Raw genomic sequence first — 56,702 nt, 5'->3', positions numbered from 1 at the left:
GAGCAGCTGGTGCGGCTGGAGGCGGACTGGGTGCCCGATCAGCCCGGCACCTCCCTGTATATCCGCCCCTTCATCATCGCCACTACCCCCACTCTGGGAGTCCACGCCGCCCACGATTATATCTTCGCCATCATCACCTGCCCTGTGGGAGCCTACTATGCCGAAGGCATCAATCCGGTGAAAATCTATGTGGAGAGCGAGGATGTCCGCGCCGTCAAGGGCGGCACCGGCTACACCAAGTGCGGCGGCAACTATGCCGCCTCCATCCGGGCCGGCGAGCGGGCCGAGCAGAAGGGCTACGCCCAGGTGCTGTGGCTGGACGGTGTACACCGCAAGTATATTGAAGAAGTGGGCTCCATGAACGTCATGTTCCAGATCGGGGACACGGTGGTCACCCCCATGCTCACCGGCTCCGTGCTGCCCGGCATCACCCGCAAGTCCTGCATTGAACTGCTCAAGAGCTGGGGCCTGAAGGTGGAGGAGCGGCTCATCACCGCGGAGGAGCTCTTCGAGGCGGGCGCCAACGGCACCCTGAAGGAGGCCTGGGGCACCGGTACCGCCGCTGTCATCTCTCCCATCGGCGAGATGGGCTGGGAGGACAAGCACGTTGTGGTCAATGGCGGCAAGATCGGCCCCCTGGCCCAGAAGCTGTATGACACCCTCACCGGTATCCAGTGGGGGACCCGGCCCGATCCCTATGGCTGGGTGGTCAAGCTGTAACTTTGCTATCTTCTATGCCTTCCTATACCTTCCCAGACAGAAGGACGAGACCATATGGTCCCGTCCTTCTGCCGCATCCTGTCAAAAAATGGCTGCGGTCACTTTTTTGACAGGATGTTAAACTTTTGAGGCCTTCAAAAAGTCCTCAAAAGTTGTTTGACTGCACGCGAAAGGGAACCCTGACGGTTCCCTTTCACACTATCCTTCCCTCCGAAACCTCTGGCCAGAGGTTTTTCAGCAGCCTGAGGCAGAAGACCGGGACCCAAGGGCCCTGGCCTTCTGCCGTTTCTATGGAACATCTGACGTTTTCCTGTAGATTTGTTTAGCTTTCTTCCGGCGCTCGGTTCACTGTGGTACAATCGCTCCACTACGCCGGTCCTCCGGACCGGCGAAAACGAGGTGTTTGTTATGAAACGAGCCAATCCCATTTTGCTTTTACTGCCGCTGCTGTTCCTGTCTGCCTGTGCCAGACCGGCGGCGGATGTCACTGGTCCCGACGTCCAGACCGAGGCGGCCCGTTTGGCCACCATTCAGCTGGGCCAGCTGGCGGACCGGCTGAACCAGATGGAGAAAGATCAGGTCCAAAACCTGCTGGAGGAACTGGTGCCTCTGCAGCAGGCCCGGGCCCAGGTAGGCCGGTGGGAACTGTTCCCTCAGGAGGAGGAGCTGGTGGAGCAGCTTAACCAGCTGTATGAGGACTTCACCCAGCGCTATCTGGAGGAACCGGAGGAGCCTTTGGAGGAAGAGGAGCTCCCCGTCCTGGCCCAATATGAGATCGGAGCGGACGGTACCCTCATCCCGGACAAATCGGACAAGGCGGAGTACCGGGCCCTGTGGGACAAGGTCAATGAACTGCTGCCCGAAGGGAGCCTGAAGCCCTTCGCCCGGTTCACCATCTTCACCGACGGGGAGGCTGAAATTCTGGCCTATGTGGTCCCGGCGGACGACAACGGCGTCCAGTGGGAGCTGGCGGTGGACCCGGAGGACGCAGGCGATCCTGTAGAGTTTACCGAGACGGTATACCATGAGTACGCCCATTATCTGACCCTGAACGACAAGCAGGTGACCTACGGCGCGCCCAAGCGCTACGACTGCTACGGGGAGAACGACCTGGTAAGCAACCCGGACTCCTACCTCAATGCCTTCTACCAGCGCTTCTGGAAGGACTATCTGGACGACCGGCTGGCTGACCCGGAGAGCATCAATTTCTATCTGCGCCATGAGGACGACTTTATCACCAGCTACGCCGCCACCAGCCCTTCCGAGGACATTGCCGAGTGCTTCTCCTACTTTGTGCTCTACGATAAGCCCACCGGAACGTCGGTGTGGGAGCAGAAGCAGAACTTTTTCTACGACTATCCGGAGCTGGTGGCCTTCCGGGACCAGGCCCGGGCTAAACTGGGACTGTAAGTTTTACCGGGTCAGTTTCCGGAACCCGGCGGGGGCCTCCGCACGGAAGATGCGCTCCTCTCCGGTGAAGGGGTCGGTGAGCACCAGCTCATGGGCGTGGAGGCACAGCCGACCCAGAGGATCGGTGGCGGCTCCGTAGTCCCGGTCCCCCGCCACCGGACAGCCCAGCTCGCTGAGGTGGGCCCGGATCTGGTTTTTCCGGCCGGTGTCCAGATCGATCTCCAGAAGGGCGTATTCCTTTCCGGCGCTGACCATGGTATAATGGGTTATCGCTTCCTTACCGCCGGAGCGCACCGAGTATACCTTGTGGGCGGCGTTCTCCCGCAGCAGGGTACGGATGGTATCCGAGTCCTTCGGAGGCCTGCCCTCCACCACCGCCAGATAGCCCCGGCGATCCACCAGCTTGTCCCAGTTGTCCTGGAAGGCCCGCTTGGTCTCCTCGTCCTTGGCGAAGAGGAGCACGCCGGAGGTGGCCCGGTCCAGCCGGTGGACAATGAAGATCCGGTTCCGGGGATCGGCCTTGCGGACGTAGTCGGTGGCCATGTGGTAGGCGGTGCGCACCTTCTCCTTGTCGGTGGCCATGCTCAGCAGACCGGCGGGCTTTTCGATGACCAGCAGCCTGCCGTCCTCGTAGAGGATGGGGAAGGGGGCCTTTTTGTCTCCCGCGCCCTGAGGAAGCACCGCCACCGTCTGTCCCGGCAAGAGGGGATGGTCGTGGCGGGTGACGGTCTTGCCGTCCACCTGGACCTGGCCCCGGGTGAGCAGGGACTTGACGCTGTTGCGGCTTTTGCCGGTCACATGGGCCAGCAGGAAGGGGAGCAGGGTGTCCTGCTCGTCTACGGAATAGCGTTTTTCTTGCATATTTTCACATCCATTCAGGAGGTTTTGTCAATGAATGACGTTTTGCATCAGCTTCGGGACCGCAAATCGGTGCGGGCCTATCTGGAAAAGCCCATTGCCCCCGACGACAAGCGGGCCATCCTGGAGGCCGCCTGCGCCGCCCCCACAGCGGGCAACCAGCAGCTGTACACCATTCTGGACATTACCGATCAGAAGCTGAAAGATACCCTGGCGGAGACCTGTGACCACCAGCCCTTTATCGCCCAGGCGCCCCTGGTGCTGATTTTCTGCGCCGACTGTCAGAAGTGGTACGACGCCTTTGACGCTGGCGGCTGCCAGCCCCGGAAGCCGGGGGTGGGAGACCTGCTGCTGGCCTGCTCCGATGCCAACATCGCCGCCCAGAACGCCGTTACCGCTGCCTGGAGCCTGGGCATCGGCTCCTGCTACATCGGGGACGTGATGGAGCAGTGCGAAACCCACCGGCAGCTGCTCAACCTGCCGGACTATGTGTTCCCCGCCGCCATGGTGGTGTTCGGCTACCCCACCGCCCAGCAGCGGGCCAGAGAGAAGCCCCGCCGCCGGGCCCTGCCCTACATGGTTCATGAAAACGGCTACCGCCGGATGAACGCCGGGGAGCTGGAGCGGATGCTGGCTGATAACGCGGGCCAGCGGCCCTATGCTGACTGGCTCCAGGCCTTCTGTGCCCGAAAGTATAACTCCGACTTCTCCCGGGAGATGACACGGTCGGTGGAGGAGTATCTGAAGAACTTTAAGGAGTAACTTACACCAGCTGCTCCAGCACCCGCCGCAGCAGGTCCGCCGCCCCCACCTGGTAGCCGCAGCAGGCGTAAGCCGCCCGGCCCTCCTGGTCCCGTACCACCGCCAGAGGCGGCTTGTCCGGGTCCAGACCCAGATGGCGGGCCACCGTCTCCACCTGATAGCCCCACTCGGGATAGACCAGCTGTACCTGGGGCCATTTGTCCAGCAGCCCCGCCAGGGTGGCCTGCTGTTCCGCGCCGGGCCGCCGCAGGAAAAAGACCACGTCCCCGTCCAGGGCCTGAAATGCGGGCAGGGCGGCGGAGAGTTCATTTAAAATATGTTCCGTGGGTTCCGCCCCCTCCTCCAGCCAGAGGAGGAGGGCGGCTTTTTCATGGGCTCCGCCCAACTCCGCCAGGGGCAGCTCCCGGGGAGAGATCAGATCGTCCACCGAGCAGTCCCGCAGCACCAGCGGGATTTCCTGTTCCTGCCCCGCCTCCAGGGTGAACTCCAGGCGGCTTGCAAACTGGTCCCCTGCCGGCAGCCGCAGGGCGGTGAGTACCCGGTAGCGTCCGGCGGGCAGGGTGACATTCAGCTTGTTTTTGTGCCAGGCCCGGTCGGTCAGCCTGAGGGGTTTCCACATTTCCCCCGTCCAGAAGTCCAGCGACCAGTTCTGCCGGTAGAGAAAGCGCTCCACCGGGGTCTTCCGGAAGGTGACTTTTCCACATTCCTCCGGCTCCTTGGGGACAAATTTCACGTTTTGCCACACCAGCACCGCCCCGTCCAGGGGGCGTAGCAGGGCAGGCACCCCCTGCTGCCGCAGGGCAATGACCTCACCCACCACGCCGGGCTGGGGTACGGACCAGTCGGTGAGGCGTTCAAAGGCCACCCGGGGACAAAGCACAAACCGCCGGAACACCTCCGCCGGGTACCGGTCCGCCCAGGGCCGGGCCCGTTCCAGATGGACATCCAGCAGGTCTGCCGTCACATCCCGCAGGTCCTTGTCGGACAGGGTGGAGAGAAGAGCGGGGCGCAGCGGGTCATGATCCCTGCTGAGAAAGGCATAGATCTCCCCAAAATTGCCACGGGCCTCTTGAAGCAGTTCTCGCTGCTGGGGATAATTTTGGGCCTTTTCCTCGTCGAAATAGCCTGCCATCCGGGCCTGCCGCTTAGCGGTCCCTGCCGCCAGTACCGCAGCCCGTTCCTGGCGCTGGGCCTGATCCAGAGGGGCGGGGTTGACGGGAGCATCCTGGGGGGCACGGAAATCGAAGGGAGTCCAGTCCGTGCAGGGGGAGGGGAGGGTCAGCTCCGCCCCGTCCTCGGTCTGGCCGTGGCAGAAGGCTTCCTTCTCACGGTTGGACAGATGGAGGTCGCTTATCCCCAGCTCAACCTGGACCCTGCCGGTTTCATCGGCGGTAAGGGCGGCAATGGGGCAGAAGCGAGACTCGTTGAGGACTTCCAGCGTAATGATTTCTCCCGGTTCGGCCCGGAAGGTATACATCTTGGTACGGGCGTAGCGGGCTGTCTGGTTGTGGTGCAGGGCCTGCCCCTGCCTGCCCAGGGGAGCGCCATGGAGGGTCAGGTCGGCCACCGGGCCGAAGGTGCGGCTATGGACCAGCATGGCCCGGGAGGCGGCGGTGTTGAACCAGCCCCGGTCCAGCACCGGCTCCGGCTCGCAGGCTCCCAGAAAGCGCCACTTGCCCTCACATAGCACCTCCACCCAGGCGTGGTTGTCGTCGCAGTGGGACCAGCGGGGGGCGTACACCTGCCGGGCGGCCAGGCCCACCGAGCGCAGGGCGGACACCAGGAAGGCGGACTCCTCCCCGCACCGGCCGCTGCCGCAGCGGTACACCGTCAGGGGGGAGGCGGTGCGGTCGTCCTGGGCCTGATAGCTGGCCTGCTCGTGGCACCAGCGGTTGACCTCCAGGGCGGCCTCCTCCTGGGACAGGTCCTTCACCCGGTTCCACAGATGGCTGTAAAACAATGCCCGGTGGTCGGACAGATCCTCGTCGTTGACCCGGGGGCAGAGGACGTACTGCTCGTAGGCCTCCCGGCTGAGAGAAGCGCACCAGGGGACGGTCTGGCGCAGCATATGGCTGTGGGCGGCGAAGGCCTCAAACAGGGACTGGGGGTAGCTGTCCCAGTCCTCCGGCAGGGCCTGCCGGATAAAAGTCAGTTCCTGATCCATATGATCCACTCCTTTGGAATGGGGCTATGATATCACATTTCTTTGTGGTATCATAGCCCCAGATAAGAAAAGAAGGTGTTGCCATGATTCTGGAAGTGTGCTGCGGCTCGGCAGAGGATGTGCTGATTGCCGCACAGGCCGGCGCCGACCGGGTGGAGCTGAATTCCGCTCTGTTTCTGGGGGGACTGACTCCCTCCATCGGGGCCATGACAGTGGCCCGGCAGGTGTCCATCCCCATTATGGCCATGGTGCGGCCCCGGGAGGGGGGCTTCTGCTACAGCGAGATGGAATTTGCCGCCATGCTGGCCGATGCCCGCGCCCTGCTGGCGGCAGGGGCGGACGGCATCGTATTCGGCTGCCTCCACCCCGACGGCAGGGTGGACAAGGCCCGCTGCGCCGCCATGCTGGAGGTCATCGGAGAGAAGGAGAGCGTGTTCAGCCGGGCCATCGATGTGGTGCCCGACTGGCGGGAGGCTCTGGATGTGCTGATAGAGCTGGGGGTGACTCGGGTGCTCACCAGCGGTCAGGCCAGTTCCGCCCCGGCGGGGGCGGATACCATCCGGGCCATGGAGGAGTATGCCGCCGGACGCATCCAGATTCTGCCCGGCTGCGGGGTGAAACCGGACAACGCCGCCGCCTTGCTGGCGGCCACCGGCTGCCATCAGCTCCACGGCTCCTTCAAGACCAGCCGGACCGACATCTCTGCCACCCACAACCCGGCGGTGTCCTTCTCCGGCGGGGTATGTCCCCCGGAGGAGCAGGTGCCGGTCACCGACGCCGCCGCCGTCCGGGCGGCAGTGAGTGCCATGGGCAAATAAAAAAGAGGTGTGCCCCATGTCTGTGGGGCACACCTCTTTAGCTCATACGGGAAAAATGCTCGATGGCCTTGGCAAATTCAGCGATGGTGCGGTCGGCGTCGCCGTGCTCGATGCCGTTCCGGACACAGTGGTTGAGATGACCCTCCAGCACCACCTGACCCACCTTGTGCAGGGCGCCTTTAGCGGCGTTGATTTGCATGAGCATCTCCTCACAGGGTACGTCCTCGTCCACCATCCGGTCAATGGCGTTGAGCTGGCCGATGATCTTCTTCAAGCGGCGGTGCAGATTGTCGGCGTCCATACACTGTCTCATGGGCGCTCCCCCTTTCTGTGATGAAAAGGGCTGCTGCGTCCGGCAGCAGCCCTTGACTGGATTCAGCTACGTTCCTCAAAACTGGCACCGCAGTTGCGGCAGTTGACGGTGATTTTTCCTTTGCCCCGGGGCACCCGCAGATACTGCCCGCAGTTAGGGCATTTGAAATAGCGGTGATCTTTGTCCCGGTGGATGGTGCGCCGCATTTTGAACCAGCGGATGAACGGCCCGAACAGGGCCAGAAACCGGGCGTTTTCCGCCCGACGGCGGTCAATGCGGCGGGAGAACATCCGAAACAGGTCCCACAGCAGCACGGCCAGTGCCAGCCAGGAGATCCATGCCATATGGGGCAGTGCCGATATAAAAATCAGCACCACATACAGGAAAAGCAGGAAAAAGGAGAGGTGATCGCTGCCATACCGTCCGTACATCAATTTTCGCAAAAAATTCATGAGCATGAAATACGGTCGTCTCCTTTGACGTAAGAATTGGGTGCACTTTTGATGTCTATATGATAGCGCCTGCGGCTTTTTTCGTCAAGGATACAACCGTAAACATTTCATGAACGATGGACCGGCGGAGAAGGCGGTACTTGCGGTTTGGAGAAAAAACCGCTATACTGACGGTATCAAATGAGAAGTGACACAAAGGAGGGTCCCCATGGGCCGCATCGACAAGGAAAATTACTATCTGGACATCGCCCAGACTGTGGCCGAGCGGGCCACCTGCCTGCGCCGCTGCTACGGCGCGATCCTGGTAAAGAGCGACGAGATCATTGCCACCGGCTACAACGGGGCGCCCCGGGGCCGGAAAAACTGCGTGGATCTGAACTACTGTACCCGGGAGGCCCTGAATATCCCCTCCGGGGAGCGGTATGAGCTGTGCCGCTCTGTCCACGCCGAGGCCAACGCCATCATCTCCGCCGCCCGCAGCGAGACCATCGGGGCCACCCTGTACATGGCCTGTGTGGACCCCGCCACCGGGGAGCTGATCCCCAACTCCACCTCCTGCTCCATGTGCCGGCGGCTCATCATCAACGCGGGTATCCAGCGGGTGGTCATTCGCAACACCAAGACCGACTATTCCGTGGTCCATGTGGAGGACTGGGTTCGGGAGGACGACTCCCTGCCCCAGACCTGAGGAGGAAAGGGAATATGGACAGGCAAAGGGCCTGCTGCAATGGTGCAGCAGGCCCTTTTTAACGGAACAGACGGTCAGCTCTCTTCTTCCGGCGGCTCCACAGTCATGTAAATGTAGGAGGAGCTGTAGTCGTTGTAGTCCTCCTGGCTCTCCGTATAGTAGCCGATGAACAGGCCCTCTTCGTCATAATAGGACCGGCAGTTCTCATAGTAGGAGTTCTGTTGGAAGAGGGTGATAAAGTCCTCCCTGAGGGTGTGCTCTTCCTCCAGATTGGGGGACAGGAAGGGAACATCCGCCGAACGGAGGGCCTGGTTCAGACGGGCCAGATCTGCCTTTGCCTGAGCGATGTTGTCCTCCTTGGAGGCATTGACGTCGATGTCCAGGGAGTAGGTAATTTCCTCCACCACGCCGTCGTTGTTCACCGTGGCGGACAGGTAGGACTGGGTGTCGTTGTCCTCGTGTTCCAGGTAACCCGTTACGCGGTACCCGTAATCCTTGTAATACTCCAAAGGATCGTCGGCATATGCGCGGTCACAGGAGGCTTCAAAAACCTGCTCCAGCTTCTCCAGTATCACCGCCGCCCGGGCCGCCCCCTCCCGGCTCTCCCGGACTGCCTGCACGTAGTAGGGTGTCGCCACAGCCAGCTGCAGGGCCAGCGGAACCAGGATGATGACCGCCACCCGCAGCTTGACGGAGGGCAGCTTCATGCCCAGAGCTTCTGCAATGCGTTTGGCGCTTTTCCGGATCTCAAACAGGATGCTCACAATGGCGTGCAGTCCGATGAGTCCGCCCACGGCAGTGCTGATGTCGCCCGCAGTCTTCACTCTGTCGTCGTCGGAGCGGGACATGAGCCGCCCGGCGGCGATGGCGGTGTTGGCGGCCAGTACCTCCGCCGAGCGGTCAGTGTAGGATAGATAGGTGTGGGCCTTTTCCTGAATGACCTCCCACTTTTTTCTTCTGACTCCCCATATGACGCTGACACCCTGAAATAAAAACAGGACCATATAGATCAGAAGAATGGCAATTGCCACATAGGCTACCTCCATGCTGGAGCTGGACAGGTGAAACACCACGCTTCGGATCATGTCCAGAAAGATCCAGATAAACATGGACAGCAGGCCTGTACACAGATAGGCCGCCGCCGTCACAGGACGGGTATAGTACTTCTTGATGGTGCGGATCTCTTTTTCCGTCATAAGTTCACATCCTCGTTTCGGCGGGGGAGGCGTGTTTGACGAAACGGACGGTGAGGGTCTCTCCGTCTACCGAGAAGCCCACCTCCACCCCGCCGAAGGCCATGCCGTACACCCGGTCGGGGTCGTGCTGATAGGAGGGTCTGGGATCCCGGGACAGCACCCCGATGAGAGCCTCCCGCTTGTCCTCCGGTACCTGGGAGAGCAATTCCGGGGGGAACTCCACCTCCAGCACCTTGCCCCCCACGTTGCCGGTAAAGCCGCCGGTAGCCTCCGGGTGGGAATCGGCGTAGGGCAGATAGGGCTTGATGTCCAGAATGGGGGTGCCGTCCATCAGGTCGGCCCCCGACACCACCAGTACGGTACCCAGTTTGGGGTCCTTCTGGATGGACTCCAGTTTCACGCAGGACAGGCCGATGGCGTTGGGCCGGAAGGGGGAGCGAGTGGCAAATACCCCCATACGGGTGTTGCCCCCTAGCCGGGGAGGCCGCACCGTGGGGGACCACTTGTCCCGCACCGCCTCAGAAAACTGCCAGATGAGCCAGATGTGGGAGAACTCCTCCAGTCCCCGCAGGGCGTCCGGGTTGCGGTATTCAGGCTCAAAGACGATGGTGGCCTTCAACTCCCCCACCAGCCCGCTCTGCCGGGGGATGCCGAACTTGGTGGGGAAGTCGCTGCGGATATGGGCAATGATGTGCATGGGGATCATTTGCTTCCCTCCTGTGCCTTCTTCAGGGCGGCGGCCACCGGCCGGGACGGGGTGGACCGGTTGTTGCGGGCCAGAATGGCGGCAATCTGGCCGCCTACCTGCTCCACCTCCGCCTTGAAGGTGGTGGCGGACAAACGCAGGGCCCCGTGGCCCAGAATGATGAGCTGCTCGGCCCCGTCGGAGGTGGCTACCCGCACCTGGTGGTGTCTGCCGATCTCATAGGTGGCCCGCTCGATATAAGTGTCGGCCGTCTCCGCCTCTTTGGTATACACAACGTAAATATTATGGTATTTGAATACATCCTGTACATTGCGGGGCACCTTGTAGGCGTCAAACACCAGGATGACCACGCATTTTTTGAAGCCCTGGTAGTTGCTCAGCAGATCCATCAGCAGCTGCCGGGCGGCGTCCAGATTGGTCTGGGCCACCGCCTTTAGCTCCTCCCAGGCAAAGATGATATTGTAGCCGTCCACCAGCAGGTACTCCGGCCCCTTGTTCTGGGTCTGGACGTTGTACTTCCGCTCGTCCAGGCTGGTGCGGGCAGGTTTGGGCTGGGGGCGGAAGGAGTTGCGCTCCACCTTGCCGTAGGTGCGCTCATAGATGGCCAGCAATTCCTTGTCCTGCTCCAGCGACAGGCCGGGGCTGGAACTGCTCCGCCAGACAGGGGTGGTGGGGGCTTCCGGCTCCGGGGGTGCGTCCAGGGACAGGCCGCTGTCCACATGGGCCATCTCCTTCACCTGGTCCCACTTCACGTTGTACCCCGCCCCGTGGGCGCAGAACACCGAGCCGGTGGGGTTGTCCACGTCCCGCTCCGGGTCGTAGCCCAGCTCCTCCACCACAGTTTGCTGGTCATGGCAGGGGTAGTAGCCCTTCAAGGTGCAGCTCAGCCGTCCCATGCCTCTGGTGTAGGCGGCCACCTCGCTGCCGTAGTCCCGCAGCCCCGCCACTGGAGCGGAGCCGGTGAGGACGGTGAGCTCCCCCGCGGTCTCGGGCGGCTGGCAGTCGCCACCCATCCGCTGGAGGTCGCTCATGGCCCGCCCCACCTGGGCGGCGGGCACCTCCAGCCGGAAGGAATACCAGGGCTCCAGCAGAATCGTTTCCGCCTCCATCAGACCCTGGCGCACCGCCCGGTAGGTGGCCTGCCGGAAGTCGCCCCCCTCGGTGTGCTTCAGGTGGGCGCGGCCAGCCAGCAGAGTAATCTTTACATCGGTGAGGGGGGAGCCGGTGAGGACGCCGGGGTGGGCCCGCTCGGCCAGATGGGTGAGAATGAGCCGCTGCCAGTTGCCGTCCAGCACGTCCTCCGGACAGGCGGTATCCAGCACGACGCCGCTGCCACGATCCCCCGGCTCCAACAGCAGATGGACCTCGGCGTAGTGGCGGAGAGGCTCATAGTGGCCCACGCCGATGACGGGAGAAGCGATGGTCTCCCGGTACACGATGCCCCCCTGGCCGAAGGTCACGTCCATGTTAAACCGCTCCGCAATGAGCCTCTGCAAAATCTCCAGCTGGACCTGGCCCATGAGCTGGATGTGGATCTCCTTCAGCCGCTCGCTCCACACCAGATGGAGCTGGGGGTCCTCCTCCTCCAGCTGGCGCAGCTTCTGCAGGGCGGTGACCGGGTCCTGGCCCTCGGGCAGGATCATCTGATAAGTGAGCACCGGCTCCAGAGCGGGGGGCGCACCCTCCGCCTCAAAGCCCAGGCCCTGCCCGGCGGCAGCGGAGCCCAGACCGGTGACCGCCACCACGGACCCCGCCGGGGCCATGTCCACCGGCTGGAATTTCACGCCGGAGTATACCCGCAGTTGGTCGGCCTTGTCGCTCCAGCCGGGGCCATCCAGCACTGTCTTTACCTTCAGGCTGCCGCCGGTGATCTTCATCCAGGCCAGCCGGTTGTTCTGAGTGTCCCGGGAGATCTTGAAGATGCGGGCGCCGAACTCCTCCCCGTACACCGGCCGGGGGGCATATTGCTCCAGGCCCCGGAGGAAGTCCTCCACCCCCTCCAGCTTCAGGGCTGAGCCAAACCAGCAGGGGAAGAGCTTCCGCTGGGCCATGAGGGCGGTAAGGGCGGTGTCTGAAATGGAGCCCGTCTCCAGGTAGTCCTCCAGCAGGGACTCGTCGCACAGGGCGGCCTGCTCACAGAGGGCCTCCTGATCCCCCATGTCCACGCAGCCCTCGTCCAGCTTGCTTTTCAGCTCACCAAGCAGAGCGGCCTTGTCCGCCCCCGCCAGGTCCATTTTGTTGACAAAGAGGAAGGTGGGCACATGATAGCGCTCCAGCAGCTTCCACAGGGTATGGGTGTGGCCCTGGACCCCGTCGGCTCCGCTGACCACCAGGATGGCGCAGTCCAGCACCGACAGGGTGCGCTCCATTTCGGCGGAGAAGTCCACGTGGCCTGGAGTGTCCAGCAGGGTGATCTCCAGCTGTTCCAGAGGGAGCACCGCCTGCTTGGAGAAGATGGTGATGCCCCGCTCCTTCTCCATAGGGTCGGTGTCCAGAAAGGCGTCCCCGTGGTCCACCCGGCCCAGCTTTTTCAATTTTCCGCAGGTGTAGAGCAGTCCCTCGCTGAGGGTGGTCTTGCCCGCGTCCACATGGGCCAGAATGCCCACGACTAATTTTTCCATAGCTGCCGTCCTTTGCGGTATGATAGGATAGTATATCATGTCCGGGGGAGCGGGGCAAATAAAAAGGGCCCCGAAGGGCCCTTTTGGGAAGCTGGAATCAGCCTTTGGCGCCGTCGCCCATATAGGAGCTGTACAGCGGGGTGGGCAGGCCGAAGCCGCCGGCCACAGGCAGGATCTCACCGGTGATGAAGGCGGCCCGATCGCTGGCCAGGAAGGCCACGGCGTCGGCAATGTCCTCGGGACGGCCGGGACGGTTGAGGGGGACGTTTTTCAGGAACAGGTCCAGGAAGGCCTGAGACATATTGTTCAGGGCCGCGTCGGTGGCGGTGAAGCCGGGAAGCACCGCGTTGCACCGCACCCCCTGCCGGGCGTACTGCACGGCGATGTCCTTGGTGAGGAAGTGGATGGCCGCCTTGCTGACGCCGTAGGCGGTGCGGCTCAGGTCGGGATAGAGGCCGCCCACCGAGCCGATGTTGATGATGGAGCCGCCGCCGTTCTTGGCCATGACGGGCACCGCCGCCTTGCTGGGCAGGTACACGCTCTTCAGGTTGGTGTTGACGATGCGGAAGAAGTCGTCGGTATCGCCGGTTACCACGTCCAGGTCGGTCTTGACGTCGGTGGCGCCGAAGTTGTTGACCAGAATATCCAGCCGGCCCTCCTTCTTGGCCACCTCTTCCACCATACCGGAGTAACTCTCCTCGTTGGCGGCGTCAAAGTAGACCACCCCGGCCTGCCCGCCGGCGGCGATGATCTCGTCGGCGATCTGCTGACCGGCGTCCATACGGCGCACGCCCAGATAGACAGCAGCGCCCTGGGCGGCCAGAGCCTTGGCGCAGGCCAGGCCGATGCCCCGGGTGGAGGACGAGACCAGCGCGACCTTTTGTTCCAGTTCTTTCATGATGGTAATTCTCCTTTTTGAACCATATGGTATGATTAAGATACTATGATAATAGCACTATCCGCCTTTGGGTGCAAGCATTATTTTTTGGAACGGATGCAACAAAACCGCCCCCTCAGGGATGTTAGGGGCGAAAGGGGGGAGGGCAATGGCGGAAGAAACCGGTCTGCGGCAGGTGGTGGAGACCTACGGGAACATGGTGTACCGCCTGGCGCTGGCCCAGACCCACAGCGGCCACGACGCCGACGATGTATTTCAGGAGGTCTTTCTCCGCTATCTCCGTTCCGCACCGGACTTTCGGGAGGAGGAGCACCGGAAGGCCTGGCTGCTGCGGGTGACAGTGAACTGCTGTAAGAAATTCCACACCTCCTTCTGGAGGCGGCATACCACGGCCCTGTCTGAGACCATCCCCGCCCGGACGGAGGAGGAGGGGGAGCTGCTCCAGCTGATAGAGGGCCTGCCGGAGAAGTACCGGGCGGTGCTCCACCTCTACTACTACGAGGGCTACGCCACCGGGGAGATTGCGGCCATCCTGGGCCGCAGTCCCAACACCGTCCGCAGTCAGCTGGCCCGAGGCAGGGCCTTGCTGCACGACGCATGGAAAGGAGCGGAAGAGCTATGACGGAAGAGAACTATCGGGCGCTGTTTGACCGGACGTCCCCCGGCCGGGATCTGGTGGAGGATACCCTGGCGGCGGCGGAACGGCCCCGGCGGAAGGGCATCCCCGCCAAACGGCTGGCGGCGGTCCTGGTGTGCCTGGCCCTGGTGCTGGGGGTGGGCAACTACCAGGCTCTGGCGGCGGGGGTCCAGAAGATTATACGGTTCTTTGCCGGTACCGGGGCGTCGGAGACCCCCGTCATGGTGGTGGAGGAGGCCGATCAGTGGACTGAGGGGGATTGGCTGTGCCAGCTGGACGGGGTGAGCCAGGGGGAGTGGCTGCTGCTGGAACTCTACCTGGTGAGCCCGGAGTTGGAAGAGCATCAGCTGGCCACCCGGAAGCTCCAGGTCTACGCCGGGGACACCCCCCTGGAACAGGGGTGTCTGGTCTACTCGGAGTGGCTGCCCTACAACGGCTTTGCTCCCCAGGGCCAGGCGTGGGTGTCCCTCTCTGGCCTGGACTGTGGGCCGGAGGTGGCCTGGCGGGAGGATGGTTACCAGTCCCGGGTCCATATGGCCTTCCTCTATCGGGTGCCGGAGGGAACACCCCGGGAGGTGACCTATGAGCTGCTGGATCTGGAGGCGGGCGGGTCCCGCACCGGATTGCTGGAACTCACCTCGGCGGAGACCCTGGCTGCCCACACGGACAGCCGGACCTTTGAGGAGGGCACGGTTACTGCCCTGGTCAGCCAGGATGGACGGCAGCTGTCGGTATACGCCCACCAGGAGGAGAACGACGACGGCCTGCTGCTGACGGGGGCTGCTCTCTTCCACCATCAGGTCACCTTTATCGGGGCCTCCGGGGAGCGTTACCCCGACGCGGGAGAGGGCTTCCGCAGTTTCACTTCCGGCCATGTGAACGTCCAGCTGGCCTCTGCCCCCGACTGGGTGGAGGAACCCATTGTGGCGGTGGAGATCGGGGCGATCAGGCTGGTCTATGAGCATGATATCTGGTGGGACGGTCCGGGAGGAGGCATCGTCCGAACCCAGGATGACGTGGTCTATGGGGACCTGAACTGGGTCATTGATTTAACATAAACCAAACGGGCCTGCTGCAAGCGCAGCAGGCCCGTTTTTGATTTTATCGGTTCCCCGGCCGGTAGGGGGTGAGCAGCCAGCCGGTCATGGGAGGCAGAGCCACCTGCCCGGCGGGCAGCTCCATGCCGGTCATCCAGTCTTTGGCGGCCCAGGGCAGAGTGATGAGCTCAGGAGCTTTGCCGATGTTGACGGCGGTGAGCACCGGCTGACCCTCCCCCTCCCGCAGGAAGGAGAGCAGCTTGCCCTCCGCCTTCCACCAGCGGATGCTCCCCCGGCGCAGGGCAGGCAGCTCCCTCCGGGCCTTGCCCAGGCTGGCGTACCAGCGGCGGAGCACGTCGTCCGCCATCTCCCAGCGGTAGGTCCGGCGGTTGAAGGGGTCCTCAAAGCCTTCAATGCCCGCTTCGTCCCCGTAATAGATCATGGGGGAGCCGGGGAAGGCGAAGAGCACCAGAGCCCCCAGCATCAGCTTGGACCGGCCCAGCAGATATTGCTCCGGGGTAAGGAAATAGGAGGAACGCCAGTCCTTGTCGTGGTCCTGGCCGTCCCCGCCGTAACCCAGCAGGGTGAGGATGCGGGGGGTGTCATGGGTGCCCAGAAAGTTCATGGCGGAGTGGAAGGCAAAGGGGGGATAGTTCTCCCGGATAGCCTCCATGGTGTTCTTGAAGTGGACGGCGTCCCCGCCCATCAAATAGCCCAGCAGGCTGTTGCGGAAGGGGTAGTTCATCAGGCCGTCGCAGTGGCCCCCCAGGATGTGCTTGCGGCGGACGCCGTAGGCGATCTTGGTGGAGCCGTCCTCCCACACCTCGCCGATGACCACCGCCTCAGGGTTGGTTTCCCGGGCGGCCTGGTGGATGCCGTGGACAAAGTCGTCGGGCAGCTCGTCGGCCACATCCAGCCGCCATGCGTCCGCCCCCGCCCGCAGCCAGCGGCGGACGATGCTGTTTTCATCCCCAAAGATATAGTCCCGGTAGGAGGGCTCCCCCTCGTTGACGGCGGGCAGGGAGTAGATCCCCCACCAGGAGTCGTACTGGTCGGGCCAATGGGAGAAATGGTACCACTTGTAGTAGGGACTGTCCTGGGACTGGCAGGCTCCGTTTTCCGGATAGGAGCCGTCCCCGTTAAAATAGCGGCTCACATAGCCCTGGTGGTTGAACACACCGTCCAGCATGATCTTCATGCCCAGCTTGTGGGCGGCGCCGCACAGGGCCTTGAAGTCCTCCTCGGTGCCCAGCATGGGGTCGATTTTCTCATAGTCGCCGGTGCCGTAGCGGTGGTTTTCCGGCGCTTCAAAGATGGGGCAGAAGTAGATGGTCTCCACCCCCAGGTCGTGGAGGTAGGGGAGCTTTTCCATAACGCCCTTCAGGTCGCCTCCGAAGAAGTCCCGGTTGCGGACCTCGCCGTTCTGGTCGGGCCGGTACTCCGGCTCCTCCCGCCAGCTGGTGTGGACGGTGCGGCCCCCGGGCATTCCGGTGGGATCGGGCACTCTGGTGCGGCGGAACCGGTCGGGGAAGATCTGGTAGGTGACCCCCTCCCCAAACCAGCCGGGCACCTGGTCGGTGCCGTCGTACACCGTCAGCTGATAGGGGCCCAGCTCCTCCTGGCGGCCGTCCAGCCCTTCCAGACGGAAGGAGTACCAGATCAGCCCCACATGGTCCCCGGTGTCCAGGATGACCTTGAGCACGTCCCGGTCCCCGTCAATGCCGTCCCAGGCCATGGGCAGCTCCAGCCGCCGCTCCTGAGAGGACTCAAAGTAGGCGATGAGCACCGCCTGGGAGAAGCCCTCCGTCCGGAGGGGGCGCAGGGTGAGGGATACCTGAGTGCCCGAGGGCACCGCGCCATAGGGCTGTTTATACCGGCTGTCCCGGCTGTCAAAGGTCATTGCATCCAGCAAAGAAAAGACTCCCTTCAGCGGATCAAGGTATTTTCTGTCCCAATGGATTCCATGGTATGCTCGCTGCCGAAGTAATAGTTCACGATCTCACCGGCGGCGCTGGCCAGGTTGGCACCGGAGGCGCCGCCCTCCACCACCATGGAGATGACGATCTCCGGATCGTCATAGGGGGCGAAGAGGACGAACACGGCGTTGGCGTTTTCATCGGCGGACACCTGGGCGGAACCGGTCTTGGCGCCCACTTCCACCGCCAGATTGCTCAGGTACTGGTCCACGGTGCTCTCCTCGTCGTTGGCCACCTCCCACATACCCTTCTTCACCGCCTCCACATAGGCGGGGTCCAGGTCCAGGGTTTCCACAGGCTGAGCCTCATACTCATACACCGTCTCGGAGAAGTCGCTGGATTTCACCGTCTTGAGCAGGTGGGTCTGGTAGCGGTTGCCGCCGTTGACCAGGGTGGCAATGTAGTTGGACAGCTGAAGCATGGTGATCTTGGTGTTGTCCTGACCGATGGCGGCGGACAGCAGGTTGCCGCCGTACCACTCCTGGCCCAGCATAGCGCTGGTTTCCGGGCCGGCTACATAGCCTTCCGCCTCGCTCAGTTCCAGGCCGGTTTTCTGGCCCAGGCCGAACATGGCGGCGTACTCGTCGATCTTATCAATGCCCAGCCGGTGGCCCAGGGTGTAGAAATAGATGTTGCAGGAGTCCCGCAGGGCGTCGGCCATATTTTCCCAGCCGTGGGTGCCCCGGTATTGACGGTAGATCCAGCACTGGGGATGGTAGTCGCCGTAGGGATAGTGCTCCTCCTCGGGCAGCTGGAGCGCACCGGTATCCTGGATTTCCTCGGTGGGGGTCACCAGCCCCTCCTCCAGGGCGGCAATGGCCACCAGAGGTTTGAAGGTGGAACCGGGATAGTAGATCTCGCTGGTGGCCCGGTTGACAAAGGGGTTGCGGGGATCGTCGGACACCGCTTTATAGGCCTCGGTGCTGCTGTATACGGTGGACAGGTCGTAGGTGGGGTAGGAGGCCATGGCCAGAATGCCGCCGTCGTTGACGCTCTGCACGATGATGGCGCCCTTCTCCTTGGTGTCGGCCAGACTCTCGATGGTGTTGGCCAGCACCTCCTCCACCTTCTCCTGGAGCCGCAGGTCCAGGGTGGTCATGACGTGGTTGCCCGGCTCGGGCTCCATAGCCTCGCCGGTCTCATCGTCTACCATCCAGCTCTCGCTGACCACCTTGCCGCTGGTGTTCATCTCTTGGATCAGGGTGCCAGACTTGCCCCGCAGGTAGGACTCAAAGGCGGCTTCCATACCGTCGATACCCACAGAGTCATTCATATTGTAATCCTGGGCCTTATAAGTCTCCCAGTTTTCCGACTGAATAGCGCCCACCCGGCCCAGAAGATGGGCGGCGCTGGTGGTGTTATACTGCCGGACAGTGGTGGCGGAGATATTCACGCCGGTTAGATTCCGTTCCTTCACGGCGGAGATCACGTCGATATCCACATCCTGGGCGAAGATATACTCGGTCTGCTTCACGTTCTGGCTGCGGAGATTGAGCTCGTACAGCACGCCGATGAGGGCACGGGCGTCGGCGTCGGAGAGAGACTCGTCAATAAGGAAGTACTGCCGCAGGCCGTCGATGACCTCTTCCGCCGTGGGGCCCTCTCCCAGGTCAGCCACGCTGGAGGCGGCGGCCAGGTCGTCGCTGTCCCAGCGGTTGGGAAGAATATCAGTGCCCAGGGGCAGGGCGTTCAGCAGAGATCCCAGGTAGCTGAATTTGACTTTCCCCTCGCTGTTGGTATACACCAGGGCATTTTCATCTGTATAGGTGAAGGGGGCGTCCTTGGAGATGGGCAGGGTATCGGTCCATTCCAGACCATTTTCCCGGCAGATGGTGATCAGCTCCATCAAATTGGCGTTGCGCTCCGCCTCCGCCCCCATGAGGGAGGAGTTGAGGGTGATCTCATAGGTGGCACGGTTGCCCACCAGAGAGCGGCCGTACCGATCCAGGATCTCTCCCCGGGCGGCCTCCACTGTCACCGTGTTGGCGATCTTTACCGTGGAAGCGGCCCGGTATTCATCGCCCTTAACGATTTGCAGATTGTAAAGGACCATGACAAAGCCAATCAACAGCAATGCCAGAAGGATGGAAATAATCAGGGTACGGATGTTGAATTGCTTGCCTTCCACGAGTTCAGGTCTCCTTCCGGGGTCAGGGGCGAATGCAAACGGTCGTTTTGTGGTAGAAGTTGGCTGCCGCCCGGTTGACCCAGATGGCGGGGTCTTCCTTCAGGTCGCCGTTGAAGAGCAGCTCATTCAGGTTGGCCGGCACGTCCAACGGCTTCAGTACCACATCGGTAACGGTGGGGTCCTCCAGCAGAGGCAGGCGGTCCACCTGCTGCTGCCAGTAGTATTCTGCCGAGCCGTCGGCCAGGGCGGCGGCGGTCCGGCCGGCGGTGCTCATGTCGTAGTAGTGGTAGTAAACAGTGGTGAAAGCCAGCAGGGCCAGCAGCACCGGCACGGCCACCCAGGCCCGGCGCAGCACCTTCTCCCCACCGGCCAGCCGGGGCAGCACTGCCCGGCGAATCCAGCCCAGCCAGTACCACAGGTTGGCGGTCACCAGCCAGAAGAAGGAATAAAACACGATGCTCCGCAGCCGCTCCGGTCCTGCCTCCCCCAGGGCATAGAAGTGGGGGGCGTTCTGGGCGGCAAAGAGGAGAAAGGTAAAGACCGAAAAGACCACAGGCAGGGGGAAGGTGAACTTCACCTTGCCGGTGAGGGCCCACAGCAGGGGGATCATCAGCAGGAATACCAGCAGAATGGGCCAGCTGAACCACTCCAGCACATCGGCCCATGCCTGTTCAATGGAGCGGCACACCGCGTCCACCGCCCCGATGGGGGGCGCCACGGTGGCCTGCCGTACCTGGTTGCCGGGGGCGACCACGCTGATCAGGAAACCAACCACCAGCACCGCCGTGGGAATCAGGGCGGGAAGGAACTTTTTCCGGTCCTTCCACAGAAACCACAGCAGGAACAGTCCGCACAGCAGGGTGCCCAGCAGCGCGGAGACATAGTTGCTTCCGCCCACCATCAGGGCGGCCAGTACGCCGGGAATCACCGCCCACAGGGTCTGCCGCCGGGTGGAGGCCAGCTTGAGGGCCACCAGCCGCTCAATCAGCAGCAAAAAGATGCCGTAGGTAAAGGTGTAATATACCGCGCCGTTCCACCAGTAGAAGGTGTCCTTGGGGGACTCTACAAACTGGATGGACAGCAGCAGAATGGGAACGGCCAGGAAAATGACCTGCCGCCAGGTCCCCCCCAGAGCCCGGCACACCAGGGTATGGGCCAGCTTAAAGGTGCCGATGCACAGGGAGGCCAGCATAACCACCGGGGTGAGCCAGTAGAGGAAGGGGGAGAAGGTGAGGGGGGTGAGGGTCATCATGCCAATGGCGGAGAAGGTGCCCTGCCACCCCTTGTAGCAGTTTAAAATATACTTCCAGCTGCCCACCAGAGGAAATTCTCCCTTGAGCAAAGACTCATGAGACAAAAGGGCGTAGCTGTAGTCGTCGGCAGAGGGCCAGTCGTACCGGCCCAGCAGCAGGATGGGGATCAGGCTGATCGCCAGCAGAGCCAGCAGCAGCCAGGGCCCGTATTTTTTCCAGGCCGAATGGATACCTTGCATCGTTATTCTCTCTTTCCCTATAGAACGGTTTTCTTGGGGACCCGGTGAAACACCCACAGGAAGAGAGCGTATACCGGAAATACAAATACCATGGACCAGGCGATCTCCCGCCCGGCCAGGGACAGCATGGCGGGCAGCGTGGCTGTGCCCGCCAGCAGCCGGGAGAGGATGCGCACAGCGTCGATACACACCAGGGCCAGCAGGGAGCACAGCAGACAGCCCAGCAGGTTCTGCCGCAGCACATACTGGGCCAGCGCCCCGGCGCCGAAGCCCAGCAGACACAGGCCCAGAGTCATGGCGCCGTCGGGGTTGAAATAGACCGCGTCGCACAGAATGCCCACGCCCAGGCCAAACCCGGCACCGGCCACGGTGCCCTCCAGTACCGCCACTGCGATGGCGGCCAGAGGCAGCAGCATGGGGGCCACCCCAAACAGGGGAAAGCGGTTGAGGATATAGACCTCACAAAACCACACCGGCAGCAGGGCAAGGGCATATACGCCCCACTTGATGAAAAAATCCTGTCTGGTCACAGGGTACGTTCCTCCTTCAGGGTCTACTCCACAATGGTAAAGTCCTTGATGACAAAGACCTGCTGGAGGTTGCCCAGGTCAGTCTCGGGGACGATGACGGCATAGTCGGTCATACCGGAGGCGTCAGTGCGTACCTCCTCCACATGGCCGGCCACCAGCCCGGAAGGATAGACGCCGCCCCGGCCCGAGGTGGTCACCAGGTCGCCGGACATGAGCTGGCTGTTCTCCGGCAGGTAGGTCAGCTTCAGCTTGCCCTCGCCCATGAGGGCCAGGTCGCCCTCCAGAATGGCGGCGCCGCCGGTACGGACCAGCTGACCGCCCATCTCGGTGTTGGCGTCAATGAGGGTGCGGACGGTACACCAGTTCTCGCCCACCTCGGCCACGATACCCACCAGATTCCAGTATTCGTCCACCACGCAATCGTCCACTTCGATCCCCTGAGCAGAACCTTTACTCAGGGTGAGGGTGGACTCCCAGTTGGAGGTGGAGCGGGCGGTGACCATGGCGGCCTCCTTGGTGAACTCTTTACCCTTGGGGGTGAGCTCCAGCAGGTTGTACAGCCGCTCGTTCTCCTGGATGGCGGCCTCCGCCTCCCGGATCTTGGCCTGCAGTTCGGCGTTCTCCTTCTTCAGATCCGCCAGCTCGGTCTTCATCTGCTCCAGCTCAAAGGCGTCGGAATAGCGCTCCTCCGCCCAGTTGGTGACGGCGCTGATGCCGTTGCGGACCGGGGTGATGATGAAATTGACAAAGTTGGCCACCGGGTTGGCCTTGCCACCCAGCAGCATGGAGACCACCGTCGTCACCAGTGCCAGCAGGATGGCGGCGATCAATATCAAAAGTCCGTTACGCCGGAAAAAGTCCTTCACGCCTGCATCCAGCCTTTCTTACCGTGCTGCGGCCAGGGCCATACAGTCCATGCCCAGCTGTCCCAGGATCTGACCCAGACGACACACCGGCAGACCCATCACATTATAATAGTCGCCGCTGATGCCCTCAATGAACAGGGCCCCGTAGCCCTGGATGCCGTAGGCCCCCGCCTTGTCCATGGGCTCGCCGGTGGCGATATAGGCCTCGATCTCCTCAGCGGTCAGGGAGCGGAAGGTGACGGCGGTTTCCTCCCACTGGCTGAACACCTGCTCTCCCCGCAGTACGGTGAGGCCGGTGTATACCTGGTGCCGGTTGTCCGACAGCAGGGAGAGCATCCGGAAGGCCTCCTCTTTGTCGGCAGGCTTGCCCAGCGCTACCCCGTCCAGGGCCACTACCGTGTCGGCGGCAATGACCACCGTGTTGGGGTCGGCCTGGGCGGCCACCGCCTGGGCCTTTTCCAGGGAGATCTGCCGCACCAGCTCCGCCGGAGGCAGGTCCCGGTCCATATGCTCGTCAATGTCGGGGGTGACGATGCGGAAATCCCGCACCCCCATCTGCTCCAGCAGCGCCCGTCTCCGGGGGCTTTTGGAGGCCAGAATGATATCCATGCGATTTTCGTTCCTTTCCATTATTGCCCGGTGGACCCAAAGCCGCCGGTCCCCCGGTCGGTCTCATCCAGCTCGGCCATCAGCTCCAGCTGGGGCAGTACCACCGGGGTCACCACCAGCTGGGCGATCCGGTCGCCGGGGTGGATGGTGTAGGGCTCCTCAGACAGATTGGTGAGCCCCACCATGATCTCACCCCGGTAGTCGCTGTCAATGACACCCACCCCGTTGGACAGGGAGATGCCGTGCTTGATGCCCAGCCCCGAGCGGGCGAACACCAGAGCCACATACTCCGGCCCCGGCAGGGCGATGGCAATGCCGGTGGGGATCTTCACCAGCTGCCGGGGTGCGATAATGATATCTTCCTCGATGCAGGCGGACAGGTCCATACCGGCGGAGCCGGCGGTGGCCCGGCTGGGCCAGGGCAGGTCCCGGCCGATCTTGGGGGATACCGCTTTGACTTTCAGCTTCATCTATGGTTACTCCACATCTCGATAATAAAGACCACGGGTATACTCGTTGGGGCTCCAGCTGCCCTGCTCCAGATAGCGCCGGGTCACCTGGACGCACTCGTCGGGGGTTTCGGTGGTGAACAGCAGCCGCTGGGCCCAAAGGCCGATGCGGCGGTAGTCGGCGGCCTTGTCCGCCAGGAAGAGCTTCTGGGAGTTGAGCAGCTCGTTGCGGCAGCCGGGGGCCTTCACCACCGGGAACTTGGCGCCCTTCCGGTCGGTCAGAATGTTGGTGCCCTGGCAGCCCTGTTTGCAGCCGCCGGTACGGTTTTGAATGATGCAGTTCTCCATGATCATCAGGGGCAGCCGGCCGTAGGTGATGAGCTCGGTGTCCAGGCTCTTGGAAATATCCCGGATCTGGGGGAACTTCAGCTCAAAGGACAGGGTGAGGGAGGAGAAGCCCAGACGTTTATATTCTTTCACAGCCTGAGCGTTATAGACCTCCAGACCGAAATCGCCCCGCAGGGTGAAGCCCAGTTCCTTGGCCACCTGAATCATGCCCAGGTTGCCCACCAGGGCGTCGGTCACCCCCAGGTCCTTCACCTTCTTCAGATTCTCCACCATCTGGGGGAACTCCCGGTCCCAGGCAATGCGGGGCAGGATTACCCCGATAGAGGTGCCCGCCGGGGCGTTGGCTTTCTCCGGATGGGCGGCCAGTTCCTCCAGGGGGATATACACCATGGCGGGGCCCAGGTCCAGCAGCTCCTGGGTGACCTGATCCGCGGAGCGCACCGAAATGGTGAGAGCGGGGGCCTCCCGCCGGTTCTCATACCGGGCGCCGGGGTGGTATTCGCCGGTGCGGCGCTGGGGCAGCTGTTCCCGCTGCTTTGTGAGACCGTCCAGGGCATCCCGCCGCAGGGCATTGAGGGTGGACAGGGGGAGGGACAGACCGTCCTCCACCAGCACCCGCATCCGCTCCGCCCGATAGGGGGTACCACCGGTGCGGGCAAGCTGCTTCTCCACCGCGTCGGCCGTCAGGGGACGGGTGCGGGCCTCTTCGGGCACCGGCCCCTCCACCGTGGATACCCGGCCCTCGGGGTCCTTCACGCCCACATGGGCGGGCTCGCCGGGGCGGAGCATGGCGTAGAAGGTGACGGGCACCCGCTGGGCCTCGCCGCTCTGGTAGGTGTTACGGGCGGCGGCGAAGAGCTCCTTGGGCTCCTTGGTCTCCTCCCGCACGCCAAACATATGGCTCCCCTGCTGGTCCAGGTAGTAGCCCTGGGTGAAGCCCTGACGGGAGAAGGCGGCCTGAAGCTGCTCCATCTCCTGGGGGGTGGGCTCCCGGTCCTCATGGATGGCCCGGGAGAAGATGCCGGTGACCACCGCCACATACTCAGGCCGCTTCATCCGGCCCTCCAGCTTGACGCATTTTACCCCCATTTTCCGCAGCTGGCGCAGGTAACCCGCCAGAGACAGATCCTTCAGGGACAGGGGGTAGGAGTCTGCCTTGCCCTCCCAACCGTATTTCAGCCGGCAGGGCTGGGCGCACAGGCCCCGGTTGCCGGAACGGCCCCCGATGACGGAGGAGAGGAAGCACTGGCCCGAGTAGCACATACACAGCGCGCCGTGGGCAAATACCTCGATCTCAATGGGAGAGTGCTGGCAGATATATTCGATCTGGTCCCGGGACAGCTCCCGGGAGAGCACCGCACGGGTCATGCCCAGATCGGCCACCATTTTGACGCCGTCCAGATTGTGGACGGTCATCTGGGTGGAGGCGTGGATGGGCAGATCGGGGGCCACCTGGCGCACCATCCGCAGTACGCCCATATCCTGCACCAGCACCGCGTCGGCCCCCAGGGTGCTGGCCTCCACGGCAAAGTCGGCGGCCTGAGGCAGCTCCCGGTCGGTGAGCAGGGTGTTCAGGGTCAGATACACCTTGGTTCCCCGCACATGGCAATAAGAAACCGCCGCCGCAAATTCCTCCCGGGAGAAATTCTTCGCGTTGCGGCGGGCATTAAAATCTCCGTATCCCAAATAGACGGCGTCCGCGCCGTTCTGTACAGCCGCCGCCACGGCCTCCATGGACCCGGCGGGGGCGAGCAGTTCCAACATACGATCCCTCCCGGAGCAGGGGGGCAGAACGCCCCCCGTTTCCTTACTTCTTATTCTGCAGCTTGAAGATCTCCCGCTTGGCCTCGGAGAGCTCCATCTTCAGCTTGGTGGCTTCCTCCAGATATTCCTTCAGCTGGCGGCGCAGATTCTCTGCCGCCTCCACCTCTTTAAAATATTCGTCGGCAATGTTCACCGCCGCCAGGACGGCACCGTCCACCAGAGAGACGCGGGCGCCCTCCATGACCTCCCGCACCTTTTCGTCCACGTGGGCTGCCACCTTCTCGGTATAGCCGGCGTCCTCGGTGCCCACCAGGGTGTACTCCTGCCCGGCGATGGTAACGGCGACGCGGTTTTTCATGCAAACCCCTCCTGACCATAATAATTTACAGTATTATATCACATCCAGCCCTGGAAGAAAAACAAATTCTTCGTGAATTTTCGAGGGCGCGCAAAAGGCCCGTGGGCGGAATGATTCATTCCGCCCACGGGCCTTAGCCCTTTATCCTTTGAACTGCACCGCAGAGATCTGGATGTCCACTGTACCGCCCGCGCCGCTGGCGGGGGAGATGTCCACGCCGAAGCGGGGCTGGTTATCGCCGTCGCTCTCCAGCGCCTCAAAGGTACGGGTGACGGTGGCTCCGGCGGGAATCTGAGTTTCCAGCATATCCCGCCCGTTTTCTTGCAGGTAACCGGCCTGGAACAGCAGGGGCTGGGTACCGTTGTTGGTGACGGTGACGCTGAGATAGCGGCCATTGGTGCCTATAAAGGAGATATCTCGTTCAAAATCGCTGCCCGAGCGGTATTCGGTATCCTCCAGCACATGGATGCCCATTTCCTGCTCCACAGGCTCCACCTCGCCGAAGGGGCCTACCTGCTCCCCCGCCCGGTCCAGCGGCAGCTTGTCCCAATCCTGCTCCATTCCGCCCACCACGATGACCGAGCCGCTCTGTTTGCTCTTGCTGCTGTTCATCAGGCCGCTGCCCCAAATCCCCAGGGCCAGGACCCCCACGGCCACAAGCCCCAACACCACCGGCAAAAGGTGCCTTCGGCCTTTGTGGGCCTGTACCGGCTCCGGCTCTTCCGTCAATGCCGCCGGTTCCGGAATCTCTTCCGGGACCTCCGCTCCTCCCGCGCCGTATACCAGCTCATCCAGAGATACCTGGTACAGCTTGCCCATCTGGATCAGGTTATCCAGGGTGGGCATCCCCGTTCCGGTCTCCCACCGGGAGATGGCCTGCCGGGATACGTTCATCCGCTCCGCCGCCTCGGCTTGGGAAAGCCCCCGGGCCTTCCGGGCCTGGGCCAGTCTTTCTGTCAAATCCATGTTTTTTCACCTCAACAGCGCAGCGTATGCAGGAGTTAGTACCTCTCATTCTACTGTTCTTTTCCCCATTCCGCAACCCGCCTGAATCTGGTAAGATTCGGGGCGTTACCCGTTGAACTGTACCGCGGAAATCTGAATATCCACCGTTCCGCCCTCTCCGCTGCCGGTGGAGATGTCTACGCCAAAGCGGGGCTGAATGGCTGCACCGCTCTCCAGCGCCTCAAAGGTGCGGGTGACGGTGGCCCCGGCGGGGATCTGGGTGGCGAGCATATCCCGCCCCGTGGCATACAGGTGCCCGGCCTGGAACAGCAGAGGGTGGGTGCTGTTGTTGGTTACGGTGATGCTGACATAGCGGCCATTGGCGCCCACAAAGGGGATGTCCCGGCTAAAATTGCTGCCCGAGCGGAACTGTGTCTCCTCCAGCAGCATGATGCCGCCTTTCCGGGCGTCGGGCTGGACCTCGGCAAAGGGCCCTGCGGTCTTTCCCGCCTGATGCAGCGGAAGGGAATCCCATGCGGACGCCCCGGTACCCGGTTCCACCGTAATGCCGCCCCCATCGCCCCGGCCCAGCACGACGGTCGTTTCGGTCCCGTCCCAGGTGATGGGTACGTCCAGCAGGTTGGCGATGGTCCGCAGGGGCAGATAGGTAGTGCCGCCGCCCGCCTGGTCGGTGTAGACGATGCTGGACGGAATTTCCTGGCCGCCCTCGGTTTTCAGTGTGTCCCCGGAAGCAAAGATGGTGCGCCCGTTGAGGTCCAGATTTACCGGATTGAAGGAGACCAGACCGGAGGCGGCCAAGGCGGTGGTAAGGCAGCCAGCCGTCAGGATCGTGGCCAGGACGCCGCCCAAAAACGGAATAACAGAACGGTTCTTTTTCATGCAGTTCCCTCCTATGTTTTGTAATCAGCCCTTTCGGATTCTTTCACCGCCTCAACAGCGTAGCCCAGGACCTGTTGCTTGTAAACCATTTTCCCGTTGCTGTAGGGGGGCAACGCTCCGTTGCCCCCGTATTTTGTATGACTTTTCAAGGGAACACAGGCTGTTTGCCGGGGAAAGACAAACAAAAAGCCCATGGACGGAATCCACGGATTCCGCCCATGGGCTTGAAAGTGCAATTATAACCGGGCCCCGCAATGGGGGCAGATGCCCTCCGCGCCCACGTCCCGCTCCCGCAGCCGTCCGCCGCAGCGAGAGCAGCGGCAGAACCGCCAGGCGATGAGTGCCATCAGCAGGATTACCACACCCAGCAGGAGAAACACGGACCAGAGGGGCAGCAGATCTTTCAGGAAGAGGACCAACAGTCCCGCCGCGGCCAGAATCCGAAGGCAGGTCCAGCCCACCCGGCAGAGGGGGGCTTTTTGTCCCGGGGAGGGCGGGGCCTCCACCGTCGGAGCGGCACGGAGGGCGCTCCACAGCAGATAGCCGTCCACAGCAATCAGGCAGGCCAGCAGGATGGCGTTGGGGAGCAGGCCAGCCGCCCCGCCTACCCACAGGGTTTTCCCGATCTGGTAAACGCTTCGCAGGGTGAGCAGCAGGCTGACGGCACACAGCAGCCAGAGGTAACTCCGCCGGGTCATGGCAAGGCCCCCTTTCCCAGGCTTGCAGGTGGATCTCTTCACAATCATTGTACCATTTTTCCTTTGGAATGCAATCGATTCCCAAGAAAAACACATCTCCGGAAATGTTTACTGCGGGATTGTGCCCAACCCCCGGAATGTGGTATGATAACAAGTACGAGATCACGAGGGAAAGAGGGATGCCCTATGCCGGAGCTGCTGCTGCCGGGCAATATCATATCCATGGACGCCCGGGCCGCCGACCGGCTCACCGCCTGCGGCAATGGGGACGCCGCTCTGCTCTACCTGTGGCTACTCCGCCACGGTGGGGTGCTGGACCCCGCTCAGGCCCGGAAGGGGCTCAAATGGGACGGCCAGCGGCTGGAGGAGGCCTCCGCCGCCCTGGTGAATCTGGGCCTGTCCGACGGCAAGACCCAGGCCGAGGCCCCCCCCATCCCCGCCCCCCAGGGTCCGCCGGACTACACCGCCGCCGACATCACCCGGGAGATCGAGGACACCACCTCTACCTTCCCCGGTCTGGTGAACGAGGTCCAGCGGCGGCTGGGCAAAGTGCTGTCCACCGCCGATCTGAAGAGCCTGTATACCCTGTATGACTACCTGGCTCTCCCCGCCGAGGTGATCTGCCTGCTGGTGAGCTGGTGCGTGGAGGAGTTTGAACGGAAATACGGCGTAGGCCAGAAGCCCCGGATGTCCCAGGTGCTGAAGGAGGGCTTTGCCTGGAAGCGGCTGGGGGTGGACACCGCCCAGGCCGCCGACGCCCACCTGAAACGCAAGAGCCTCTACCGCACCCGGGAGGGAGCCATCCTCCAGCTGCTGGGTCTCAAGCCCCGGCCCCTGGTGGAGAAGGAGAAGCGGAAGGTGGCGGCCTGGACCGACATGGGCTTTTCCGACGACGTGCTGCGGCTGGCCTACGAAAAGACGGTGTACAAGAAGCAGCAGATGGACTGGGATTACATGAACGGCATCCTGACGGGCTGGCACAAGAAGAACCTACATACCCTGGCGGAGATCGAGGCGGGGGACAAGCCCGCCCGGACGGCCCAGAGCGCCCCCTCCGCCGGCAGCAGGCCGGCCATGCAGGACCACCCCGCCGCCCCCGGCGATGTGGACCGGCGTGTGCGGGAGGATCTGGAACGGATGCGGGAATTTCTCCGGCAGGAGAAGGAACGGGACAAGGAGGGATAAGCCATGGGATACGAAGCCAGTGTGCTCTACCGGGCCACCAAGCGGCTGGAGGAGGGCCGCCGCCGGCGGGAGGAGGCGCTTGCCCGCCGCAAGACGGCGATCTATGCCCAGCTGCCCCGGGTCCGGGAGATCGACAAGGAGCTGAAGGGGACGGTGTACCAGATCATCGCCTCCTCTCTGCGGGAGGGGCGGGACCCCGGTCCCTCCATCCAGGTCATCAAGGACCACAACCTGTCCCTCCAGGCCGAGCGCACCCAACTGCTCCTCCAGAACGGCTGGGGGGCCGACGCCCTGGACGAGCAGCCCGCCTGCCCCAAGTGCAACGATACCGGCTGGGTGGGCGCCCAGATGTGTACCTGCCTGAAAAAGCTGTGCGGTGAGGAGCAGATCAAGGAGCTGTCCAAGCTGCTGGATCTGGGGGAGCAGTCCTTTGAGACCTTCTCCATGGATTACTACTCCCCTCTGCCCTGGCCGGGGGAGGTCATGTCGCCCCGGGAGAACATGGAGTTCATCTTCGACCTGTGCTCCAACTACGCCCGGAAGTTCGGGCGGTTCAAGCTGCGCAACCTGTTCCTCTCCGGTGCGCCGGGACTGGGCAAGACCTTCCTGTCCGCCTGCATTGCCCGCACCGTGTCGGAAAACGGCTTCTCCGTGGTATACGATACGGCGGTCAACGTGTTTGCCCGGTTTGAGGAGCAAAAGTTTGCCCGGGACAAGCTGGATGCCGACGAGGCCAAAGACGAGACAAAGCGCTACCTGGGCTGCGACCTGCTGATTCTGGACGATCTGGGCAGCGAGCTCACCACCCCCTTCGTCCAGTCCGCCCTGTATACCCTGGTCAACTCCCGGCTCATGGCGGGAAAACAGACGGTGATCTCCTCCAACCTGACCATGACCCAGGTGCGCCAGCGCTACACACCCCAAATTTCCTCCCGGCTGGAGGGGGAGTACCGGGTGCTGCCCTTCTACGGAGAGGACATCCGCCTGCAAAAGAAACGGGATTTATAAACCATTGATAAAGGAGACCTACCATTGAACGAGATCATTCTGCTCAAGCTGGGGGAGCTGGTCCTGAAGGGCCTGAACCGCCGCACCTTTGAGGATAAGCTGATTGCCAACGCCAAGCGACGCCTGAAGCACCACGGTGATTTCAAGGTGTACTGCAAGCAGTCCACCATGTATGTGGAGCCCAAAAACGACAACTGCGACCTGGACGGGGCCTGGGAGGCCATGACCAAGCTGTTCGGCGTGGTGGGCCTGAGCCGGGCCCGGGCCTGCGAGAAGGACAAGGACGCCATGCTCCAGACCGCCATTGAGTACCTGGGGGACAAGCTGGCCGCCGCCCATACCTTCAAGGTGGAGTCCAAGCGGGCCGACAAGACCTTCCCCATGACCTCCATTCAGCTGTCCCAGTATGTGGGGGGCGAGTTGGACGAGAAATACCCCAACTTGAAGGTGGACGTACACAATCCGGAGCTCACCGTCTATCTTGAAGTACGGGACTACGCCGCCTATGTCCACGCCGACCCGGAACCGGGGGCCGGCGGTCTGCCGGTGGGCGTTGGGGGCCGGGCGGTGAGCCTGCTCTCCGGCGGCATCGACTCCCCGGTGGCCTCCTGGATGATCGCCAAGCGGGGCATTGCTCTGGAGATGGTCCACTTCTTCTCCTACCCCTACACCTCCGAGGAGGCCAAGCAGAAGGTGCTGGACCTGGCCAAGCTGCTTACCCCCTGGTGCGGACGGCTCACCGTCCATGTGGTGCCCTTTACTCAGATCCAGGAAGAACTGCGCCGCAAGTGCCCCGAGGAGCTGTTTACCGTCCTCATGCGCCGGTTCATGATGCGCATTGCCCAGGCGGTAGCCGCCCGATGCGGCGCCGGGGCCATCGTCACCGGCGAGTGCCTGGGCCAGGTGGCCAGCCAGACCATGGAGGCCATGCGGGCCACCACCGCCGTGTGCGACCTGCCCATTCTGCGCCCTGTGGTGGGCATGGATAAGGAGGAGATCGTGCGGATCGCCCGTAAGATCAACACCTTTGAGACCTCCATCCTGCCCTACGAGGACTGCTGCACCGTGTTCACCCCCCGCCATCCCCGGCTGCGGCCGGTGCTGGGGGAGCTGGAGCACGCCGAGGAGGCCCTGGACGTGGAGGGCCTGGTGAAAGCCGCCGTGGAGGGCATCGAGCGTATCCAGGTCTGAACCACCTCTTTCCCAATCCAACAAAGGAAGTGTTTCCTCATGTCTCATACCGCGGAACTCATTGCCGTGGGTACGGAATTGCTGCTGGGCAACATCGCCAACTCCCCGCGGAATCACTGATTCCGCAGGGACCCCATATCTTTTACATCCTCGGGCGGAATGAATCCGCCCTGCGGAAATGCTTCGCTGCGCTACGCATTTGCGGCGGCACTAGCCGCCGATGCCGGTGTTGGCGATAGGAGGTTTTTTCCATGTCCCACACCGCCGAACTCATTGCGGTAGGTACAGAACTTTTGCTGGGCAATATCGCCAACACCGACGCCCAGATGCTGTCCCAGGGGCTGAGTGCCCTGGGCATTAACGTCTACTACCACACGGTGGTGGGGGATAATCCGGACCGGCTGAAAGCCGCCGTGGAGCTGGCCAAGACCCGAGCGGATATCATTATCACCACCGGCGGCCTGGGCCCCACCTGCGACGACCTGACCAAGAATGTGCTGGCTCAGTGCTTCGGCAGGCAGCTGGTGTTTCATGAGCCCTCCGCCCGGCGGATCGAGGCCTATTTCCAGCGTCTCCACCCCAACCGCCCCATGACGGACAACAACTACCAGCAGGCCATGCTGCCTGAGGGCTGCACCGTGCTGGACAACGACTGGGGCACCGCCCCCGGCGTGGCCTTTGAGGCCGATGGTGTCCGGGTCATCATGCTCCCCGGCCCGCCCCGGGAGTGCAAGGCCATGTTCACCTACCGGGTGGTCCCCTATCTGAAGGACCTGGCCGACGGGGTCATTGTGTCCCGCACCCTGAAGCTGTTCGGCATCGGGGAGTCCTCCATGGAGGCTCAGCTGCGGGAGCGGATGAACGCCATGACCAACCCCACCCTGGCCCCCTACGCCAAGGAGGGGGAGTGCGAGCTGCGGATCACCGCCAAGGCCGGCGATGAGGAGAGCGCCCACGCCCTCATCGACCCGGTGGAGGCCGACCTGAAAGCCCACTTCGGGCCTCTGGTGTATGGAGTGGATATTCCCTCCCTGGAGGCGGCGGTCTTTGCTCTCCTGAAGGAGAAGAGCCTCACCCTGGGCAGCGCCGAGAGCTGCACCGGTGGCCTGGTGGCCAAGCGGATGACCGATCTGGCCGGGGTATCCTCGGTGTTCCGGGGGGGCGTGGTGAGCTATGTCACCGAAGTGAAGCACACCGTCCTGGGTGTGGATCAGGACCTGCTGGACCAGTACGGTGCTGTCAGCGAACCGGTGGCCCGGGCCATGGCCGAGGGGGCCCGGAAGGTGCTGGGCTGTGACCTGGCTATCTCCACCACCGGCGTGGCGGGGCCCGATCCCGACGAGCGGGGCAACCCGGTGGGGCTGGTGTTCATCGGCCTGGCTACCCCCGACGGTACCTGGGTCCGTAAGGTGAACCTGTCCATGGGCCGTCAGCGCATCCGCCACATTGCCGCTAGTCACGGCTTTGACCTGGCCCGGCGGTATCTGTCCGGTCTGGAACTGAAATAAATAAAACACGGTGTATTTTCTGGAAAGGAAAATACACCGTGTTTTTGTTTTTAGGGGTTACTCCTGCTCATCCTGAGGATCGGATTCCTCCTCCTGGGCCTCCTCGACCGCCTGATAGGCGGCGGGGGGCTGGACGGCGGCGGGATCGGTGAACACCAGCTCGAAGGCGGCGGCGTCCATGTTCTCGTACTTCAGCAGGTAGTCGGCCACAAAGTCCAGCTCATTCCGCCTTGCGGAGAGGATCTCCACACAGCGGTTGTAGGCGCCGTCGATGAGGCCCTTGATCTCCTGATCGATGAGGGCGGCCACCTCTTCCGAGTAGTTCTTGGTCTGGGCCATGGAGCGGCCGATGAACACCTCGTCGTGGCCGGAGTCAAAGACCACGTTGCCCACCTTGTCGCTCATGCCGTAGCGGGTGACCATATTGCGGGCGATGGCGCTGGCCTTCTGCAGGTCGTTGCCCGCTCCGGTGGAGATATCGCCCAGGGCCAGCTGCTCGGCGGCCCGGCCGCCCAGACAGACGGCAATGCGCTCGGTGAGCTGCTGTTTGGACTGGAAGGTCACATCCTCCTGGGGCAGGGAGATGGTCATGCCGCCTGCCATACCCCGGGGGATGATAGTGATCTGGTGGACCGGGTCCTGGGTCTTGAGGTCGTGGATCACAATGGCGTGGCCCGCCTCATGGTAGGCGGTGAGCTTGCGCTCCCGCTCAATGACCACCCGGCTCTTCTTCTCGGGACCGGCGATGACCTTAATGACAGCCTCGTTCAGGTCCTTCATGCCGATGAAGCGGCGGTGCTGGCGGGCGGCCAGCAGGGCGGCCTCGTTCATCAGGTTCTCCAGGTCCGCGCCGGTGAAACCGCCGGTGCCCTTGGCCAGCTCCGCCAGGGATACGTCGTCTCCCAGGGGCTTGTTGCGGGCGTGGACCTTCAGGATGGCCTCACGGCCCTTAATGTCGGGATAGCCCACATAGACCTGCCGGTCGAACCGGCCGGGACGCAGCAGGGCGGGGTCCAGAATGTCCTGACGGTTGGTGGCCGCCATGACCACCACGCCCTCGTTGTTGCCGAAGCCGTCCATCTCCACCAGCAGCTGGTTGAGGGTCTGCTCCCGCTCGTCGTGACCGCCGCCCAGGCCCGCGCCTCTCTGGCGGCCCACGGCGTCGATCTCGTCGATAAACACAATGGCGGGGGCGTTCTTCTTGGCCTGGTCAAACAGGTCACGGACACGGCTGGCGCCTACGCCCACATACAGCTCCACGAAGTCGGAGCCAGAGATGGACAGGAAGTGGACCCCGGCCTCTCCGGCCACCGCCTTGGCCAGCAGGGTTTTACCGGTGCCGGGAGGGCCCACCAGCAGTACGCCCTTGGGGATACGGGCACCCAGGTCCAGGAACCGGCGGGGGTCCTTGAGGAACTCCACGATCTCCTGCAGTTCTCCCTTTTCCTCCTCGGCGCCGGCCACGTCGTCAAAGGTGACCTTCTTCTGCTCGTCGGCGCCGGTGCGGGTACGGGCCCGGCCAAAGCGGGCGGTGCGGTCGGCTCCGCCGCCTCCGCCCCCGCCGCCAGCCTGGCGGAGGAACATGAAGTACCAAAGCATTCCAAAGACCACCAGCACCGCGATCCAGGGCAGGAAGCTGACCCAGAAGGGAGGCTCGAAGCCGGCGGGGTAGTCGTAGTCCTGGATAATCCCCAGCTGCATCTGCTCCACGATCAGGTCGTTGAAGTCGTTGTAGAACCACTGGGGATTGGCCACGTCGTAGGTGACGGTGGCTTTGCCGCCCACCGCCTCCTTCAGCCAGAGGGTGACGGTTTTATTGTCCAGCTCCACCTTGGTGACCTGCTGCTGTTCCAGCAGGCGGCGGACCTGGCCGTAGGTCATGTTGTCCCCGGTGTTCATGCCGCCCCGGAGGATAAAGATGGATACGATCAGCAAAATGGCAATGAGTACATAAAAGCCTACATCCCGCAGGCTTCCGTTACGTTTCAAGGAACAGACACGTCCTTTCCGGGTAGATTTGAGGAGCCTTATTCCCCGCCGTACACGGAGGGCTTCAGCACGCCGATGTAGGGCAGATTGCGGTACTTCTCCGCGTAGTCCAGGCCGTAACCCACCACGAAGTAGTCGGGGATGGAGAAGCCGGAGTAGCTGACCTCCACTTCCTTCACCCGGCGGGAAGGCTTATCCAGCAGGGTGCACAGCCGCACGGAGGCGGGCTTGCGGGCCTGGAGCAGCTGGAGCAGGTAGCTCAGGGTGTTGCCGCTGTCCAGAATGTCCTCCACCACAATCAGGTCCTTGCCCTCGATCTGCTCGGACAGGTCCTTGATGATCTTGACCTGGCCGGAGCTGGAGGTGCCGGCGCCGTAGGAGGACACCGCCATGAAATCCACGGTGCAGGGCAGGTGGATCTGCCGCACCAGGTCGGCCATAAAGACGAAGGAGCCACGCAGTACGCTCACCAGCAGAGGCTGCTTGCCTTCATAGTCCTTGTCGATCTGAGCGGCGATCTCCGCCACCCGGTTTTTCAGCTCCTCCTCGGAAAAGAGGACCCGCTCAACGTCTTTGTCCAAAATATGTTCCATACTTCTCCTTACCTTTCCTTCCAGAATACCACTTCCCAGGCCGGTTGGCCGGGCTGGGCCATACGGTCTCTATGGGGGCCAAGACCGGCTGCCGCCAGCACGCCCCGTTCATCCGCCAGCACCGGGATGCGGTCCCGGTCCCGACGAGGAATTTTCTCGTCGATCATCCATTTTTTCAGGGTTTTGGTGTCCCGGCCCGGCAGGGCCAGTTCATCCCCCGTCTGACGGGGACGCAGGACCAGGGACCCCTGAACCTCCTGAGATAAATACCAGGCGTTGGGCTTTTGCTGCTCTTTGGGGGGACAGGTTACTGCCCGACAGGAGCAGCGCCAGTCGGTGCCCTCCGGGGCGGTCTCTCCGTCGGTGTTCAGAGGGCAGGGGGTCATCACCGGGTTGTCGCTCTGGGTGGTAATGAGCAGCTCCTTGTACACCCGCTGGGCCAGCCGCCCGTTGGGCAGGAAGGCCACCGCCGAGGGATCGTCTCCCACGGCCAGGTCCACCACCGCTTTCAAATGGGCGGCGGAACAGTCGGTGTTGCCGTCCCCCGTCATTTCCAACAGGCGGCGGGCCGCCCGGGGGGCAATGGCGGCGGGCAGTTCTGCAATGTAGTGGGCCTCGATGACCAGGTCGTCCTCCGCCCAGCGGGCATGGCTGCAAGCCATGGCGGCCTGGGCGTTGAGGTAGTCGTTGTCGGCCCGGAGATAACCCATCGTTTCCACAGAGCGCTCGGTCAGCCGGGGGTTCAGCTCCCGCAGTACCGGAATTACCTGGCGGCGCAGCTTATTGCGGGCGTAGCGCTCGTCGGTGTTGGTGCAGTCCTCCACATGGGCCAGGTGGTGCTCTTCCAGATAGGCTTCAATGTCCGCCCGTGGGGTGGTGAGCAGGGGGCGCACCAGGTCTCCCCGGCGGGGCGGGATGCCTGCCAGACCGTGGAGCCCGGCTCCACGGGTCAGGTGGAGCAGCAGGGTCTCCAGATTGTCGTCGGCGTTGTGGGCGGTGGCGATGCGGTCACAGCCCAGCTGTTCCGCCGTACGGCGGAGGAACTCATACCGCAGTTCCCGGCCGGTCTCCTCCACCCCCAGGCCGCGGCGGGCGGCTTCACCGTACACGTCGCCCCTCTCCACCACGCAGGGGATGTTCCGCTCTTTGCAGAAGTGTTCCACAAAGGCGGCGTCAGCATCGGCGGCCTCTCCCCGCATCCCGTGGTGGTAGTGGGCGGCGGCCACCTGGAAGCCACCCTCAGCCGACAGGCTGTGGAGCAGGTGGAGCAGGCAGATGGAGTCGGCCCCGCCGGATACGGCACAAAGCACCTTACCCCCCCGGGGGAGCATATCGTATTCGGTTGTGAGGGCCTTGACGGTTTCCAGCATAAAGGTGTTCTCCTGTGGTGTTCCTGTAGGGGTGATTCTAATACTCACTGTGTCTCCGGTCGATGGAAGAGAAGGTGGTGTACTCGGGCAGCCACTGCAGCTCCACCGTGCCGGTCTCGCCATGACGGTTCTTGGCGATGATGCACTCGGCCAGGTTGTGGTTCTCACTGGTCTCATTATAGTAGTCGTCCCGGTAGAGGAACATGACGATATCGGCGTCCTGCTCGATGGCGCCCGACTCACGCAGGTCGGACAGCATGGGCCGCTTGTTCTGGCGGCTCTCGGGACCACGGGACAGCTGGGACAGACAGACCACCGGCACGTTGAGCTCCTTGGCCATGATCTTCAGGGCACGGGAGATGTCGGAGACGATCTGCTGGCGGTTGTCGCTGCTGCGGGTGGGACCGCCGGCGGAGGTCATGAGCTGGAGGTAGTCTATGACCACCAGGCCCAGATTATCCACCCGGCGGCACTTGGCGTTCATGTCGGCCACGGAGAGGGCGGGGTTGTCGTCAATGAGAATCTGGGTCTGGTTGAGGGCCGCCGAGGCGGCGGCAATCTTGGACCAGTCCTCCTCGCCCAGCTTGCCGGTGACCAGCTTCTTGTTGTCCACGAAGGCCTCGCCGGAGATGAGGCGCATGGCCAGCTGCTCCCGGCTCATTTCCAGAGAGAAAAAGACCACCGTCTTGCCGGAGAACTTGCCGGCGTGGAGCAGCATATTCAGGGCGAAGGAGGTCTTGCCCATGCCGGGTCGGGCGGCCAACAGGATCAGGTCGGACTTGTTCAGACCGGAGATAGCCATATCCACGTCGGGCAGGCCGGTACTCAGGCCGGGCACGGCGGAATCGCTGGCGGCCAGCTCATTGAGGCGCTCATACACGTTGAGAATGACGCCGGAGATGTGGGTCAGGCCCTGGGAGGCCCGGCCCTGACGGATGGCATAGATCCGCTGTTCGGCGGCCTCCAGCACCTCCTGACCGGTGCCGGTGCCCTCCTGCACCAGGGCGGTGAGATCCCCCGCCGTCTCGGCAATGCGGCGAAGCAGGGCCTTGTCCTTGACGATGGCCACATACTCCTTCACGTTGGCCGCCGTGGGGGTGACCTCCATCAGCTGGAGGATATAGCTGCGGGAGGTGTTCTCGTCGTATACCCCGTTCTGGCGCATATGGTCCAGCACGGTCACCGGGTCAATGGTGAGGGAGAAGTTGAACATGGAGTAGATGGTCTCGTAGATCTCCCGGTTGGTGCGCAGGTAGAAGTCCTCAGGCTTCAGCTCCTCGATCACATCGGGTACGCACCGGGCGTCGATGAGCATGGCGCCCAGCACGCTCTGCTCGGCCTCCACGCTGTGGGGCATCTGCCGCAGCAGCAGTTCCTCTTCGGTTGCCATGTTCCTTCACCTCCCCTACATATGCCTCTGTTCATAATCTGTTTTCCGGGGAATTCATTTCTCCGGAAAACACCTCGACCCGCGCCGCGGGGCGCGAAACCGGGGGTATCAAAACCGTTGTGCCGCAACGCGGCGCGGCGGTTTTGTATCCAGGGGGTATGGGATACCCCCTGGACAGTCTTACTGCTCGGCCACGACCACCTTCAGGGTGCCGGTGACCTCGTAGCCCAGCTTCACCTTCAGCTCGTAGGTGCCGAAGGCCTTGATGGGCTCATCCTGCACGATCTTGGTCTTCTGGATCGTGATGCCGTGCTGGGCGCTGAGGGCGTCGGCGATCTCCTTGGTGGTGACGGCGCCGAAAAGCCGGCCGCCGTTGCCCGCCTTGGCCGCAACCTTGACGGAGAGCTCCTTCAGCTTGGCGGCGGTGGCCTCGGCCTCCGCCTTCTCGGCGGCCATCTGGGCGGCCTTGGCCTTCTCCTGCATCTTCATGGTGTTGATATTCTCCGCGGTGGCCAGAACCGCCAGCTTGCGGGGAAGAAGGAAGTTGCGGGCGTAGCCGTCGCTGGCCTCGATCATCTGGCCCTTCTTGCCCTGGCCCTTTACATCCTGCTGCAAAATCACTTTCATAACTATTATCTCCTTCCTGTTAGGCTTCCCCAGGGGGAAGCTGTCACGCAAAGCGTGACTGATGAGGGAAATGGTATCGGATCCCTCATCCGCCCCCTACGGGGGCACCTTCCCCCGAGGGGAAGGCTTTTTTATTCATCCTCCAGATACTGATCAATGGCCTGGAGGAGCAGCTTGGTCACCTCGTCCACCGTCTTGCCGGGGACCTGGGCGCCTGCGGTGGCGGCGTTGCCGCCGCCGCCCAGCTTCTCCAGCACCACCTGTACGTTCACATCCCCCATGCTTCGGGCGGACAGGATGACCCGTCCCTCATTGTCGGGGAAGAGAACAAAGGAGGTGTCGATGCCCGAGATGTTTAAGAGCTCGTCGGCAGCCTGGGCGGCAGTGATGCGGCCTACGGTGTGGTCCACACGGGCCACGGCAATGCCGTCCTTGTACATCCGGGCGGTCTGGATGATGTCGTACTTGGCAATGGTGCCGTCCAGATCGTTCTGGAACAGCTTCTTCACGTCGCCGGTGTCGGCGCCGGAGCGGCGCAGGAAGGCCGCCGCCTCAAAGGTGCGGCTGCCGGTGCGCATGGTAAACTGTTTGGTGTCCAGCACCATGCCCGCCAGCAGGGCCTCCGCCTCGATCTTCAGCAGGTCGGCAGGCTCCAGCAGATACTGGGACAACTCGGTGACCAGCTCACTGGCGGAGGAGGCGTAGGGCTCGTGGAAGTTGAGGGCGGCGTCGGCGATATAGGAGGAGGCGCGGCGGTGGTGGTCGATGACCGCCACCTTGTGGACCGCCTCCAGCAGGTCCTGGCTCACCACCTGCTCGGGACGGTTGGTATCCACCACCACCAACAGGCAGTTGGAGTCGGCCAGCAGAATGGCATCCTGGGGGGAGAGGAACACGTCCTTGTACTCGGGGACCTGGCTCAGCCGGTCGCTCATCTCGCTGGCCGGATTGACCCCCGGCTCCCGGACAATGTGGACCGGGGTGCCCTTTTTCCGGGCCATGGCGCACACGCCGGCGGCGGCGCCGATACAGTCCAGATCGGGGTACTTGTGGCCCATGACGAACACGGTGGAGGCGTCGGCCATCAGCTCGCCCAGGGCGTTGGCCATAACCCGGCTCTTCACTTTGGTGCGCTTCTCCAGCTCCTTGGTGCGTCCGCCGAAGAACTCGAAGTTGAACTTGTTCTTGACCACCACCTGGTCGCCGCCCCGGCTAAGGGCCATTTCCACCGACAGAGCGGCGTACTGGAACAAATCGCCCAGATTGTCGCCGTCCTTGCCAATGCCGATGGACAGGGTAGCCTGGATGCCCGAGGGGCTGGTCACCTGGCGCACGGTATCCAGAATGGAGAATTTGCCCTCCTGGAACTGGGCCAGGAAGCGCTCCTCAAAGAGGAAGAGGTAGCGGTCCCGCTCATACCGGGTAAACACACCCTGGGCGGGGGCAACCCACTGGGCCAGCCGGTCGTCGATCTCGCTGCGCATGGCCGACTTGGCGCTGTCGTTGGCGCCCTTCATCAGCTCCTCGTAGTTGTCCACCGTCAGGATGGCCACCACGGGGCGGGTGGCATAGAACTCGTCCCGCACAGTGGCAAAGTCGGTAACGTCCACCCAGTAGGTGGTGGCCAGATAGCCTCTGGCTCCCTGCTCCTCGGTGCGGACCAGATGGCCGAACACCAAAAACCGCCGGTCCCCGATGCGCACCTCGGTGGGGCACTCGGTCTTGCCCTCCATCAGCCAGCGGGAGGAAAAGTCGGGCACCGCCGCCGTGATCTTGGCGTCAAAGAGGTGCTCCCGCTCCCCGGTGATCTGGAGGAACCGGTCGTTGGACCAGATGACCTCGTCATTTTCCGGCCGGAAGATGACCATGGGCAGAGGGGCGTTCACCATGGTGTCCTTGGTGGCCGAGTCCATGTTGCAGGTCACGTTTTCAATGTACTTTAAAATCTCCTTCTGCCGCAGGGCATTGCTGCGGCGGAAGTAGAGGTAGAGAATGACCACCACCGCCAGCTCCGCCACCGCAGCGGGGACAGAGAAAAAGGCGGTAATGATGGCAAACACCACCAGACAGAGGAAATACAGCCTCAGACTGGGCTCTACCAGATGAGTTAGCTTATTCTTACGCATAGGGACCTCCCAACTGCGATCAAATACAAGATGACACGTTATTATATCAAACAAGAACGGCAAAAACAAGTGCGGCAGAACGGGTTTTCCTGCCTGTATGCCCCGGCGGTTGCAAAAAAGACCGGGGCGTGCTATCCTTGCGGGCAAGGAGGCGGGACCATGGAGGACCGTGAGATCCTGGCGGGCAGTGTGCTCTTCCGGGACCTGGAAGCGGACCGGGTGGCGCCCCTGCTGGGGGGCAGGCGGGAGGAGTACCCCGCCAACCGGGTGGTCATTCAGGAAGGGGAGCGGGTGGACCGGCTGGAGGTGCTGCTCTCCGGCGCCATGCGGGCGGTCCGACTGGACGCCGACGGCTCGGAATTTCTTTACCAGCAGCTTTTTCCCGGCTATCTGGTGGCGGGGGAGGTGGCCTGCACCCCCAGGCGCACCAGCCCTTACTCGGTGTGCACCCTGGAGCGCTGTACCACCTGGAGCGTTCCCGTGGACCGGCTGAGCGACCCCGCCCTGCCGGCGGAGCTGCGGCTGGCCCTGCTGGGCAATCTGCTCCACTTCGTATCCAACCAGAACATCCGAAAATATTATAAAATTGATGCTCTTTCGGTGAAAAGTGCCAGACAGCGGATTTTGAAGTACCTGACCGCCCAGGCCGGGCGGTCGGGGAGCACCACCTTTACCATCCCCTTCGACCGGGAGGCCATGGCCAACGACCTCTGCCTCAACCGCTCAGTCCTCTCCCATACCCTGAAGGAGCTGGAGGGGGAAGGGGTGCTCACCTTCCGCAAGAATCGGTTTACGCTTTTTCCAGAAAAGTTGTCCGGACAACATACCGGGTAAGGGGATTTTGGTATACTCGTGGCAAACCTTGGAGGTGTTTGTCATGAAGAAACTGGTATCCCTGACCCTGTCCGCCCTGCTGGCGCTGTCTATGCTGGCGGGCTGCTCCAACCCTGCCCCGGCGGAGACCACGCCGTCCGCCCCGGAGACAATCCCCGCCGCTGTGGAGACCACCCCGGCTGTTGCAGATCTCAGCGGCCACACCCTGCTGGTCTTCTGCGGCGCAGGTATGAAGGACCCCTTTGCTGAGATCGCCCAGGCCTTCCAGGATCAGACCGGCTGCACGGTGGAGGTGACCTGCGCCAACGCCGCTCAGATTCAGACTCAGATCAATACCGCCCAGGAGGGCGACTTCTTCATCGCCGGTTCCGAGCAGGAGGTCAAGCCGGTGGCGCAGCTGGTGGAGTCCTCCACCCCTCTGGTGCGCCACATCCCGGTGATCGCGGTGCAGAAGGGAAATCCTCTGAATATCACCGGCCCCGCCGATCTGGCCAAGGAGGGGGTCCGTGTGGTCATCGGTGACCCGGAGGCTACCCCCATCGGCAAGATCGCCGTGCAGCTTTTTGAGGACTTCGGCATTACCGATCAGGTGGATATCGTGTCCAATACCGCCACCGCTCCCGCCATGACCACCGCTCTGGCCGCCGATGAGTGCGACGCCATCGTCGTGTGGAAGGAGAACGTCAGCGCCGACCAGGGGGAGATCGTGGACAGCGCCGAGATGGAGGCCTATGTCAAGACCATCCCCGCCGCCCGGCTGACCTGCTCGGCGGACGCTGAGGCTGCCGACGCCTTCGCGGAATTTCTGAACAGCCAGACCGCCCAGGATATCTGGACCAGCTATGGCTATGAGCTGGCGGGATAAACGCCCGTTAAAACCCTTTGAGTGGGGCTTTCTGGTGCTGCTGCTGGCGGTGCTGCTCTATGTGGCGGCCAGCCTGTGGGGGGTGGTGGCCGGGGGCCTGCCCAATCTGGGCCGTGCCCTGGCCGACGGGGAGATCCGCTTTGCCGTGGGGCTGAGCTTGTGGACCACCACCGTCTCCACCCTGCTGTGCATCCTCATCGGCATCCCCTGCGCCTACCTGCTGGCCTGGAGCCGGGGCATGGGGGAGTTCGGCGCTACCCTGATGCTGGTGGGGGTCACCCGGCTGAAAACCGAGACCCTGCCCGCCAGCATCTACCTTAATATCTCTACCGGCGACAACGGAATGGCGCTGGCGGCGGCTCTGCTGCTGCTTCTGCTCTCCCTGGCGGTCCAGGGGGTAAGCCGTCTGGCCGGACGAAAAGGAAGGGATCTGTAACATGGACCGGCATACCCTGTACGAGACCCTGCGCGCCGCTCTGGCTGCCGCCCTGGAGGAGCACGGCCTTACCGGCTCGGCGGTGACCATCAAAGCCCGTGGGCTGACGCCGGAGGAGGCCATCGGCCACACCCAGCGCACCGACTACCCCATCCTCACCGGCAAGGAGGTCATGCTGATGGCCGACTTCCGGGGGGCGAAGGGCCAGGCCTTCACCGACGCCCCCGCCCAGTTTGAGGGGGCTTTGGACCAGGTGCTGGCTTTGGATCTGGAGGGGGACCCTCACAGCCGGGGGCTGTTCATCGCCACCCTGAACGCGGTGATGAAGTACCTGGGCCGGGCGGACAACACCGTCCACTGTAAGGACGGCGGGCCGGAGTTCTGTGCCCGCCACATGGTGGAGTGGGTGGCCGACCACTACGGCGCCCCCAAAATCGCCCTGGTGGGCTTCCAGCCCGCCCTCATCGCCGCCCTGTCCCGGCGCTTTTCTGTGAAGGTGCTGGACCTGAACCCGGACAACATCGGCAAGGTGAAGGACGGCTGCCCGGTGCTGGACGGGGAGGCGGACCGCCAGGCTGTGGTGGACTGGGCCGACCTAGTGCTGTGTACCGGCAGCACCCTGTGCAACGGCACCATTGTGGACTATCTGGATCTGGATAAAGAGGTAGTGTTCTTCGGCACAACCCTGGCGGGGGCCGCCCCCATTCTGGGGCTGAAGCGGGCCTGCTTTGCCGATCGGAGCCTGGAAGAAACCTGACAGAGGCACAAAATAAAACGGCCGCCGAAAGGCGGCCGTTTTTGGCGCTTTGGGGATCAGTTCAGGCGCTGGACCAGGTAGGGAATGGCACGCTCAAATTCCACGCCGTACCAGTTGGCGTCGGGAGATTCCAGGGTGCAGCGGATGGATTCCACCGTGTAGTCGGCGGCCAGGGCCAGGGCATCCCCCAGTTCCAGACCACGCATAAGGCCGCCCGCGCAGGTGGAGGCAAACACGTCGCCGGTGCCGTGGAAGCTGGCGGGCAGGTGCTGGGTGAAGTAGCTGCCATACTGGCCGGTGACCTTGTCGTAATACATGACGCCCAGCTTGTCCGGCTCAAAGCTGACGCCGGTGAGGGCCACGTACCGGGGACCCAGGGCGGCCAGAGCCTGGAGCATCTCCTTAATATAGCCTTCGTCATGCTCCGTGCGGTAGGGCAGGCCGGTGAGCAGGCTGGCCTCGGTCAGGTTGGGCAGGATCAGGTGGGCTTTGGCGCACACCCTGGCCATCTGGGCGGGGAAGTCGGGCCCGAAAGCGGGGTAGAGCTTGCCGTTGTCTGCCATCACCGGGTCCACCACAATGAGGCTGCCCTCCCGCCGGAAGGCATCAAAGAAGGCGCACACATAGTCGATCTGCTCCGCGGAGGCCAGATAGCCGGTGTAAACGGCGTCAAAGCCCAGGCCGCTCTCCTTCCAGTGGGCGGCAATGGGCTCAATCTGGTCGGTGAGATCCTTGCAGGTGAAGCCGGAGAACATGGTGTGGGTGGACAGCACCGCCGTGGGGACGATGGAGCACTCCACACCCATGGCCGAGATGATGGGCAGGGCTACCGTCAGGGAGCATTTGCCCAGGCAGGACACATCCTGAATGCTGACGATCCGTTTCAAGAACCGCACTTCCTTTCTGGTTTCGTTGGGTGCAGTATAACAGAGAAACTGACCTCATTAAAGTGTCACATATTGCTTTTTTAGTAAGGTCAGATCTGGGAAAAACTGCGTGAAGTCCGGTTTCTGCGGTTGCACATTGACACACAGGCGTATATAATAAACAAGATCCGGCGAAAAAGCCGGATCTCAGCAAAAAACCTACTATTGTATCACCATTTCCCCCTCCAGCGTTGTGTTTTGCGGTGCCGGACGGGGAGAGGAAGGAAGGAAACAGAGGCATGAATAAGCCTGTTCTTGTGGTCATGGCGGCGGGCATGGGCAGCCGCTACGGCGGGCTCAAGCAGATCGACCCCGTGGGGAGCCACGGCCAGATGATCATTGATTATTCTATCTATGACGCCCGGCGGGCCGGGTTTGAGACCGTGGTGTTTGTCATCAAACACCAGATCGAGGATACCTTCAAGGCTGCCATTGGCGACCGGCTCAGCAAGGTCATCGACGTAAAGTACGCCTATCAGGAGCTGGACGACCTGCCCGAGGGCTACGCCGTGCCCGCCGGCCGGGTGAAGCCCTGGGGTACCTGCCACGCGGTGCTGGCCGCCCGCAAAGTGGTGGACGGTCCCTTCGCCGTCATCAACTCCGATGATTACTACGGCCCCCAGGCCTTCCGGGAGATCTATCAGTACCTGGAGAGCCATCCCGACCAGCCCGGCTGCTATGAGTACGCCATGGTGGGCTACCGCCTGGGCAACACCGTCACCGAGCACGGCCATGTGGCCCGTGGCGTGTGCGCCGAGGAGGGGGACCACTACCTGAAAGAGGTGGTGGAGCACACCCACATTGAGAAGGACGGGGCGGACGCCCGCTATACCGAGGACGACGGCCAGACCTGGACCCATCTCAGCGGCGATACCATCGTATCCATGAACCTGTGGGGCTTTACCAAAAGCTTCCTCACCGAGGCGCAAGCCCGGTTCCCTGCCTTCCTGGACAAGGCCCTGGCGGAAAATCCGGAGAAGGGGGAGTACTTCCTGCCCAGCGTGGTGACTCAGCTGCTGGAGGAGGGCAAGGCCCGGGTGAAGGTGCTCCGCAGCGCCGATAAGTGGTACGGCGTCACCTACCGGGAGGACAAGCCGGTGGTGGTGGCTGCGGTGAAGGCCATGACCGAGGCGGGCCTCTATCCCGACGATCTGTGGGGTGTGTGCGACCATGGCGCCTGCTGAGCAGTACTTACAGGAGGCCCTGAATGCCTTTGACTTTGGAGGAGAAGTGGTGGGCGCGGTGCGGTTTGGCTCCGGCCACATCAACGACACCTTCTGCGTCCACACCCAGCCGGGGGAGGACCCCTGCCGCCGGTTTATCCTCCAGCGGATCTCCCGCAACGCCTTCCACCACCCGGAACAGGTGATGGCCAACATTGCGGGGGTCACCAACTACCTGAAAAAGGAGATTGCCGCCGAGGGGGGCGATCCGGAGCGGGAGACCCTCTCCCTGTGCATCGCCCGGGACGGCAGCTACTACCATACCGACCCCGAGGGGGGCGCCTGGCGGGTGTACCCCTTCCTGGAGGACACCATGTGCCTCCAGTCTGCCGAGACGCCGGAGCGGTTTGCCGCCTCGGCCCGGGCCTTCGGCAAGTTCCAGCGGATGCTGAAGGACTACCCGGCGGAGACTTTGTACGAGACCATCCCCCACTTCCACGACACCGAGGCCAGGCTGGCCCGGCTGAAGGAAGTGGTGGCCGCCGATCCTGTGGGACGAGTGAAGGAGGTAGGCCCCGAGCTGGACTTTGTAGCCGCCCGGGAGGCCGACTGTTCCGTGGTGCTGGAGGCCCTGCGGCGGGGAGAGCTGCCCCTGCGGGTCACCCACAACGACACCAAGCTGAACAATGTGCTGATGGACCGCAAGACCGGCGAGGCGGTGTGCGTCATCGACCTGGATACCGTGATGCCCGGCCTGTCGGTCAACGACTTCGGCGACTCCATCCGGTTCGGTGCCAACCACTGCGACGAGGATGAGCGGGACATGAACAAGGTCCACTTCGACCTGAACCTGTTTGATGCCTACACCCAGGGTTTTCTGGAGGGGGCCGACGGGGCCCTCACCCCCGCGGAGCTGGACTACCTGCCCTGGGGCGCCCGGCTCATCACCCTGGAGTGCGGCATCCGCTTCCTCACCGACTACCTGGAGGGGGACAGATACTTCCGTATCCACCGGCCCGGCCAGAACCTGGACCGGTGCCGCACCCAGTTCAAGCTGGTGGCCGATATGGAGGCCTGCTGGGACAAGATGTGCTCCGCGGTAGATAAATATCGATAAGAAATGAGGCGCCTTCCTTCTGGGAAGGCGCCTCGTTTTTTATGTGGGCTGTTTGACTACTCCGGCAAAGAGGGGTTGGCCGGCGGTGCTGGTGAGGACAAAGAGGAAGGGCCGGTCCAGGGTGAAGTCCACCTCGTCCTCCGGCGGCATACCGGAACCGCCTGCGGCCATAGCGGTGAAGGCGGCGGCGGTAACGCCCTCCTCATCCACCGCCACCCGGGCGGCGTGGGTGGCCTGAGTGACAGAAATGTCCTCCACAGCTTCCGTCATGGGAGTGAAGTCGGACACCGCCGGGTCAAACACGTCGGTGATCCCCATGGCCTGCAATCCCTCGATCAGATCCAGCTGGCCGGACACGTCAAATTTGGGCATGGACAGGTTGACTCTGAGGTACTTCTGGTTTTCCCATTCCCCGTTGGAGAGCAGGAACTCCATGACCTCCGGGTCGTCCAGCAGCTGATCTACGCTCACCCCTTCGTCGGGCAGGACCATCCACAGGGTACCGCCGTACAGCACGGACTTCCCCACGGCGGAGAACTGATCCCCCCAGCAGTAGTTGTTGGAGGAGGAGCTGTGCATGAAGTCGCACTTTACGTCCCCGTCGGGGGCGTGGAACGTTTCGGGGGCGGTGTTGTCCGGGTTGAACTCCTGGGACCACCGGCCCTGGTAGTAGACGGTGGTGGCCAGGGCCAGCACGGTCTCCGGGTCCAGGCTCATCTGGCCTGCCGCCTCCTTCAGCAGCCCGCCGGTCTGGTCGTTGAGCCAGGCTTGCAGGGCCTGGTCCAGCTCGGCGGAGCCCATCTCCCCCTGGTAGGAGGAGGCGTAGTAGGTGTCCGCCAGGGTGTCCAGGGTGGACTGGTTGAAGGGGACATCCTCGTTGAGCCACAGGGAGGAGGCCAGCACGCTGGTCAGCATCCCGTCGTCGCTGTAGTTGGCGTTCCACAGGGCCCTGGCCTGGGCCCGCAGGGTGTCGATGCTGTCCTGCCCCAGCAGGTCCAGGATCTGCTGGCGGCTGCTGCCGTCGGTGAGCTCGGCCAGCATCCCCAGAGCGAAGTAGATGTTCAGGGGGGAGCACACCTTGTTTTCTGTCCCGCTGTCCCCCAGGAACTGGCGCAGGGTAGCGGTATAGTATCCCTCCAGCCCGCTGTCATAGCCCTCCGGCTGGTTCAGCTGGGCCTTTTGGCTGGTCCGCCAGGTGTCGTAGTCGGCGCTCCAGCGGTCGGAATCCAGGGAACCGTCGGGGTTGAGATAGTCCATCTCGTTGGGGTAGGGGGCCATGTCCGGATACTCCGCCACCGCCAGGGCGGAGGCCTGGCCTGTCAAAGGGCTGCCTCCGGGCCAAAGTACAATGCCGATAACGATGGCGGCGGCTGCCGCCACGGCGGTAAGCCCCATCCACAGGGGGCGGCGGTGAGGCGCTTTTTGGGGCGGTTTGTCTGCCTGAGCCACCAGTTCCGGGTCTACGTGCTCCAGGCTGTCCAGCAGTTCGTCCGCTTTCATACTGTAAATCCCTCCTTGGTCAGGTGGTCCCGCAGCCGCTGCCGGGTGCGGAACAGGGTGGTTTTCACCTTGCTCTGGGTGAGCCCGTACCGTCGGGCGATGGCGGCGATGGGGTCAAAAAACCAGTACCGCCGCAGGAAGAGGTTCCGGGCCTCCTCGGGCAGGGCCTTGAGAAAGGCGTTCAGGCTCTCCCCCAGGGCCAGCCGGTCCATCAGCGCCTGGGTGTGGTCGGGGCCGGGGAGGCAGTCCTCCAGCTCCTGAGTGAGAACGGTGAGCCGGGCCAGCTGCCGCCGGCGGGTGAGGGCCCGGCAGCGGTCCAGCACCGTGTGGCGCATGAGCCGGGCCAGGAAGGGAAAGAGGTAGTCTCTGGGCTGGTGGGGGGGAATGCTGTCCCAGGCCAGCAGGTAGGCGTCGTTTTCGCACTCCTCCACCGTCAGCCGGTCGGGCAGCAGCCGGAAGCCCAGCTGCCGCAGGCGGCTGCCGTACTTGTCCGATGCCGCCCGGATGCCTCCCTCGTCCCGGGTCAGAAATAAAGTCACAATCTGGGCGTCCTCCACGGTACTCACTCCTCTCCTGTGGGCTGGTGAAAAGGCCTTTCACCCCTGTCAGCGAGTTGGGAGGGGAAAAGGTTACAGTCAGAACAAATTTTTTGTGAAAAAAGGGGCCTGCGGCGGCAGGCCCCTTTTGGTTTAAAGCTGGGGGAAGGGCTGAGGAATCAATTCCCCGGCGCAGTAGCGGGCGGCGATATTCCGGTCGTCCCCGTCGTAGAGGAACTGCTCCAGCCGCTCGAAGGGGGTGCGCTCCACCAGGGCATCCAGAGCGGAGGGGCGGAGCACCAGGGCGTCAAATGCGAAGCCGGGCAGGAAGGCGCCTACCTGACCGAAGAAGGAGCCCGCACCCCGGGTGGCCAGATAGAAGGCTTCCGTCAGGGAGAGGGGGGGCTGGTCGGGGTGGTTCAGCCAGTTCAGCTTGGAGGCCTGCACCGTAGCGGTTACGCTGCGGCTCACGTTGGCGGTGTGGCCTCCGGCCACGTCGCTGGCCACGCAGCACCGCAGCCTCTGCTCCAGGTCCTGCCGCAGGGGCATGATGCCGCTGGACAGGTTGGTGTTGGACAGGGCGCAGTGGGCCAGCATGACGCCTTTCTCTCTCAGTAGGGCCTTTTCACCGTCGGACAGGTGGATGGCGTGGGCCATGATGGTCTTGTCCTGCCGCAGCAGGCCGAAGTGCTCGTACACCTGGGTGTAGGTGGGGATATCCGGGTGGAGCTGGGCCACCCAGGCCACCTCACTTTGGTTCTCCGACAGATGGGACTGGATGGGCAGATCATACTTCTCGCCCAGTCGGCCCAGACCATCCATCAGCCTGGCCGTGGTGGAGGGGACGAACCGGGGGGTGAGGATGAAGCCGGTGCGGCGCAGCTCTTCCCGGCTGCGGCAGATCAGCTCCTCCGTGTCCGCCAGGGAGGCGTCGGTGTCCTCCTGAAGCTCCGGGGGAGAGTTGCGGTCCATATTCACCTTGCCGATGAGGCCCCGGAGGCCGGAGGCCTCGCACAGCTCCATAAGACGCCAGGCGGCGTCCTTGTGGATGGTGGCAAAGGCGGAAAAGCGCAAAGTACCCACGGCCCAAAGGCGGTTGAGGAAGGCCTTCCACGCCCGGTCGGCAAAGGCGGAATCGGCAAAGCGGGCCTCCGCCGGGAAGGTATAGGTCTCCAGCCAGGGCAGCAGCTCCTTGTCGTAGCCGATGCCCCGGTTAATGATCTGGGGGGCGTGGATGTGCAGGTCGGTAAAGGCAGGGATGATCAGGGCGTCCCCCCAGTCCTCCACCGGCTGGGCGGCGTACTCCGGGGGCAGGGTGTCGTACAGCCCCACAATGGTTTCGCCTTTAGAGACCAGATAGGCATTTTGGCGTACCTCCAGTTCCCCCAAAGCAGGGGTGTGGAGGAAGGTTCCTTTCAGGATCATGTGGTACTCCTTTCAGAGTTGAAAAGAATCAGGGCACCAGTTCTACAGTATAGCCCAGCTCACGCAGACCACTGACAATTCCACCCGGGTCCACCATGTGGCCGGCGCCCACCGCCATAAAGTAGGTGTGGCTGCCCTCAGTCTCCAGATAGCCCGCGGCGGCCTCGATCATGCCGGGGTCCCGCTGGGTGAACAGCTTGGAGTTGAGCTCGTCGGTGCTGTTGATGATGGCGGCCTTGTCATAGACCTTGGAGAAGGCCTCCGGGTCCCGGTCCTTCCAGGCCGCGAACATGGCGGAGAGGATTTCCTCCTGTGCCTGGAGGGCCTCGCCGATCTCAGGGGAAGTGGCGGCGCCGGACAGGGTGCTCTCAAAACCGGCCAGGGCGGAGTCCAGATAAGACTCCTGATACTCGGGGGAGAGACCGTCGAAGATGCCGCCCTGGAAGGCGTAGGTCTCCACCGCGCCGATAGCCTTGCCGGCGTTGACGGCGGCGGCGTTCACATAGAGGTCAATGGCCATGGCGTTGCTGCCGGTGGTGTCGTCCTGCATGGACAGGGTGGAGAGGGTGGAGGCCAGAGCCCAGGGCTTATAGGCATCCAGGGCGTTGGGGTCCATGCCCAGGGCGGCAGCGGCGGCCTGTACCCGCTGATAGAGCTCGGGGCTGATGTGGTCGGCCAGAGTGGTGCCGTCCTGATAGGTCTGGAGGCTCTGAAGCAGGGCGATACCCTCCTGGTCGTTCAGATCCAGCTCAAAGATAACCTCCTCGGAGGCCTGAATGGCGTCCCGGAGAGATTTGTGGAGGGGATAGACGTTGTCCCGGTCCAGATGTATGGTGCCCAGCAGGTACAGGGTGTTATCCCCGTTGGTGGCCTTCCACAGCAGGCCCTTGGAGCCGGCGTCCTGCCCGTCATAGATGGCCAGGATCAGGCGGTTGGCCATGACCATGGCCTCCTGATAGGTACAGGTGCGCTCCGCCGCCAGGCTTGCGCCGTCTCCCTGGACCACGCCCAGTCCGGTCAGGAAGGCCTCCGGGCCCTCCTCCACGCCGGGCAGGTCATAGGTGGCTGCCTCCTGGTACAGGGCGTTCATCACGCCGCCCCGGGTGGTGTCTACCACCAGGCCCACGGCGTCTGCCGTCCGGGGTTCCAGCTCCAGCAGGGCCAGCTTGTCGGCCACTACCTTGGTCATGGACTCCAACTGCTCCATGGTCACCGGGCTCTGGATGTAGGTGGTGTAGTTGTCGTCCACCAGACCCAGGGCGTAGCTGTCGGCTAGCTGGCTTACCGCCCAGGGGGAGGGCTGCTGGGGCTCCGCCGCCAGCGTGGGAAGGGCCAGCAGAGCGGCGGAGAGCAGACCGGCCAGTGCTTTTTTCAACAGATTCCGTCTCATAGAGATGCTCCTTTCCTTGTGTGGGGCACTGTGTTTATGCCAGACTGAGGCTGGCGATGTACTGTTTGGCGGTGCGGGGCGTCCGGCCGGGATGTCTCATTTCCCAGCGGTCGGCGCCGGTGCGGAGGGTCTCCCGGTCCATGGTCACCCCGTGCAGCGCGGCCATTTTCTCCACCAGGTCCAGGAATTCAGCCTTGTTCAGGGCCAGATAGGGGATACGCAGGCCGAACCGCTCGGCCAGAGAGGTCTTTTCCTGGATGGTCTCACTGGCGTCCACCTCGTCCCCCGCCCGGTCGGAGAAGGTCTGCCGTACCAGATGGCGGCGGTTGGAGGTGGCGTAGATGGCCACGTTGGCGGGGCGGCGCTCCAGACCGCCCTCCAGGATGGTTTTCATGACAGAATAGGTGGTGTCGTCCTGATCGAAGGCCAAATCGTCGATAAACAGGATGAACTTGAGCCGCCGCCCGCCCAGCTTGCGGATGAGCCGGGGCAGATCAGCCAGTCCCTCCTTCTGCACCTCGATAAGCCGCAGGTCCTCAAAGCCGGGCCGGGAGAGCAGGCTCTTCACCGTGGCCGACTTGCCGGTGCCGCTCTCTCCGAAGAGCAGCACGTTGTTGACGTGGTGGCCCTCCAGCATGGCCCGGGTGTTGGCAATAACCTGGTCCCGCTGGAGCTCGTAGCCCAGCATCTCGTCGGGGCCGGGACAGTCGGGCTCCTCCACCGGGAAGAGCTGGCCGTCCTCCCACAGGAAGGCACGGCTGCGGGCGAAGAGGCCGGAGCCGTGGGCACGGTAGAAATCGGTGAGCCCCTCAAAGGTGAAGGGACAACCGGCGGGCCACCGGGGCAGGCCCTCCAGCACCGGCAGCAGGGCGGGGGCGGCCTTCCGGGCTATGGCGGCGATGAGCTGCCCGCAGTCCAGCTCACACAGCTGGGCGAAAATGGCCACGTCCCGGCGGGCGGCCTCCTCCAGAGCGGGATCGGACCCGCCCTCCTCGGCCAGCCGGGCGTAGGGGGACTCGGTATAGCGCAGCTGGTCGTGCAGCCAGTCCCCCAGGCCGGGATACCGGCCCTCCCGCAGGGTATAGAAGAGACTGGCGTAAGCTTCTGCCGCTCCGGCGGCGTCCCCTCCGGCCAGCTTGTCCAGCAGCGTGCGTACCAGACCCAGCTCAGGGGTGTCCAGAATATGTCGATAAGCGGCCACGCCCCCCAGGGCGAAGCGCAGGGTTTCCGTTGTCATAATGGGTGCCTCCTTGTCTGTATCCATTTTATGCGCGGGTGGCCCTGCTGTCAATGCAAAGGCTTGACTTGCGCTCCGGTTTTCCGTATGCTTGAGGAAACGAGCATGGAGAAAGGAAGTCTTGTTTATGCTGTTACAGGAGCAGCGGGAGCAGGTGGTGGAGTACGGCAAAAAGCTGGTCACCACCGGCCTGACCGATGGAACCTTCGGCAATCTCAGCGTATTTGACCGGGAGAGCGGCCTCATGGCCATCAGCCCCTCCGGCATGGACTATTTTGCCACCACCCCGGAGGATGTGGTGGTAGCCGACCTGGAGGGCAAGGTGGTGGAGGGCAAACGTAAGCCCTCCAGCGAGCTGGACCTCCACCGGCTGTTTTACCGGCGGCGGAAGGATGTAAACGGGGTGGTGCATACCCACTCCACCTTCGCCACCGTGCTCTCCTGCCTGCGCTGGAACATCGAGCCGGTCCACTATCTGGTGGCCTACGCCGGGCGGCAGGTGCCCTGCATCCCCTACTATCCCTTCGGCTCTCTGGAGCTGGCCGAGGCGGCCTGGGAGGGGATGAAGGAGGAGTACAACGCCTGTCTGCTGGGCAACCACGGCCTGCTGGCGGTGGGGGGCAGCCTGTCCTTCGCCTTTGACGCCGCCCAGCAGCTGGAGTTTCTGGCCAAGGTGTACTACTACACCAGGCAGGCCGGGGGCGGCGTGAACCTGACCCCGGAGGAGCTGGAGGCGGTGCTGGGTAAGTTCCAGAGCTACCGCCAGGCCTGAGCCTTGCATTTTAGCCCGGTTCAGAGTACAATCTGGACTGGAAACCAAGAGAGAAGGAAGTGAACCAATGGATCGGGAGGAAGCCTTTGAATTTCTGGACCGGACCGCCCGGGGGATCGCGGAGATGTTTGGCTCCACCTGCGAGACGCTGGTCCACGACATGGGGGACCCCAGGCACCCCATTTTATCCATTTATAACGGCCATGTATCCGGCCGGACGGTAGGCTCCACCATGGACATCCTGGGCACCGCCAAGGAGCTGGACCAGGACGCTCTGGTCACCGATTTCGTCAACCTCTACGCCACCACCCCCTCGGGCCAGCAGATCAAGAGCAGTACCTTCCACCTCATCGGGGAGGACTTCAACCTGGCCCTGGGCATCAACTTTGACTACAGCTCTCTGGTCTATGCCAACCGCATCCTGGTGGATCTGATGAGCGCCGAGGCCGACCTGCAAAGCGCCATGTGGCACGGCGGGGAGGGCCAGCTGACCCAGATCTTCGAGGAGTGCCTGGCGGCGGTAGGCAAGCCGGTGAACGTGCTGACCAAGCGGGACCGGATGAAGATCATTGCCCTGTTGGACCAGAAAAACGCCTTCTCCTTCCGTAAGTCGGTGCCCTTTGTGGCCAAGCGGCTCCAGGTGTCCCGGTATACGGTGTACAAGTACCTGGGAGAGCTGACCGGCGCCGCCGGCGGAGAAGAAGAACCCAAGGAGGAATAAGTTCCATGTATCAGGATCAAATCAACGCCTATTTTGACGACCCGGCCCGCCGGCGGCAGCTGGTGGAGGCTATTTCCCGGCTGGTGCGTATCCGCAGCGTCCGGGAGGAGGCCCAGCCTGGAATGCCCTTTGGTCCCGGCCCCGCCGCCGCCCTGGCGGAGGGCCTGAAGCTGGCGGAGGAGCTGGGCTTCTCCGTCAAGAACTACGACAACTATGTAGGCGCTGTGGACTTCAACGATCAGGAGACCCAGCTGCATATCCTGTGCCACCTGGACGTGGTGGGGGAGGGCACCGGCTGGACGGTGACGGAGCCCTATGAGCCCATCGAGGTGGACGGGATGCTGTACGGCCGGGGCACTGACGACGACAAGGGCCCGGTGGCCGCCGTGCTGCTGGCCATGCAGGCCGTCAAGGACCTGGGCGTGCCCCTGAAGAAGAATGTCCGGCTGCTGCTGGGTACCGACGAGGAGAGCGGCTCCCAGGACATCGCCTATTATTATAGTAAGGAACCCTACGCCCCCTGTACCTTCTCTCCCGACGGCGAGTTCCCCGTCATCAACCTGGAGAAGGGCAGCTACAAGCCGGTGTTCACCAAGACCTGGGCGGCGGAGAGCGCCACCCCCCGGGTGAAGGAGCTTCACGGCGGCTTCCGCATCAACGTGCTGCCTCCCGAGGCGGAGTGTGTGGTGGCCGGCCTGTCCGCCGAAGCGGCTCAGCCCTACTGCGACAAGGCTGCCGGTGAGACCGGGGTCACCTATGTGCTCACCGAGCGGGGAGACGACCTGCATATCCTGTGCAAGGGCAAGGGCGCCCACGCCTCCACCCCGGAGGAGGGCGTCAACGCCATCACCGGCCTGATCCATTTGCTGTGCGCTCTGCCCCTGGCAAAGGTGGGCTCCACCGCCGCCCTCCATGCCCTCAACGCCCTCTTCCCCCACGGAGACTATGCCGGTAAGGCCCTGGGCATTGCCCAGGCCGACGAGATGTCTGGTCCTCTGACCCTGGCCTTCTCCCTGCTGGAGCTGAACGACACCGGACTGTCCGGCCAGTTTGACAGCCGGGTGCCGGTGTGTGCCAATGAGGATAACTGTAAGGCTGTGACTGAGGCTGCCTTCGCCAAGTTCGGCTTTACTGCCGAGGGTGGGATGCAGGCCCCCCATTATACCCCCGCCGATACCCCGCTGGTCAGCACTCTGCTCAAGTGCTACGAGCAGTACAGTGGCCGGAAGGGGGAGTGCCTGGCCATCGGCGGCGGCACCTACGTCCACGATATCCCCGGCGGCGTGGCCTTCGGCTGCGCCATGCCCGGCTTCAATGGCAATATGCACGGCGCCGACGAGCACACCTGCATTGCCGACCAGCTCACCGCCGCCAAGATCTTCGCTCAGGCCATCATTGACCTGTGCGGCTGATGGAAACCCATTGATTGCGTAAAAAGGCCGAAATCTCTAAACAGGGGATTTCGGTCTTTTTTGTGGCTACCTGACGGCTACCCGCTGGCTACCAGTAGCCGATTAAAAAAGTGGAAAGCCTTGCAGCACAGTCTATTCTTGAAAAACTCGTAGGATGTCCCCTCCTCATGGTCAAATAAAATAAGGAGGAATTCCAAATGAGAAACCTCAAGAGGACTCTCAGCCTGGCTCTGGCCGCTGTTATGCTGATGGGCATGATGGTCGTGGGCGCCGGCGCTGCG

The 56,702-nt window shown here is 63.1% G+C and carries 52 protein-coding genes (1 of these 52 running past the window's edge); 20 read left to right on the top strand and 32 right to left on the bottom strand.

Annotation, left to right across the window (positions count from 1 at the left end; all coding sequences use genetic code 11):
• Positions 1-720, top strand: the 3' portion of a protein-coding gene (locus IHN22_RS01870) for a branched-chain amino acid aminotransferase (RefSeq protein ID WP_087188420.1). It extends 345 nt beyond the left edge of the window; 720 of the gene's 1,065 nt are visible here — the last part of the coding sequence; the start codon falls outside the window, past its left edge; the stop codon is at positions 718-720.
• A 408-nt stretch (positions 721-1,128) separates the two neighbouring features.
• Positions 1,129-2,130: a hypothetical protein gene (locus tag IHN22_RS01865; protein WP_191433217.1), complete on the top strand. Its 1,002-nt coding sequence runs from the start codon at positions 1,129-1,131 to the stop codon at positions 2,128-2,130.
• 3 nt (positions 2,131-2,133) lie between these two features.
• Here the strand turns inward: IHN22_RS01865 and IHN22_RS01860 are convergent, their stop codons facing one another.
• A complete protein-coding gene (locus IHN22_RS01860; protein ID WP_191433216.1) occupies positions 2,134-2,991 on the bottom strand; it encodes an RluA family pseudouridine synthase in 858 nt (285 codons plus the stop codon).
• Positions 2,992-3,021: 30 nt separating this feature from the next.
• Here IHN22_RS01860 and IHN22_RS01855 point away from each other — a divergent pair, with 30 nt between their 5' ends.
• A complete protein-coding gene (locus tag IHN22_RS01855; RefSeq protein ID WP_191433215.1) occupies positions 3,022-3,750 on the top strand; it encodes a nitroreductase family protein in 729 nt (242 codons plus the stop codon).
• A 1-nt stretch (position 3,751) separates the two neighbouring features.
• Here IHN22_RS01855 and IHN22_RS01850 read toward each other — a convergent pair whose 3' ends face one another.
• Entirely contained in the window at positions 3,752-5,914 is a 2,163-nt protein-coding gene (locus IHN22_RS01850; RefSeq protein ID WP_191433214.1) for a transglutaminase-like domain-containing protein, read from the bottom strand.
• Between the two features lie 83 nt (positions 5,915-5,997).
• On the opposite strand from IHN22_RS01850, the gene IHN22_RS01845 reads away from it, so the two are divergent.
• Positions 5,998-6,732, top strand: coding sequence for a copper homeostasis protein CutC (locus IHN22_RS01845; protein ID WP_191433213.1), 735 nt, complete (start codon positions 5,998-6,000; stop codon positions 6,730-6,732).
• A gap of 37 nt (positions 6,733-6,769) precedes the next feature.
• On the opposite strand, the gene IHN22_RS01840 is transcribed toward IHN22_RS01845, so the two are convergent.
• Both IHN22_RS01840 and IHN22_RS01835 read right to left on the bottom strand, forming a co-directional pair.
• Positions 6,770-7,045 carry a metal-sensing transcriptional repressor gene (locus IHN22_RS01840; RefSeq protein WP_087267397.1) on the bottom strand — a complete coding sequence of 92 codons (276 nt, stop codon included), beginning with the start codon at positions 7,043-7,045 and terminating at the stop codon, positions 6,770-6,772.
• A gap of 62 nt (positions 7,046-7,107) precedes the next feature.
• Positions 7,108-7,503 carry a hypothetical protein gene (locus IHN22_RS01835; RefSeq protein WP_087390289.1) on the bottom strand — a complete coding sequence of 132 codons (396 nt, stop codon included), beginning with the start codon at positions 7,501-7,503 and terminating at the stop codon, positions 7,108-7,110.
• A 202-nt stretch (positions 7,504-7,705) separates the two neighbouring features.
• On the opposite strand from IHN22_RS01835, the gene IHN22_RS01830 reads away from it, so the two are divergent.
• Entirely contained in the window at positions 7,706-8,185 is a 480-nt protein-coding gene (locus IHN22_RS01830; RefSeq protein WP_087188412.1) for a deoxycytidylate deaminase, read from the top strand.
• Positions 8,186-8,259: 74 nt separating this feature from the next.
• On the opposite strand, the gene IHN22_RS01825 is transcribed toward IHN22_RS01830, so the two are convergent.
• The 4 genes from IHN22_RS01825 to IHN22_RS01810 form a co-directional block, all read right to left on the bottom strand.
• Positions 8,260-9,381, bottom strand: coding sequence for a hypothetical protein (locus IHN22_RS01825; RefSeq protein ID WP_191433212.1), 1,122 nt, complete (start codon positions 9,379-9,381; stop codon positions 8,260-8,262).
• Between the two features lie 4 nt (positions 9,382-9,385).
• On the bottom strand, positions 9,386-10,087 hold the full coding sequence (tsaA, locus tag IHN22_RS01820; RefSeq protein ID WP_191433211.1) for a tRNA (N6-threonylcarbamoyladenosine(37)-N6)-methyltransferase TrmO: 702 nt from the start codon (positions 10,085-10,087) through the stop codon (positions 9,386-9,388).
• On the bottom strand, positions 10,084-12,708 hold the full coding sequence (locus IHN22_RS01815) for a translation factor GTPase family protein (RefSeq protein ID WP_191433210.1): 2,625 nt from the start codon (positions 12,706-12,708) through the stop codon (positions 10,084-10,086). The genes tsaA and IHN22_RS01815 overlap by 4 nt, the downstream gene beginning before the upstream one ends.
• A 97-nt stretch (positions 12,709-12,805) precedes the next feature.
• Entirely contained in the window at positions 12,806-13,606 is an 801-nt protein-coding gene (locus IHN22_RS01810) for a 7alpha-hydroxysteroid dehydrogenase (protein ID WP_191433209.1), read from the bottom strand.
• Between the two features lie 148 nt (positions 13,607-13,754).
• On the opposite strand from IHN22_RS01810, the gene IHN22_RS01805 reads away from it, so the two are divergent.
• Together IHN22_RS01805 and IHN22_RS01800 are read left to right on the top strand one after the other, a co-directional pair.
• Positions 13,755-14,228, top strand: coding sequence for an RNA polymerase sigma factor (locus IHN22_RS01805; protein WP_087267410.1), 474 nt, complete (start codon positions 13,755-13,757; stop codon positions 14,226-14,228).
• Entirely contained in the window at positions 14,225-15,301 is a 1,077-nt protein-coding gene (locus tag IHN22_RS01800; RefSeq protein ID WP_191433208.1) for a hypothetical protein, read from the top strand. Before IHN22_RS01805 ends, IHN22_RS01800 begins: the two co-directional genes overlap by 4 nt.
• 43 nt (positions 15,302-15,344) lie before the next feature.
• Here the strand turns inward: IHN22_RS01800 and IHN22_RS01795 are convergent, their stop codons facing one another.
• From IHN22_RS01795 to IHN22_RS01740, 12 genes are all read right to left on the bottom strand, one after another.
• Positions 15,345-17,192, bottom strand: coding sequence for a glycoside hydrolase family 13 protein (locus IHN22_RS01795; RefSeq protein WP_191433207.1), 1,848 nt, complete (start codon positions 17,190-17,192; stop codon positions 15,345-15,347).
• A 14-nt stretch (positions 17,193-17,206) separates the two neighbouring features.
• Positions 17,207-19,384, bottom strand: coding sequence for a penicillin-binding transpeptidase domain-containing protein (locus IHN22_RS01790; RefSeq protein WP_191433206.1), 2,178 nt, complete (start codon positions 19,382-19,384; stop codon positions 17,207-17,209).
• Between the two features lie 22 nt (positions 19,385-19,406).
• On the bottom strand, positions 19,407-20,876 hold the full coding sequence (locus IHN22_RS01785; protein WP_191433205.1) for a DUF6056 family protein: 1,470 nt from the start codon (positions 20,874-20,876) through the stop codon (positions 19,407-19,409).
• A gap of 17 nt (positions 20,877-20,893) precedes the next feature.
• Positions 20,894-21,406, bottom strand: a complete 513-nt coding sequence (gene mreD, locus IHN22_RS01780) for a rod shape-determining protein MreD (RefSeq protein ID WP_087267425.1) — start codon at positions 21,404-21,406, stop codon at positions 20,894-20,896.
• A gap of 23 nt (positions 21,407-21,429) precedes the next feature.
• Positions 21,430-22,272: a rod shape-determining protein MreC gene (gene mreC, locus IHN22_RS01775; RefSeq protein WP_191433204.1), complete on the bottom strand. Its 843-nt coding sequence runs from the start codon at positions 22,270-22,272 to the stop codon at positions 21,430-21,432.
• An 18-nt stretch (positions 22,273-22,290) separates the two neighbouring features.
• Positions 22,291-22,881 (bottom strand): Maf family protein, encoded by a 591-nt coding sequence (locus IHN22_RS01770; RefSeq protein WP_191433203.1) that lies wholly within the window; start codon positions 22,879-22,881, stop codon positions 22,291-22,293.
• Positions 22,882-22,901: 20 nt separating this feature from the next.
• Entirely contained in the window at positions 22,902-23,351 is a 450-nt protein-coding gene (gene dut / locus IHN22_RS01765) for a dUTP diphosphatase (RefSeq protein ID WP_191433202.1), read from the bottom strand.
• A 6-nt stretch (positions 23,352-23,357) separates the two neighbouring features.
• Positions 23,358-25,442: a U32 family peptidase gene (locus IHN22_RS01760; RefSeq protein ID WP_191433201.1), complete on the bottom strand. Its 2,085-nt coding sequence runs from the start codon at positions 25,440-25,442 to the stop codon at positions 23,358-23,360.
• Between the two features lie 43 nt (positions 25,443-25,485).
• The gene (locus tag IHN22_RS01755) at positions 25,486-25,800 is read right to left on the bottom strand and encodes a cell division protein ZapA (protein WP_087188397.1); all 315 of its coding nucleotides are present in this window, start codon (positions 25,798-25,800) and stop codon (positions 25,486-25,488) included.
• Between the two features lie 141 nt (positions 25,801-25,941).
• Positions 25,942-26,766 (bottom strand): helix-turn-helix domain-containing protein, encoded by an 825-nt coding sequence (locus IHN22_RS01750; protein ID WP_191433200.1) that lies wholly within the window; start codon positions 26,764-26,766, stop codon positions 25,942-25,944.
• Between the two features lie 105 nt (positions 26,767-26,871).
• On the bottom strand, positions 26,872-27,645 hold the full coding sequence (locus tag IHN22_RS01745; RefSeq protein ID WP_191433199.1) for a stalk domain-containing protein: 774 nt from the start codon (positions 27,643-27,645) through the stop codon (positions 26,872-26,874).
• A gap of 236 nt (positions 27,646-27,881) precedes the next feature.
• Positions 27,882-28,343: a hypothetical protein gene (locus IHN22_RS01740; RefSeq protein WP_191433198.1), complete on the bottom strand. Its 462-nt coding sequence runs from the start codon at positions 28,341-28,343 to the stop codon at positions 27,882-27,884.
• A gap of 186 nt (positions 28,344-28,529) precedes the next feature.
• On the opposite strand from IHN22_RS01740, the gene IHN22_RS01735 reads away from it, so the two are divergent.
• From IHN22_RS01735 to IHN22_RS01720, 4 genes are all read left to right on the top strand, one after another.
• Positions 28,530-29,528, top strand: coding sequence for a DnaD domain protein (locus tag IHN22_RS01735; RefSeq protein WP_087390344.1), 999 nt, complete (start codon positions 28,530-28,532; stop codon positions 29,526-29,528).
• Between the two features lie 3 nt (positions 29,529-29,531).
• The gene (locus tag IHN22_RS01730) at positions 29,532-30,536 is read left to right on the top strand and encodes an ATP-binding protein (protein WP_191433197.1); all 1,005 of its coding nucleotides are present in this window, start codon (positions 29,532-29,534) and stop codon (positions 30,534-30,536) included.
• Positions 30,537-30,560: 24 nt separating this feature from the next.
• Positions 30,561-31,727, top strand: coding sequence for a tRNA uracil 4-sulfurtransferase ThiI (gene thiI, locus IHN22_RS01725; RefSeq protein WP_191433196.1), 1,167 nt, complete (start codon positions 30,561-30,563; stop codon positions 31,725-31,727).
• Positions 31,728-31,978: 251 nt separating this feature from the next.
• A complete protein-coding gene (locus tag IHN22_RS01720) occupies positions 31,979-33,235 on the top strand; it encodes a competence/damage-inducible protein A (RefSeq protein ID WP_191433195.1) in 1,257 nt (418 codons plus the stop codon).
• 57 nt (positions 33,236-33,292) lie between these two features.
• Here IHN22_RS01720 and ftsH read toward each other — a convergent pair whose 3' ends face one another.
• The 6 genes from ftsH to IHN22_RS01690 form a co-directional block, all read right to left on the bottom strand.
• Positions 33,293-35,224, bottom strand: a complete 1,932-nt coding sequence (gene ftsH / locus IHN22_RS01715; protein ID WP_191433194.1) for an ATP-dependent zinc metalloprotease FtsH — start codon at positions 35,222-35,224, stop codon at positions 33,293-33,295.
• Between the two features lie 38 nt (positions 35,225-35,262).
• Complete coding sequence (gene hpt, locus IHN22_RS01710; RefSeq protein WP_191433193.1) at positions 35,263-35,817, bottom strand: hypoxanthine phosphoribosyltransferase; 555 nt, start codon at positions 35,815-35,817, stop codon at positions 35,263-35,265.
• An 8-nt stretch (positions 35,818-35,825) separates the two neighbouring features.
• Positions 35,826-37,187: a tRNA lysidine(34) synthetase TilS gene (gene tilS / locus IHN22_RS01705; RefSeq protein ID WP_191433192.1), complete on the bottom strand. Its 1,362-nt coding sequence runs from the start codon at positions 37,185-37,187 to the stop codon at positions 35,826-35,828.
• A gap of 37 nt (positions 37,188-37,224) precedes the next feature.
• On the bottom strand, positions 37,225-38,577 hold the full coding sequence (gene dnaB, locus IHN22_RS01700) for a replicative DNA helicase (protein WP_087390361.1): 1,353 nt from the start codon (positions 38,575-38,577) through the stop codon (positions 37,225-37,227).
• 180 nt (positions 38,578-38,757) lie between these two features.
• On the bottom strand, positions 38,758-39,204 hold the full coding sequence (rplI, locus tag IHN22_RS01695; protein WP_191433191.1) for a 50S ribosomal protein L9: 447 nt from the start codon (positions 39,202-39,204) through the stop codon (positions 38,758-38,760).
• A 131-nt stretch (positions 39,205-39,335) separates the two neighbouring features.
• The gene (locus tag IHN22_RS01690) at positions 39,336-41,330 is read right to left on the bottom strand and encodes a DHH family phosphoesterase (protein ID WP_191433190.1); all 1,995 of its coding nucleotides are present in this window, start codon (positions 41,328-41,330) and stop codon (positions 39,336-39,338) included.
• A 159-nt stretch (positions 41,331-41,489) separates the two neighbouring features.
• Between IHN22_RS01690 and IHN22_RS01685 the strand changes: the two genes are divergently transcribed.
• From IHN22_RS01685 to IHN22_RS01670, 4 genes are read left to right on the top strand one after another with little or no spacing between them, the layout of a single operon-like run.
• Positions 41,490-42,164 (top strand): Crp/Fnr family transcriptional regulator, encoded by a 675-nt coding sequence (locus tag IHN22_RS01685; protein WP_191433189.1) that lies wholly within the window; start codon positions 41,490-41,492, stop codon positions 42,162-42,164.
• A 43-nt stretch (positions 42,165-42,207) separates the two neighbouring features.
• Complete coding sequence (gene modA / locus IHN22_RS01680; RefSeq protein ID WP_207733065.1) at positions 42,208-43,029, top strand: molybdate ABC transporter substrate-binding protein; 822 nt, start codon at positions 42,208-42,210, stop codon at positions 43,027-43,029.
• Positions 43,007-43,465, top strand: a complete 459-nt coding sequence (locus tag IHN22_RS01675) for a hypothetical protein (RefSeq protein WP_191433188.1) — start codon at positions 43,007-43,009, stop codon at positions 43,463-43,465. Before modA ends, IHN22_RS01675 begins: the two co-directional genes overlap by 23 nt.
• A 1-nt stretch (position 43,466) precedes the next feature.
• Complete coding sequence (locus IHN22_RS01670; protein ID WP_191433187.1) at positions 43,467-44,222, top strand: Rossmann-like domain-containing protein; 756 nt, start codon at positions 43,467-43,469, stop codon at positions 44,220-44,222.
• A 56-nt stretch (positions 44,223-44,278) separates the two neighbouring features.
• On the opposite strand, the gene IHN22_RS01665 is transcribed toward IHN22_RS01670, so the two are convergent.
• Complete coding sequence (locus tag IHN22_RS01665; RefSeq protein ID WP_365813546.1) at positions 44,279-45,118, bottom strand: pyridoxamine kinase; 840 nt, start codon at positions 45,116-45,118, stop codon at positions 44,279-44,281.
• 269 nt (positions 45,119-45,387) lie between these two features.
• Between IHN22_RS01665 and IHN22_RS01660 the strand changes: the two genes are divergently transcribed.
• Together IHN22_RS01660 and IHN22_RS01655 are read left to right on the top strand one after the other, a co-directional pair.
• Positions 45,388-46,332: a sugar phosphate nucleotidyltransferase gene (locus tag IHN22_RS01660; RefSeq protein WP_191433185.1), complete on the top strand. Its 945-nt coding sequence runs from the start codon at positions 45,388-45,390 to the stop codon at positions 46,330-46,332.
• Positions 46,319-47,428, top strand: a complete 1,110-nt coding sequence (locus IHN22_RS01655; protein ID WP_191433184.1) for a phosphotransferase enzyme family protein — start codon at positions 46,319-46,321, stop codon at positions 47,426-47,428. The genes IHN22_RS01660 and IHN22_RS01655 overlap by 14 nt, the downstream gene beginning before the upstream one ends.
• A 39-nt stretch (positions 47,429-47,467) precedes the next feature.
• On the opposite strand, the gene IHN22_RS01650 is transcribed toward IHN22_RS01655, so the two are convergent.
• The 5 genes from IHN22_RS01650 to IHN22_RS01630 all read right to left on the bottom strand — a co-directional run bounded on the left by IHN22_RS01650 (position 47,468) and on the right by IHN22_RS01630 (position 53,516).
• Entirely contained in the window at positions 47,468-48,928 is a 1,461-nt protein-coding gene (locus IHN22_RS01650) for a serpin family protein (RefSeq protein ID WP_191433183.1), read from the bottom strand.
• A complete protein-coding gene (locus IHN22_RS01645; protein WP_300985291.1) occupies positions 48,925-49,494 on the bottom strand; it encodes an RNA polymerase sigma factor in 570 nt (189 codons plus the stop codon). The genes IHN22_RS01650 and IHN22_RS01645 overlap by 4 nt, the downstream gene beginning before the upstream one ends.
• A 123-nt stretch (positions 49,495-49,617) precedes the next feature.
• Positions 49,618-50,889 (bottom strand): amidohydrolase family protein, encoded by a 1,272-nt coding sequence (locus tag IHN22_RS01640; RefSeq protein WP_191433182.1) that lies wholly within the window; start codon positions 50,887-50,889, stop codon positions 49,618-49,620.
• A 28-nt stretch (positions 50,890-50,917) separates the two neighbouring features.
• Positions 50,918-52,279, bottom strand: a complete 1,362-nt coding sequence (locus IHN22_RS01635) for a TraB/GumN family protein (protein WP_191433181.1) — start codon at positions 52,277-52,279, stop codon at positions 50,918-50,920.
• A 34-nt stretch (positions 52,280-52,313) separates the two neighbouring features.
• Positions 52,314-53,516 carry an ATP-binding protein gene (locus IHN22_RS01630; RefSeq protein ID WP_191433180.1) on the bottom strand — a complete coding sequence of 401 codons (1,203 nt, stop codon included), beginning with the start codon at positions 53,514-53,516 and terminating at the stop codon, positions 52,314-52,316.
• Positions 53,517-53,643: 127 nt separating this feature from the next.
• Between IHN22_RS01630 and IHN22_RS01625 the strand changes: the two genes are divergently transcribed.
• The 3 genes from IHN22_RS01625 to IHN22_RS01615 all read left to right on the top strand — a co-directional run bounded on the left by IHN22_RS01625 (position 53,644) and on the right by IHN22_RS01615 (position 56,421).
• Positions 53,644-54,288: an L-fuculose-phosphate aldolase gene (locus tag IHN22_RS01625; protein WP_191433179.1), complete on the top strand. Its 645-nt coding sequence runs from the start codon at positions 53,644-53,646 to the stop codon at positions 54,286-54,288.
• Positions 54,289-54,355: 67 nt separating this feature from the next.
• Positions 54,356-55,009 (top strand): helix-turn-helix transcriptional regulator, encoded by a 654-nt coding sequence (locus IHN22_RS01620; RefSeq protein WP_191433178.1) that lies wholly within the window; start codon positions 54,356-54,358, stop codon positions 55,007-55,009.
• A gap of 5 nt (positions 55,010-55,014) precedes the next feature.
• Complete coding sequence (locus tag IHN22_RS01615; RefSeq protein WP_191433177.1) at positions 55,015-56,421, top strand: Sapep family Mn(2+)-dependent dipeptidase; 1,407 nt, start codon at positions 55,015-55,017, stop codon at positions 56,419-56,421.
• Positions 56,422-56,702 lie beyond the last annotated feature (281 nt).

It is taken from the genome of Flavonifractor sp. An112, assembly GCF_904377885.1.
Lineage (GTDB): Bacteria > Bacillota > Clostridia > Oscillospirales > Oscillospiraceae > Flavonifractor > Flavonifractor avicola.
This window is presented reverse-complemented; position numbering and strand designations above follow the sequence as displayed.

Coding starts and splice junctions, on each gene's coding strand:
- IHN22_RS01650 (WP_191433183.1), bottom strand. CDS start 48,928: ATGAAAGCGGACGAACTGCTGGACAGCCTGGAGCACGTAGACCCGGAA.
- modA (WP_207733065.1), top strand. CDS start 42,208: ATGAAGAAACTGGTATCCCTGACCCTGTCCGCCCTGCTGGCGCTGTCT.
- IHN22_RS01840 (WP_087267397.1), bottom strand. CDS start 7,045: ATGAGACAGTGTATGGACGCCGACAATCTGCACCGCCGCTTGAAGAAG.
- IHN22_RS01635 (WP_191433181.1), bottom strand. CDS start 52,279: ATGAGACGGAATCTGTTGAAAAAAGCACTGGCCGGTCTGCTCTCCGCC.
- IHN22_RS01800 (WP_191433208.1), top strand. CDS start 14,225: ATGACGGAAGAGAACTATCGGGCGCTGTTTGACCGGACGTCCCCCGGC.
- IHN22_RS01830 (WP_087188412.1), top strand. CDS start 7,706: ATGGGCCGCATCGACAAGGAAAATTACTATCTGGACATCGCCCAGACT.
- IHN22_RS01815 (WP_191433210.1), bottom strand. CDS start 12,708: ATGGAAAAATTAGTCGTGGGCATTCTGGCCCATGTGGACGCGGGCAAG.
- IHN22_RS01855 (WP_191433215.1), top strand. CDS start 3,022: ATGAATGACGTTTTGCATCAGCTTCGGGACCGCAAATCGGTGCGGGCC.
- tsaA (WP_191433211.1), bottom strand. CDS start 10,087: ATGATCCCCATGCACATCATTGCCCATATCCGCAGCGACTTCCCCACC.
- IHN22_RS01740 (WP_191433198.1), bottom strand. CDS start 28,343: ATGACCCGGCGGAGTTACCTCTGGCTGCTGTGTGCCGTCAGCCTGCTG.
- IHN22_RS01750 (WP_191433200.1), bottom strand. CDS start 26,766: ATGGATTTGACAGAAAGACTGGCCCAGGCCCGGAAGGCCCGGGGGCTT.
- dut (WP_191433202.1), bottom strand. CDS start 23,351: ATGAAGCTGAAAGTCAAAGCGGTATCCCCCAAGATCGGCCGGGACCTG.
- rplI (WP_191433191.1), bottom strand. CDS start 39,204: ATGAAAGTGATTTTGCAGCAGGATGTAAAGGGCCAGGGCAAGAAGGGC.
- IHN22_RS01755 (WP_087188397.1), bottom strand. CDS start 25,800: ATGAAAAACCGCGTCGCCGTTACCATCGCCGGGCAGGAGTACACCCTG.
- IHN22_RS01845 (WP_191433213.1), top strand. CDS start 5,998: ATGATTCTGGAAGTGTGCTGCGGCTCGGCAGAGGATGTGCTGATTGCC.
- IHN22_RS01825 (WP_191433212.1), bottom strand. CDS start 9,381: ATGACGGAAAAAGAGATCCGCACCATCAAGAAGTACTATACCCGTCCT.
- IHN22_RS01655 (WP_191433184.1), top strand. CDS start 46,319: ATGGCGCCTGCTGAGCAGTACTTACAGGAGGCCCTGAATGCCTTTGAC.
- tilS (WP_191433192.1), bottom strand. CDS start 37,187: ATGCTGGAAACCGTCAAGGCCCTCACAACCGAATACGATATGCTCCCC.
- IHN22_RS01860 (WP_191433216.1), bottom strand. CDS start 2,991: ATGCAAGAAAAACGCTATTCCGTAGACGAGCAGGACACCCTGCTCCCC.
- IHN22_RS01630 (WP_191433180.1), bottom strand. CDS start 53,516: ATGACAACGGAAACCCTGCGCTTCGCCCTGGGGGGCGTGGCCGCTTAT.
- IHN22_RS01720 (WP_191433195.1), top strand. CDS start 31,979: ATGTCCCACACCGCCGAACTCATTGCGGTAGGTACAGAACTTTTGCTG.
- IHN22_RS01685 (WP_191433189.1), top strand. CDS start 41,490: ATGGAGGACCGTGAGATCCTGGCGGGCAGTGTGCTCTTCCGGGACCTG.
- IHN22_RS01640 (WP_191433182.1), bottom strand. CDS start 50,889: ATGATCCTGAAAGGAACCTTCCTCCACACCCCTGCTTTGGGGGAACTG.
- IHN22_RS01835 (WP_087390289.1), bottom strand. CDS start 7,503: ATGCTCATGAATTTTTTGCGAAAATTGATGTACGGACGGTATGGCAGC.
- IHN22_RS01620 (WP_191433178.1), top strand. CDS start 54,356: ATGGATCGGGAGGAAGCCTTTGAATTTCTGGACCGGACCGCCCGGGGG.
- IHN22_RS01745 (WP_191433199.1), bottom strand. CDS start 27,645: ATGAAAAAGAACCGTTCTGTTATTCCGTTTTTGGGCGGCGTCCTGGCC.
- IHN22_RS01805 (WP_087267410.1), top strand. CDS start 13,755: ATGGCGGAAGAAACCGGTCTGCGGCAGGTGGTGGAGACCTACGGGAAC.
- IHN22_RS01625 (WP_191433179.1), top strand. CDS start 53,644: ATGCTGTTACAGGAGCAGCGGGAGCAGGTGGTGGAGTACGGCAAAAAG.
- IHN22_RS01690 (WP_191433190.1), bottom strand. CDS start 41,330: ATGCGTAAGAATAAGCTAACTCATCTGGTAGAGCCCAGTCTGAGGCTG.
- dnaB (WP_087390361.1), bottom strand. CDS start 38,577: ATGGCAACCGAAGAGGAACTGCTGCTGCGGCAGATGCCCCACAGCGTG.
- IHN22_RS01730 (WP_191433197.1), top strand. CDS start 29,532: ATGGGATACGAAGCCAGTGTGCTCTACCGGGCCACCAAGCGGCTGGAG.
- IHN22_RS01735 (WP_087390344.1), top strand. CDS start 28,530: ATGCCGGAGCTGCTGCTGCCGGGCAATATCATATCCATGGACGCCCGG.
- IHN22_RS01850 (WP_191433214.1), bottom strand. CDS start 5,914: ATGGATCAGGAACTGACTTTTATCCGGCAGGCCCTGCCGGAGGACTGG.
- IHN22_RS01770 (WP_191433203.1), bottom strand. CDS start 22,881: ATGGATATCATTCTGGCCTCCAAAAGCCCCCGGAGACGGGCGCTGCTG.
- IHN22_RS01785 (WP_191433205.1), bottom strand. CDS start 20,876: ATGCAAGGTATCCATTCGGCCTGGAAAAAATACGGGCCCTGGCTGCTG.
- IHN22_RS01660 (WP_191433185.1), top strand. CDS start 45,388: ATGAATAAGCCTGTTCTTGTGGTCATGGCGGCGGGCATGGGCAGCCGC.
- IHN22_RS01675 (WP_191433188.1), top strand. CDS start 43,007: ATGGCTATGAGCTGGCGGGATAAACGCCCGTTAAAACCCTTTGAGTGG.
- IHN22_RS01760 (WP_191433201.1), bottom strand. CDS start 25,442: ATGTTGGAACTGCTCGCCCCCGCCGGGTCCATGGAGGCCGTGGCGGCG.
- IHN22_RS01670 (WP_191433187.1), top strand. CDS start 43,467: ATGGACCGGCATACCCTGTACGAGACCCTGCGCGCCGCTCTGGCTGCC.
- hpt (WP_191433193.1), bottom strand. CDS start 35,817: ATGGAACATATTTTGGACAAAGACGTTGAGCGGGTCCTCTTTTCCGAG.
- IHN22_RS01810 (WP_191433209.1), bottom strand. CDS start 13,606: ATGAAAGAACTGGAACAAAAGGTCGCGCTGGTCTCGTCCTCCACCCGG.
- IHN22_RS01865 (WP_191433217.1), top strand. CDS start 1,129: ATGAAACGAGCCAATCCCATTTTGCTTTTACTGCCGCTGCTGTTCCTG.
- IHN22_RS01615 (WP_191433177.1), top strand. CDS start 55,015: ATGTATCAGGATCAAATCAACGCCTATTTTGACGACCCGGCCCGCCGG.